Source organism: Acinetobacter sp. 25-47-122, assembly GCF_056779695.1.
Map to the genome: position 1 here is coordinate 1 of NZ_JBWYIJ010000014.1, position 57,671 is coordinate 57,671.

Here is a 57,671-nt window from a genome sequence, read left to right on the forward strand (position 1 = left end):
TTCCCCCAGCGATCGCCCTTATGCGCTTTAATTAACGCAAAGTCAGCTTTAATTGGATTTTCTAAAACGTAGTCTTTACCTTCATAATTCATGGTTGGTTTGCCTTCAGCAAGCAAAGTACCAAAACCTGTTGGTGTGTAGATTGGACCTAAGCCCATACCCGCCGCTTGAATACGGCAAGCCAAGTTGCCTTGCGGTACAAGTTCTAACTCGATTTTGCCTGCACGGTAGAGTTCATCGAAGACATAAGAGTCAGACTGACGAGGAAAAGAACAGATGATTTTACGTACAGCGCCTGCTTGTAACAGTTTAGCCAAGCCGTAATCACCATTACCTGCGTTGTTGTTGACGATCACTAAGTCTTTAATACCGAGTTCAATTAAGCCATCGATGAGTTCAGCAGGCTGACCTGCAGTACCAAACCCACCAATCATAATGGTTGAACCGTCTTTAATTTGGGATAAAGCTTCAACTAAAGACTGTGACGATTTATCGATCATCCAACAACTCCCTCTGTACAACATATATTAATATTTGGGGAATCCACGATTAGCGCAATTTCAATCTGGACGGAGATTGAAATATGCAACTAAATCGCTTGGATTCCGTCATTCCATTCTTGATAAATTAAAAAGCTTGAGCTACCTTGAAAAAAGGTTTTTGTACGATTTACAGATTTTTTGTTCGATGATCGAACAATATCTTGAGTATATTGCTCAAGATTCTAAATCAGCATCAATAATTCAATTTTTAAAATAGCAAGGAAAATGCTGTGTCTACAGAATCAGACTCAAGGAACAGACAACTTCAAAATCCAGATAATAAAAAGTGGATTCGTCATGAAGACTTTATTGCAGGTATCAGCAAAGGACTTGCTATCTTGGATTGTTTTGCAAATGACCGTCACCGTTTAAATGTGACCATGGCTGCAGAAAAAACAGGGTTGACTCGAGCCGCTGCAAGGCGACATTTAATGACTTTAGAATATTTAGGTTATTTAGAGTTTGATGGTCATTACTATTATTTAACACCTAAAGTTTTAAAATTTTCAGGTGCATATTTAAGTGGTGCACAGCTGCCTAAAATTGCTCAGCCATTGTTGAATTTACTTACTCAGCAAACCTCTCTCATTTATTCCGTGATGGTATTAGATGGCTACGAAGCTATTACGATTGCACGTAGTGCAGCGCATCAACAGACTGATCGCGTTAATCCTTATGGATTACATTTAGGTAACCGACTACCCGCTCATGCGACATCAGCAGGGAAAATTTTATTAAGTTATTTATCCAAGGAAGCACAACAAGAATGGTTGGAAAAATATCCACTCAAAGCACTCACCAAATATACGTATACCGATAATGAGAAATTTATAAAATTATTAGCAGAAGTTAGAGCTGATGAATATTGTTACTCAGCTGAAGAACATGAGTTAGGCGTACATGCTTTGGCTGTACCTATTCACAATCATCGTGCTGATGTTGTCGCAGCATTGAACATTGTGTCACCGACAGGTAAAACCAGTAAGGAATATTTAATTCAGTATATTCTGCCCTTATTACAGCAAACCTCGATTGAATTTAGACAATTTGTTTAATAAAAAAACACACCAAATTGTGGAGCAATTTGGTGTGCGCTAAAAATTAGCCAATGGATTAGACTTAACTTCGAGGATTAACTCGCTTTTTGAAGTGGTAGTCCAACATAGTTTTCAGCAAGCGTAGTTTGACCTGCTTCTGAACCAAGAATATAACTTAATTCAGCTTGTTTGATTTTATGCTCGAATTCGGTTTCTGTCTCAAAACGATGTAATAAATGAGTCATCCACCAAGAGAAACGCTCTGCTTTCCATACACGTTTTAAGCAATTTTCAGAATACTGCTCAATCCCCTGCTCAGAACCCGTTTGATAATATTCAATGAGAGCTTGAGAAAGATACGCAATATCAGATGCAGCGAGGTTTAAACCTTTAGCTCCTGTTGGCGGTACAATATGAGCAGCATCACCCGCCAAGAACATTTTACCAAAACGCATTGGTTCAGTGACAAAACTACGTAATGGCGCAATACTCTTCTCAATTGATGGACCAGTCACAAGCTTTTCACGGCTTTCAGGATCTAGACGATTTTTTAACTCTTCCCAAAATTGCTCATCTGACCAATTTTCAACTTTATCCGTTAACGGTACTTGTAGATAATAGCGACTTCTCGTGTTAGAACGCATACTGCATAATGCAAATCCACGATCAGATTGGACATAAATTAGTTCATCCGCAACAGGAGGTACATCTGCCAATACCCCTAACCAGCCAAATGGATAGACTTTCTCAAAAGTTTTAATTTTGTCTTCTGGCACACTGGCACGGCACACGCCATGGTACCCATCACAACCAGCGATAAAATCACATTCAACTTTTACTTGCTGACCATTATGCTCAAAAGTAACACTTGGTTGACCGTAGAAATCATGTACTTGAACGTTAGTTGATTCATAGAATGAAGTGAGTTGAGCCGCTGTGCGAGCCTGCATTAAATCTTTGGTGACTTCAGTTTGACCATATACCGTAACTTGTTTACCACCCGTCAACTGCGTTAAATCAACACGATGCTTTTCACCGTTGGTTAGAATTTCAATACCCTGATGAGGTAACCCTTTTTCACGGAGTTGCTGATCTACACCAGCTTCAGTCAATAAATCTACTGAAACTTGCTCTAAAATCCCAGCACGGATACGACTGGCAACATATTCAGCACTACGCTGTTCAATTAAAATATGATCAATACCCGCTTTATATAGCAGTTGACCGAGTAATAAACCTGCTGGACCTGAACCGATAATCGCGACTTTGGTTTTTAAAATTTCCATATTACAAACACCCTCAATTTTTTTCCTTTTGTAAAACCTAATGAAATTCCAACTGAGGTACTAGACTTTAGCCCTAAATACGACCGAATTTAATGACAAATGACCGATCATCGGACAAGATATCAGAATTAAAGGGTGTAAATCAGAGCAATATCATGCGCAATGAATTGATTTCAAATGCTAAAAATAAAGAAGTAATTCAATATGATGATTACATTGCAGGCCTTGCTAAAGGTTTGAATCTATTAGAATGCTTTGGTGTTGAACGACAAAAATTAAATGTCACCCAAATTGCTGAACGTACAGGATTGAGTCGTAGCGCAGCACGACGATATTTAAGAACTTTAAAATTTTTAGGTTATTTAGACACAGATGAACATTTTTATTGGCTCACCTACAAAGTTTTACGCTTTTCAAGTGCTTATCTAAGCTCTGCATATTTGCCAAAAGTCGCTCAACCTATGCTGAATTTACTCAGTATCAAAACTGCACTGAGCTATTCAGTCACGGTACTCGATGAACATGAAGTCGTACCTGTTGCGAAAAGTGTTCCTCAACAGAACGAATCATCTAAAATGAGTCCGTTGGGTATTCATCTAGGTAATCGCCTTCCAGCCTACGCCACCTCAACAGGTAAAATACTACTCTCAAGATTGAGCCATGATGAACTTAATCAATGGCTTGCACAATATCCACTCAAGAGATTAACGCCTTTTACCATCATAGATCATCAAAAGTTTATAAACACTATTGCAACTGTTCAAAAACAAGACTATTGCATTTCTACAGAAGAACATGAATTGGGAATTATTGCTTTAGCTGTCCCTATTCTCAACATGCAAGGTGATACTGTAGCCGCACTCAACTGTATCGGATCCAGCCACAGAATTACAGAAACATATTTAATCCAAAATATTTTGCCCCAGCTTAAACAAGTAGCTCATGATTTGCGCGCTATTTTATAAAATTCGGAAGATTCGAATGAACTTTTAAGATTTTTTTCCTTTCTTTAACTGAGGCGTTCATTTTTTTAATCCCTAGTACTTTAGTATATTTTTCAAGTACTTCTTCGCAAATATGGATCCATTTAATCTAAAATATATCTAAGTTAATATTTTTTTGCTTGAATTTGGATCCAATAATGCTAAATTCATGCACATTGCAGACGTGTTGATTATTTCATCAATACCAGAATATGGACGGGTTCTGACTGCGATGAACACCTTAAACATTACTAGGATGACTTCTGAAGTCTGCCTACGTTTATGACATGTAATCACATGCCACACGTAGTGCTTTTCAATGAGGTCTTATTCCATGGAGAAAGTAAATGGTTCAGAACCCGCGTGAGGAAATGAATAACAAGACCATGAATGGGTTTCAGTGGTTTGTTATCGGTATCTGTATTTTATTAAATGTTATTGATGGCTTTGACGTTCTTGTCATGGCCTTTACTGCTGCATCTGTTTCTGCCGAGTGGGGACTGACTGGCGCTGAACTTGGTGCACTATTGAGTGCTGGCTTATTTGGTATGGGTGCTGGCTCACTATTTCTTGCACCTTGGGCTGACAAAATCGGTCGCCGCCCACTCATCTTACTTTGCCTACTTATCTCTGGAGTAAGTATGGTTGCAGCATCATTTGCTCAGACTGCAATGCAACTTGGCATGATGCGTTTTGTGACTGGTTTAGGCATCGGCGGTATTCTCGCAAGTAGTAATGTTATTGCAAGTGAGTACGCTTCTCTGCGTTGGAGAAGTCTCGCAGTCAGCTTACAATGTACAGGTTACGCGATTGGTGCAACCGTTGGTGGGATTATTGCAATTGCGCTTATCAGCAATTTCGGATGGCGTGCAGTCTTCTTAACAGGTGGTTTAGCGACTTTATTCATGTTGGTCGTGTCTTATTTCACCTTACCAGAATCACTTGATTACCTTTTGGTTAAACAGCCAAAAAATGCTCTAGAACGTATTAATGTTTTAGCAAAGAAAATCAATATTACCCCATTACAGCAACTTCCTACGGTCACTATGACCAGCGAAAAAGCAAAGAGTGGTTTGGCACGTTTGTTCAGCCCTAAATTGGCACTTCAAACGATTTGTATCTGGTTTAGCTTCTTCTTCGTTATGTTTGGTTTCTACTTCGTCATGAGTTGGACACCAAAAATCTTATCTGCAAATGGGATGACCACTGAACAAGGTGTAACAGCAGGTGTCCTGATTAGTGCTGGCGGTATGTTTGGTGCTGCGCTGTTAGGTCTGATTAGTTCACGTATCCGTATTTACTATGTTCAAGCGGCTTTCCTTGCCTTAACTGCAATCTTGATCTGGTTATTTGTGAACAGTACTGGTTCACTCATGATCGCATTCATTCTCGCTTTATTCCTTGGCATGATGTCAAACGGATGTGTCGCAGGTCTATATGCGATGTCTCCTGCAATCTATGATGCTGATGTTCGTGCGACTGGTGTAGGTTATGCGATTGGTTTTGGTCGTGTAGGCGGTATTTTGTCTCCACTAGTTGCAGGTGCTTTCCTCGACAGTGGTATCTCATCACTTGTACTTTACGGTTATTATGCGTTGGCATTCGTTGCAGCCATTATCATGGTATTAAGCATTTCAAAACTCAAAAATAAAGAAACTGCACAATTGCATTTCCAACAACCAACATCTGCATAATCATTTTTTAAATACTTTAGAGCTAGACAAGACGTCTAGCTCCACTTTTCATATAGGGACAATAATGAGATTTTCTGCAATCTTTTTAGGGGTAATTGCGTCTGGATTTCTATCAACAACGCAAGCTAATTCTTTTATAGACGATTCATCAGTCAATCTAACAGCTCGTAATTTTTATTTTGATCGCGCATATACACAAGATGCATCAGGTAAAGATCAGAAAGACTGGGCTCAAGGTTTTATCTTTAAAGCTAATTCAGGCTATACACCAGGTACCTTAGGACTAGGTTTAGACATTATGGCACTGGCAGGTTTTAATCTTTTAGGCAGTGATGCCGACGATTATGCAGCTTCGGGATTAATGCCAACCAGTCCATCAGGTAAAGCTGATCAGTATGGAGAAATTCGCTGGACGGCAAAAGCGAAAGTGGGCAAATCGACTTTACATGGGGGTACACTCGCACCAATGTTCCCTGTTTTGTTCTCTTCACCAGCTCGTTTATTCCAGCAAAATTATCGAGGTACACATCTTCAAATCAATGAAGTGGATAATTTGAAAATTCATGCCCTGTATGTGGATCGTGTGAATCAACGTGATTCAACAGATTATGAAAAAATTAGAGTTGGCAATCCTAATAATCGATTTAAGACTGCTGCCGAATCATCTGGCTTACACATGCTTGGTGCTGAATATAAATTTAACGATCAAATTAGTGCGCAACTCTTTCATGCCAACCTTCATGATGTTTATCACCAAAATTTCATTGGTGCAAAAAGCAAACATGATATAGGTATTGGGCATTTATTAGGGGATGTACGCCTGTTTGTGAGTGAAGACTCAGGTCAAGCTCGTGCAGGACATATTGAAAATCAACATTTGAGCGGTATTTTTGGGCTTAACCGTAACAATCATACTTTCAGTTTGGGCTATATGCAGTCTTTTGGTGATACAGCTCTTCCGACCTTAGCGGGTTCAGAGCCAGCAGTGTTCTTAGATAGTATGAGTGCTGATTTCACCAACATTAATGAAAAAGTCTATCACGCACGCTATGACTATGACTTTAAAGACACTTCATTGAAAGGTCTAAAGTTTATGACTCGCTATAGTAAAGGCGATGATATTGAAATTCGTAACACCGAGAATCAGACGTTTGAACAAGATGCTCTTGATTTTGAACTCAGCTATCGTGTTCCAACGGGTAAACTCGAAGGTTTAAATATTCGTACACGTTATAGTCGCTACCGTAACGATATCCCACCAGTAGGTATGGCATTTAAGTCGGATGACGAAATGCGTGTCAACATTGATTACACTTGGAAATTTAAATAAAACAAAGTTAAAGGGAGTTCAACGGAACTCCCTTTAACACAAATACCTTTCATCGATCACAGCTCATATTTTAATTTCACATCCATTTCACAAGATTGCCAGTAGATTAAAAAATAAGAATAAATTAGTGGATTGAGATCATGAAACACGTCAAAAAAATTGTGGCTGCGACATTGAGCCTTCCTCTACTCTTTTTATCAGGCTGTGCAAGCATTCCAAGTTACTCTGATGATTATGCTCAAGCAAGATCGATAGTTCAAGGCATCACCATGACGCCTGCCAAAGCTCAAGATATAGGGGTTCGTTTTACCAGTGCATTCAATACTTTAGGTACACCTGAATTCACTAACCGAGCAAGCAATCTGTATGCTGACAGTTTATATATCAATGACACACTTTCACAATTTAGTAAGCGTGAAAATCTAGTCGAACATTTCAAAGGCATGAATAACCGTGTCAGTAATGTTTCAGTCAAATTGCTCAACACATCACATTTTGACGACTCAGCCTATGTGCATTGGCGTATGGCATATGATTTTAAAATCTTCGGCACGACTCGAAGCATGGAATCACATGGAATTAGTGAAATAAAACTCAATGAGCAAGACAAAATTGTGTTCCAGCAAGACTTTTGGGACCCAGCTGATGGCTTATTTCGCTCACTACCATATGCTGGAGGGTTATACGCATGGTTATTACCTTTCAAAAAATCGCAATAATGGCCCTCTCTGCTTTGAGTCTATTCTTCTTACCACTCGCGCATGCACAAAGTGTGCGTGAGTGTGGTCAAGGAGACCTCAAAGTCGGACAAAAAAATGTCGGTAAAGCAACTTATTTCGCTCAAAATTGTCAAAGCACTTGGAAGAATCAAGATATTCGCATGGACTTTGCTTATACTCAAAATATTCCAGAATGGGCTTTTAAAAAGGCTGCAACGCACTTTCTCAAACGAAATGTCAAACAAGCCAATACGTTGAAACAGCTTGACCAGATCACACAATTGTATCAACCCGTTCGATCTGGTGATATTTACAGTCTAAGCTATACCCATACGACCCAGACTTTAACTTTGAGTCTAAATCAAAAAATTTTGGGTAAAATTCAATACATGGATGCCAATGATTATTTTAAAATTTGGCTGGGTTCGTCTCCATTTAGTGATACTTTAAAAAAGCAATTATTGGACTAATCGTGTCGACATGACTAAACATTTTATTTTAATGGTCGAAGATCATTACGAACTTGCTTCTACATTATGTGAATTTTTAGAAGAGCATAATTTTGTGGTTGATCATGCGCGTAATTTGGATGTGGCACGTCAACTGCTTAAACAACATCCTTATCATATTCTACTGTTAGATATTAATTTACCTGACGGTACAGGGTATGACCTGTGTGAATGGCTTCGCAACGAACAAGGACTCGACCTCCCAGTACTGATGCTGACTGCTCGTGATACTTTGGATGATAAATTAAAAGGTTTCCGAGCTGGTACAGATGATTATTTAGTGAAACCATTTGATTTTAATGAATTGGTTTATCGTGTTCGTGCACTGATCAAACGCTCATTAGGAGAAGTATCTAACAGCCAAATCATAATTCACGATCTCACATTAGACCCTGCTTTACAGCAAATCACACGTGCAGGTCAAATGATCGAACTGCCACCTATTCAATTCAAACTTTTAAAATTACTCATGCGAAACTCACCTAAAGTGCTCACTAAACAGGAGATCATGCTTGAGTTATGGGGGGATGAAGAACCAGAAAGCGATGCGCTCAGAAGCCATATCTATAATTTAAGAAAAATGGTCGATAAGCCCTTTGAACAAAAATTAATACACACCGTTTCAGGGGTAGGTCTAAAGATCGCAGTGGAATAAAACTAGTTACTACTGAATTCACACTTCAGATCAAATTCCCCCAAATACACTATTTTGGAGGCTGATCATTCAAGTAAACGACCACAATCAGTCCTGAACTGAGTGACAAGTCAACTTTTGGATGAGTCATCAAATAGTATTCACGATCAAATAACTCTACTCTCCAGCCAAGTTGTTTACATAATTTTTGAACCAGTTGTAGCCCGATACCATGACCTTTGATATCGAGTTGCAGCTGCTGATTCGTTAACTCTTGCACCTTAGAGTTATTCGGTAAATCAATCCCGATACCATTATCTGCGACCAACACTTTATTTTTTTCGAGAATGACATTAATGCTTGTACCTTGAGAGTAATTCAATGCATTTCTTAAAATATTGCTGAATACCATTTTCGTCATCGATGGATATAAATGACGTTTGACCTCATCAACTTCGATGTTTAAATCGATACTCATTCCTTTAGCCAAACTGACACTATTCAAGTCGCTCACAACATCTTGAAGCAGTTCTGATAAGCGTATTTTTTCACTTTGTAAATTGCTTGTGGTATTTCGAGCAATGGCCAAAAGCGTATCAACCAATAACTGCATATCTTCGATTGTGTTTTGCAATCGAGTAAAGGATTTGTTATCACCATAACGGGCCTGACAAAGTTGTACATTGCCCTTCAATATTGTGAGTGGTGTTCGAAGTTCATGACTAACATCGCCAGTAAACTCTCTTTCACGCTGGATGAATTCGCTTAAAACTTGATGATACTTTTCAAGTGCTTGCTTGAGATATTCAGCCTCCAAATTAGAGTCTGTTTTAATTTCTTTAAATGGTGATGCTCGATTATTCTGATGTTCCCAATCAATATGTTCGAGTGCATTGGCTAAGCGTGTGATAGGCGAAAAATAGCGGCGTGCACGGCGATTCCACCACCACAGCACACTGTATAGCAAAAATAAGCTGACCATGAGTGGCGCTAAACCAAACAGCCAAATGAGCTTATTAACATTGCTTTCACCAAACACTAAAAAAACGTGTTCACCATTGCGTGTCCCGTAAACCGTCATCCGGTCTTTACCATCGATATAGTGTCGATGCACACCCGATTGGAGTTTTAAATTACGAAATTCAGAGGGGGCTAATTCGTCATCGGACCAACGATATCCATATAAATTTTTAGTGTCGGGTAAAGCAGCTTCTGGATTACGCTCCATACGCTGCCAGTAATGCTCCATCTCCTGTTCGAGCGCTGTGGTCAGCAATGTTCCTTTAATGACCCAAGCACTGCAACCAATCCCAATCACAATAGATAAGGCAATAAGACCAATTTGTAGCCAATAATAGCGGTTAAACACCTCACCCAAAGGATGATCGCGTTTATCCCTAAATAGCCTCATCATGGACATGTACCCTCTTCACCTTATCGCTAAGCTTAGTTTGAACTTCAAACAGCTCGCTTCTTAAACAAATAATGGCCAATCACCCACTCACGACCTTTGTCATAACCAAACAGTTCTGCACAAGCCATGAAAAAGATTCTCCAACGTTGCCACCAGATTTCCGCATCTTGACCATAAGTTTGCTTAAATAGTGGTTTAAGTAAGTCCTTTTTTTGGTCCATATTATTTAACCATGCATTGGCTGTATGTTCATACTGTTGTCCAGACCATTGCCATTGGTTTTCTAACTGTAAATGATCCTGAAAGTGCAGGAAAGTCGAAACAGCAGGCATTAAACCGCCTGTAAAAAAATATTTAGACATCCAGTCATAATCATTTTTAACTTCAAATGGATAGTGAATAAATCGATGGCAGAAAATATGACACCACAATAAACCATCTGCTTTGAGCCATTGGCTAATATTGGCAAATAATCGCTGATAGTTTCGAACATGCTCAAACATTTCAACGGATACAACACGATCAAAAGAGTTTTGCTCCAACTCGAGTTGATTTACATCACAGGTGATGACTGTCAAATTGTTAAATTGCTTTTCTTTGGCTTGTTGTTGAATGTGAAGACGTTGAGTATTGGAGTTTGATACTACCGTAATGTTGGCATTTGGATAATGCTCTGCCATATACAAACTGAGTGATCCCCAACCACAGCCTATTTCTAAGATGTCCTGACCATCTTGTAATTGCGCACGTTCACAGTAGACCTGCAGGGCAGTTTCCTCAGCTTGATCTAAACTGGTTTTAGCATCATGGAATAAACTGGCACTGTACTTTAAACGCTTGCCCAACACGGCCTGAAAAAATGCTGTAGGCAATTCATAATGTTGTTCATTTGCCTTGTCTGTATCAATCGCGATTTCACTTTTTTTCAAGTCTCTTAATACATCCATATAACGCTGTGAAGCGAATACAGGGTCAAAACGACCTTCTTGCTCAAGACGTTTTTTGCAAAGTGCTTGGATACCAAGACGAATCACTTGATCTGGAACTTTGCCACTTTCAATGAGTTTTAACGATTGTTGAACGATTGAATCCATGTAATTACCTACTTTTTCGGTGGCCAAGGAAGAAACATTGATGTTTTTTGTTGGTACATCTTGTAGTTTGCACCACGATTTTTGAGCGCTTGCTGTTCACTAAATGGAATACCCGTGATGTAGTACAAAAAGAGCCACATCAACACCGGATAGATCCACAACCAAGGCGTTCCCGCCGCTATACCTAAGATTGGATAAGCAAACCAATGTATCCATTCAAAAAAGTAATTCGGATGGCGTGAATATTTCCATAACCCTTGATCCATCGTTTTGCCACGATTATTCGGGTTTAATTTAAATTGATACAACTGATGATCTGCGAGTGCCTCACCAATAAATGCAACCAGCATGATTAATCCTGAAATCAGCAGCAGCAGTTCTGTCGAGTTACTCCACTGCATCGCAGGTATACTGAGCAATTTGATCATTGGATATGAGAATAAGGAGATCAACCCAGCCTGAAATAAAAAGAACAGAAGAAAACCTAAATGTTGAAAGTCTCCCATCGCACGGCGCATATTGGCATAACGCGTGTCCTCAGCATCTTCTCGGATATATCTTCTGAATAAATGCCATGCTAAACGGAGAAACCAAAGACCACTCGCGATCGCTAGAAAAATGCGAACAGATGTAGGGGCTTCATTCATTACATTTGCTGCGATGAGGACATTTAAGGCTATTCCAAAGCTCCAAATGACATCGACCAAACCTGCACGATGATTAAATGTCACCCAAATCCATGCACAAAGCATCAGGAAAACATTCATCACAAATAAATTGAGCAACATCGAGATGTCCTCTCACTGATTTAGTATGGACTTGCTTCAAACAATAAATGCACATCACTAATGACGCCTTCGAGAAAACCTCCTTCGCAATAACATAAATAAAAATCCCACATGCGAATAAAGTTTTCATCAAAGCCCAGTGCTAAAACTTGCTCACGCTGTTCTAGAAAACGTTCACGCCAGCAGTGAATCGTTTGTGCATAACTTAAACCAATATCTTCAAGATGCTTTAGACGTAATTTTTGTTCTGATGCAACGTTGGTCATCACGCTGATACAAGGAATAAAACTACCTGGGAAAATGTATCTTTTGATGTAATCGACCGTACTCAATGCCTTTTCATATCGGGCATCTTCAATGGTGATGGCTTGAATAAGCGCCAAACCATTAGGTTTTAACAGCTGTCTACACTTTTCAAAATATGTCGATAGATATTGAGCACCAACGGCTTCAATCATTTCAATTGAAACCAATTTATCGAATTTACCTTCAAGTAAACGATAATCTTTTAATTTAACTTCAACACGATGAGACAGACCCGCAGCGTCAATTCTAGCTTTAGCTTCGTCATATTGAGCTTGAGAAATGGTAATAGTAGTCACTTTACAACCATAGTTTTGCGCAGCATAGATCGCAAAACCACCCCATCCACTGCCAATTTCAACCAAATGATCCATCGGTTGAAGTTTCAATTTTTGGCATATGATTTCTTTTTTATAATCGGATGCTTGTTCCAAAGTCATAGATTGATCTTTGAATACCGCGCTGGAGTACATCATGCTCGGATCAAGAAATAACTTAAAAAAGTCATTACTTAAATCATAATGCTCAGCAATATTTTTGCGACTACCTTCCAATGAGTTTTTACGCGATGCATACCAAGTTTTGAGCAAGAGTTGACTCGCCTTTGCTAAGGCACTTTGGTTCATACGATCTAAAATATCGCGATTTCTCGCAAGAATTCGCACAATCTTCACTAAATCTGGTGTCGTCCAATATCCTTGAATGAAACCTTCAGCTGCACCAAGAACCCCCTGACGAAAAAGTAGATCCATCAACTTTGCATCATGGACCTCAATCACTGCGTCTAGATCACTCACCTCACCGACTGAACCCTCCCAAATCCCTTTAAAATGAATTTGGCCGTGTTTTAATTTCAGTAAATGACGTAATACCAGCGGTAGTGAAGATTGCTCTCCCATTAACAATGATTTCATATCACAGCTTATCCTTCGTTTTATTGGGATGCCGATAAAATGGAACTCTATTTATCCAAAGCTTAAAGGCATGATAATAAATACCTGCAACCATCTTGATCGGCTCAAATAGTTTAAAAACAGCATAGCGATGAAGTTGTGAAGGAAGTGTGATGGGAGTTAACTCAAAACGCATCGATGCATCAAATTGTAATTTTTCCTCTTTAAACAATTGCATAAGCACATAATTTTGTTTTTCAGCCAAACTAAATGTCCATTGATACTTCAGATCCATTGGCATGAAGGGTGACACGTGAAAAGCTTTGTCAAACTGGAAGTGGAAGCTGGTATATTCGGAATGCTGCTCCCCCCCGGTGCGACAATCGTGAACATATACCTGTCTTTCTAACCAGGGTGTATTGGTGATTTCACTGAGAATGAACTGTAATTTTTGCTGGGCATTAAATAGAAAATAAAAAACCACCGAATTAAATCTGAAGCCAAGCGTGCGCGGCAAAGCCAACACCCGAATTTCAGCGATCTGTATCTGTTCTTCTAAGGTATGCTCTTCCAATACATGCAGAACCTTCTCTCGAATCGTGCCTTGATAGTTTGCCAAGAAGTCATCAGGATTGAGGCTCAGCAAGTTCCATTTTTTCGTTGACCAAAGTATCGAAGTTTGCGCGAAGTGTTTGAGCTGTTCTGGATCAAACCACAAATACGTCAGCTGACTCTGAAAGGCATAAGGCTTAGGCAAGTAACGGCGATGACGAATGTCAGCAACTGCAATTGCAAGCGGATACAGCTGCATAAGTACTCCTAAGCGGCTTGATTTGATGAATTTAATAAGGCTTCAACCACCCATGACGCACTTCTTGCACCATCTTCATGAAAGCCCCATCCCCAATAAGCACCACAAAAATAGGTCCGATTTAAACCGTTTATTTCAGACCATCTTGACTGAGCTGCAATAGCTTCCGCATTAAATACAGGATGACGATAGTTACGCTGAACCCAGACTTTGTTTGGATCTAAATCAAAATTAGGATTTAATGTCGCAAAAATCTGAGTTTCACATTTCAAATTTTGTAGCTGATTCATCCAGTAACTAAATCCATAATGGACACTACTTTGCTGAAATGGAGTGACTTGACCCGCCCTATTCGGTGTGACATGCACATGCCAACTCGCCCACTGACGTTTTGATTTTGGCATAATGCTAGTATCTGAGTGCACCACCATATGATTGTCTTGATACTGAAAATTTTCTAATATTTCTATTTCTTTAACTGTCGGTTCAGCGAGCAACTTCAGTGTGTCATCTGCATGACTTGCAAATACTACCCAATCAAACCGTTCAATTCCCTGTACCGTTTCAATACTCACGTCATTTGCTGAGCGCTTGACTGACTTCACTTCTACTTTTTTAAACTGAATATGCTTTGCTTGAGTTTGAATTGCACGGATATATCTAGAAGACCCGCCTTTTACGGTTAACCATTGTGGTCGATCTTTGAGTTGCAACATACGATGATGTTGAAAAAAACTGACTACAAATTTATATGGAATTTGACCTGCTTGCTCTACTGGGCATGACCATAATGCACCACACATCGGATAGAGATGCTCTTGCCTAAACGCATCCGAGTATCCATGCTCGTTGAGATATTGCTCAATAGTGTAATGCGGGTCGGTCTCATCCACATCCAGATCTTTATTTGCTGCATAAAATCTGAATAAATCGGACAGCATCGCTCTAAAGCGGGTCTTTAAAAAATTCTGTGGTTTGAACAATAATGAGAATTTCTTGGAAGGGTTATATTGCAGTCCTGTGACCTGATTATTAACTGAAAACCCCATATCGCTGCTTTGAGCTGGTACACCAAGCTCCTTCAACATCTCACAAAATAAAGGATAGTTGTGTTCATTAAAAACAATGAATCCGCTATCCACTGCAACTTGCTCACCATCGATCTTTAATTGATGAGTATCAGTATGTCCCCCAAAATAATTATTCTTTTCAAATACGGTCACCTCATGCAACTTACTCAACTTCCAAGCTGCATAAAGTCCTGAAATACCCGATCCAATAATTGCAATTTTCATCTTGATTCCTTTGACTGAACTTGAGAATGTTGGAGTTTTGCCTTTTTCGAACGCGTAATTTTACTTGCTTCATAAACTCGAGCTGGTATGGGTTTCATTCCCCAAACCAAGCCAAACCATGACATAAATTTTAAGATGTAATAGGTCACATCGATCTGCCACCAATAGAACCCTTGGCGCGTACTTCCAGCATAAAAATGATGATTATTGTGCCAGCCTTCACCAAGTGTAATCAGAGATAAAAATAAGTTGTTGCGACTATGATCATTCGTCTCAAAATCTCGGCTTCCATAATGGTGAGCCAGTGAGTTAATGCACAATGTGGCATGAATAAGCAGAACAGTAGAAATTGCGCCTCCCCATACCAATAACTGTAAACCACTGGTTCCCCAATGCGGCCACATCAAGGCAACCCATTCCCCAAGACCATAAATTCCGATAGCCGTTATTAAGACGATCATCAAACTAAAACGATCTAACCAAATCAGCTCCGGAAACTTCAGCCAATCTTTAATGACACTTTTACGCGTTGAAAAATTATATTCATTTAAAAACCAACCAACATGGCTATACCAAAATCCATGCGTTGATGAATGTGGGTCTCGAGGAGTATCTGTATAACGATGATGATATCGATGATGTGCTGCCCACCATAATGGTCCACGCTGCGCACTCATTGTGCCAATTAAAATAAAGATAAATTGCAGCCATCTCGAAGTCTGAAAAGTTTTGTGTGACAAATAACGATGAAAAAAAGCCGTGATTGCGAACATGCGAATAAAATAAAAAAACAACATAAATGCAAAAGCAAACCAAGAAAACCCGACCCAAAACACTGCCAGACAAGCAAGATGCAGTAGGATAAAAGGAATTATTCTGAGCCATTGAATCTGTTTACTCTCAGAGGTCAATGCTTCATGTGGTACGCTTACGGACCAACTATCCAGCCATTGCATGAGGCTTTTCAACATACAGTCATCCCAAACTAAGCAATCGATCTTTATGATTTAAATAAAGTGTAGTTCTTGATATATGAAGTTTATGTGAAGCACACGCTGTATCTTGAATTTCACGCTGAATCATTGAATTTAATATTAATTTAATTTCATCATATAAACTTAACTCACCCTCATTTTGACTACACAAATGCTGATCAATGAGCACTTCAACCCCTTTTATACCCTCGTTGAGTTACATGACTGCACACTGATAAACCAAACCAAAAAGGTATGTATCTCGATTCAACAAAATAATCATAGGCAAACCTATTGAATCTCGATATAAACTATAGGGAGAAATAAAAAACCAAGAATATTGATGAAAAAGTTGAGACAACGATGTCTGAAACGAATGTAGAAACTGTATCGGATTCTAAACGCGACCCTGATTTAAGAATGGTGCAAATCAATCAAAATTATGTTGCTTGTGAAGAGTGCGATACGCTCTTTCGTAAATCCGATTTATATAAGAATGAACGTGCCTATTGTTCGGCTTGCGGTTCCGAGCTCTATCGTAAAATTCCAACATTTAACACACTGTTGGCCTTAGTCTGTACTGCGTTAATTATCTTTGCGATTGCCAATAGTTTTTCAATTGTCAAAGTTGAACTCCAAGGCATTTATTCAGAAACCACATTATTGGGTGCGGCTTGGGCAATGTTCGAGGCAGATCGTGCTTTTGTAGGCTTTCTTATTCTGATGACCACTTTTGTTGTCCCTTTGGCCTACTTACTTCTGATGGGATATATTCTTTTGATGGCCATGTTCAATAAAAATGTTATTGCAACCCAACAGTATGCATCACTTAAACTCGCATTACGGTCACTATTTCAATTGAGAGCTTGGGGAATGGTTGAAGTCTTTCTGATCGGCGTTTTAGTCACCTTAGTGAAATTAGTGGGAATGGTGGTTGTGATTCCTGGAATTGCCTTATGGGCATTTGCCATTTTAAGTGTTTTGTTGGTCTATTTAGTATCAATCAAAATCAAGGATCTATGGAATGTAATTGATGGAAATCAAATCTCATGACCATTACTTCCACTCATACGAATCAACCCGATCAGATGAAGCATTCGCCACACCTTGTGCAGAAACTTGTCTCATTAGAAACGCTTGCACCGCGTGCAATTGATCTTGAGCTCACACTTTGTCATTGCTGTGGAACACTCAACCGCATGACGTCGTTGTCTGCCATGGAACAAGCACGAAAATCCCGCTGTACTCGTTGTGATAGCCCATTACATACCCGTAAAACCCGAAGTTTAGAACGAACTTTAGCTTATTTAATTGCAGCAAGTATCCTTTATATACCAGCCAATGTTTTACCGATGACGATTACAGAATCTATTCTTGGTCGTCAACAAGACACGATTATGAGTGGAGTCATTTATTTTTGGAAAAGTGGTGACTATTTCGTTTCGTCCGTTATTTTTATCGCCAGTATATTTATTCCACTACTGAAATTGGTCATCCTTGCTCTCCTGCTTAGTGCTGTTCATTTACAAGCCTCAAAAAAAATTCACCTCTCACCGAAGCATTGCTCGATCATGTATAGAGTCGTGGAGTTTATTGGCCGTTGGTCAATGATTGATGTTTTCGTTGTCGCCATGCTCGCAGCACTGATCCAAATTCAGTCATTGGCAACTATTTTAGCAGGCACAGGTGCAGTCGCTTTTGGTGCAGTTGTGGTTTTGACCATGTTAGCCTCACTGAGTTTTGATCCTAGAATCATTTGGGACAACTATTACGTTTCAATCCTGAGTCAACATGAGAAAAAAAATGACGCTACAGAACATTGAGATTTACATAAAACCCTTTCACTTCTTGCTTGATCTTCATATGATGAAGCGTACGAACAACAAACACATTACGATTTAATAAGATCAATAACTATGTCAGAAAACCAATCGAGTAATGGTCATCCTCATGATGAACAAGTTCTGAGTAAGGTCGGTGTACCTGATAAGAAACGTAGCAAATGGAAACCTTCTCTCATTTGGATTATTCCAATTGTGGCATTACTCATTGCATTATCATTAGCTCTCAAGGCGTATTTGAATACTGGTCCTATTATTGAGGTTTCTTTTAGGACTGCAGAAGGCATTGAAGCTGGCAAAACTACAGTTCGTTATCGTCAAGTCAATGTGGGTCTAGTACGCGAAATCGACCTTTCGGAAGATCGGTCTCATATCATTGCTAAAATTGAACTTCGGAAAGATGCCAGTAATTTTGCTACGGAAGATTCACGTTTTTGGGTAGTGAGACCACGTATCGGTGCAAGTGGGGTTTCAGGTATCGATACTTTACTTTCTGGTGCATATATTGAAGTGGATGGCGGTAAATCAGATGTCAAAACCACTTCATTTAAAGGGCTAGAAACTCCACCCGTCGTGACTTCCGATGTTCCCGGAAAAATCTTTTTCTTAAAGGCACAAGATTTAGGTTCGCTCGATTTCGGCTCACCTATTTATTATCGAAGAATCAACGTTGGACAAGTGACCTCTTACCAACTGGCTGATGATGGAAAAAGCGTTGAACTTCAAACTTTCATTAAGTCACCTTATGATAAATTTGTCACCACGGATGCGCGTTTCTGGCAAGCCAGTGGTGTAGATGTCAATTTGAATGCTTCGGGCTTTAGTTTAAACACACAATCTTTGGCAAGCATCATTTCGGGAGGGATCGCATTTGGTTATCCTGAAGATTCTGATGCAGCTCCTGCTCCGAATAAAATGAAATTTGAATTATTTGACTCTGAAAAGCTTGCGCTTAAAGAGCCTGATCTTAATCCAAGACGGATCGTAATGTATTTCAATGAGTCATTGCGAGGTTTATCAGTAGGAGCTCCAATTGATTTCATGGGTGTCGAAGTCGGTACTGTGAAAAAAATCAACACTGAGTTCTACAATAATCACTCGCAAATTCGAATGCGTGTTGATGCAGAAGTTTATCCTTCACGTATTGCTGGTGGTCATGAGTTGGACCCGCAAGGTACAGTATTCAAACAATTTGTTGAGCGTGGTTGGCGAGCACAAATGCGGACTGGCAATTTACTTACAGGTCAAAACTACATTAGCTTTGATCTTTTCCCTAAAGCTAAATATGCCACCGCAATCCGTCGAAATGATGGTGTAGTTGAAGTTCCAACAACTCCAACAGAATTAAAAGGCCTTCAAGCACAAGTGTCCCAAATCGCCGATAATGTATCTAAATTTCCATTGGTTGAAATTGGTCAGGACGTTCGTCAAACCTTGGCAAACTTAGACAAAACTATACGATCTTCAAAAAGTTTGGTCGATCAACTTGATGGCAAAGTTGCGCCTAATTTACAAGCCACCTTGGATGATGTTCGTAAAACAGTTCAGTCTTCTGAAACCATCTTGGCAAGTGATGCACCATTACAACAAGATCTACGTCGTGCTTTACAACAAATTACCCGTGCCGCAGCTTCATTACAGTTGATGGCAGATCAAATAGAACAAAATCCTGAGTCACTGATTCGTGGAAAAACAGCGGAGCCGAAGAAAGATGACAGAGAATAAATTATTGAAAACTCAGCAACGCTGCTACCTAAAAGTCCTTTCAAGCTTGAGTGTTGGTTTGTTTGCACTCATCGTCAGTGGGTGCTCTTCATCCCCTACGCCTAAGTTCTATTCATTGAGCACTCAAACGCTAACATCATCTTCGTCAAATCAAAAAGTGAGGATGATTGAGGTGCTTCCTGTTGGATTATCTGATCGTTTAAACCGAATTCCCTTGGTGATTCAACAAGAAAATGGGCAGGCTAAAGTATTGTTCGATGATCGTTGGACTTCTACTTTGTCGGCTGAATTGAGAGATGCTGTTTCTGCGCGTTTACAGCAAACATTAGGTGCAGTGGATCGTTATAATAGTGGTATGACTGGTGGACAAGCAGCTTATCGAATTGCCTTAGATTTTTCTAACTTTGATTTCATCGAAAAATCAAATCAGCAACGCTTTATACTCATGAATACGACTTGGACTTTAAGATATGATGATCCCAATCGCCCCTTATCTACACCCAAAAACGCTCAAACATTACCTAAACATCATCAACTCAGTTGTCGGATGAGTTTTTATGAAGAAATTCCACAAAAATCTAAAGACTTAAATACTTTAGTCACTGTTTCGCAAAAAGCCATTGATCAACTTTCAATCAGTATTGCAAGTTCAGTCAAGCACTTAGAAAATAGGAATCAGCCGATTACTGGTGCGGTATGTAGTTAAGCATATATCGATCACAAACTGATTTTTTATTTTAAAAAAATCATGTCTTTTTAGATCTAAAGGATTAAGCAAGATCTATGACGTATTGAGATGGATCCTTTAAATAGTCAATGACTTATAGATTTGATTCAACTAATTGTTCCCCAAAATGGGCCTCATGATGTTGAAGATTTCTCCCCACCTTAGGATTGAATCGTATCACCTCCTACTAAATGATGGGAGAATGTTTTGTTAAGTACTGAATCACGTATGATTTCTTTTTCATTGCCGATCTCAGAATTTCAGCACTCGTCTGATCAATATACCGAATCGCTAAGCCTTCATCTTTAAGGCTTCCAAACAAATGAGGGTAGTGCGCTGATGTACATATTTGAGTAGGTCGCCACAGTTTGAAACTGTCATTAAACACATGGCTTCCTTTTGATATTGTGCTTATTTTAAAGCTGGAGGATTATTTTTGATAGTTTCAAGACATATTTCCCCATCTTGGTTTTGAATGAGTTTTAAAAATCATCAATCTCTTTTGACTCTATACAAATTGTCTGCATAAGAAATTCTTTCTTAGACACTAATATTCATACGCACTCCGGCAATTAAATCTCACCATATTTAAAAAAATAATTTTTGACTTAAACGATAGAAAAAACGTGTTGTGAGGATGACAAATATCAAGCGTGATAATTGAAATGCCACAATAATCGGAACAGACAAGCCCAAAACTTTTGCCATCAAAGACATTTCAGCAATGCCACCTGGAGAAAGCCCGAGCAGTAAAACTTTTTCATCTACAGAAATAAGTTGAATCAGTTCAAGTACAAATAAAATTGAAAGGATCAGTGCCAGCACATTAAATAAAATGGTCAAAACGAGAAATCGCTGACTGTCTTTTAAAAAGCTAAATGGGAATTTACTGCCCAAAGACCAACCAATACACAGCTGCCCCAAAGCAATCAGCCAATGCGGTAAGCTATGCTCAAGTACACCGAGATAAGACAGCAAACCAATAATTAAAATCGGACCTAAAATCCAAGCATTCAGGACATTGAAATAATCAAATAACTTGGCAACCAATAAAGCTATAACAAAAATTAAAAGTGTAGAAACCACATCAAAATATTGCACAGTCACAGAAGACGTTTTCCAATCAACCCCCAAATAAAGGCTCATAAAAATGGGGACTAACACCACCAAAATCACAATTCTTAAGCTATGTGTCGCTGCAACTTTATCGACCTGCGCTTGATACTTTTCTGCAATATTGACCATTTCACTGGCACTACCAATCGCTGATGCAAACCATGCCGTTGACCAATCCAAGTGGTTAAAACGATACTGCAACGTGGCTAAAAGCAGATTCAGCACCATGGACCATAAAATTCCAATGAAAATAAATACCCAATAAATTGATAAGGCATTCATAAGTGCAGGGGTAAAATAAAGTCCCAAAGCCATTCCAATAATCACTTGCCCAGTTTGACGCCAACGAACATGACATGGATTCGAAATACCAAAACTACCAATGATGAGCGTGATGAGAAGTGGACCTAATAGCCAGGGCAATGGGAGACCAACGAGTATTCCAAGCCATGCACCTAACAATGCAATTGCCAATCCTTTGGCATTCGATTTTATGTTTTCCATATTCTTCACCAATGAAGGTCAACATAGCGTTGACCTTCATGTTTGGATTAGATTGTTTTTTGCTTTTTGATGAATAAGTACTTACGTACAAAAGGAAGGATTAAAAGCAATGCCGACATGATCCACAGACCGATGCTAATACCACTACTCCACAGGATGCTGAGTTCACCTTGAGAAATCGATAATGCACGACGCAAATTCGATTCCATCAATTCACCCAATACAAAACCTAAAATGAGTGGTGCAAGTGGGAAATCAAACTTACGTAAGATATAGCCAATGATCCCCAAACCCATACACAGCAATAAGTCAAATATCGTGCTATGAATTGCGTAAACACCAACGAAACTTACAGTTGCAATAATAGGAATTAAAATATAACTCGGAATACTGAGTAATCGTGCAAAGAAGCCTACCAATGGTAAGTTCAATACCAGTAGAATGATATTACCCACCATCAGTGATGCAATCAGCGCCCAAACCAACGTTGGCTGTTCAGCAAACAGTTGAGGGCCAGGTGTGATGTTATACATGGTTAATGCACCCATCATCACAGCAGTCGTACCCGAACCTGGCACACCCAGCGTCAACATTGGCACAAAAGAGCCACACGCTGCTGCATTATTGGCACTTTCAGGTGCAGCCAGACCACGTAGATCCCCTTTACCAAATTTACTGCCATCACTCGCCATTTTACGTTCAGTAGTATACGCCATTGCACTGGCAACACTCGCACCCGCACCTGGTAAAATTCCTGAGAAGAAGCCCAACAATGAACCACGAATCATGGTCGCTAATGTACTCATGAATTCTTTAAAGTTAAATAAAGAACGCTTACCCTGTTCTAAAACAACTTTTCCTAGCGTAGTACGCTCAAGTAAAAGTAAGATTTCACTGATACTAAACAGACCAATAACAACTGTAGTAAACGCAATACCATCACTCAGACCAACACTATCAAAGGTAAAACGATAAACACCTGTAATCGCATCCATCCCAACAGTTGAAAGTGCTAAACCCATTAAAGCCATAATGAGGGTTTTAAACGGTTGTGTACTGACTAGACCTGTCAAACACACAATCGCAAATACCATGAGTGCAAAGTATTCTGCAGGACCGAAAGACACCGCCCAACGTGCTAAAATTGGAGCAAATAATACGATCCCGATAAATGCAATCGTACTACCAATAAAAGAACTAATAGAGGACAAAGAAAGTGCAATACCCGCTTTACCTTGCTGTGCTAGCGGGTAACCATCTAAAGTGGTCATAATCGCACCAGCATCTCCAGGTACATTCAGCAAAATTGCGGAGATACGACCGCCGTACTCACAGCCTAAATATACTGCTGCTAATAAAATCAGTGCGCTATCTACAGGTAAACCTAAGGCATAAGCAAACGGTAACAGGATCGCGACGCCATTAATTGGACCTAAACCCGGTAAAAGACCGACCACCGTTCCAATAAACGCACCAATAAAGGCAATTAATAGATTCTGAGGCTGAAGTGCAACCTCAAAACCCATCATGAGAAAATTTAATACATCCATGGGGTGTTATCCTTAACCAAAGAATCCAAGTGGTAATGGAACATCAAGTACGCGATCAAAGAGATAATAGGTACTTAAACTCAGCACAATCCCTGTGATCACAGTCGCAATGGTTTTCCCGCCAAATAATTTACCCAGTGCAATCGTCATGAGCAGTGTTGCAATGACAAAACCAAAGAATTCGAAAATCATCGCGTAAATGGTGAGTGCGACAGCACACAGTACTAATTTACCGAGCAAATGTTTGGTCCAGCCCAGCTCTACAGGCTCAAACATAATGGCTGGACGAACAGTTAGATAAACAGCACTAAAAGTGATCAACCCCATCAAAAGAATTGGAAAGGCTTTCGGCCCAACAGGATCATAAGAAATCGGTGCTTCAAAATTGCACGCGTAGATCAATAATCCCAATCCAATAACTGAAATGATGGCTGTAAGAATGCGTTCAGATTTCATCATCTTCCCTCTAAACAAAAACTGAGTTAGAACATGCGCCCCAACTCAGTTTGTTTGTTATTTTGATAATTTGTATTCTTCGGATAATTGACGCATTTCATCCGTTTGTTTATAGACGTATGCTTGGATTTCCTCGCCTGTCATTTCAAATGGGAGTAAATCTTGGTTTTCACGTACTGCATCAAATTTCTGATCTACCATCATCTTGTCAAAGGCATTTTTCCACCAACTATATGCTTCATCACTCACTTTAGGTCCCATATAGAAACCACGTATCACAGGCCATTCCAGGTCATAGCCTTGTTCAAGTGCTGTCGGCAAACTTGCAAATTTGCCTTCCAAACGATTTTTAGAAAATACAGCCAGTACACGGATTGAACCTGACTGTAAATGTGAGCCAATTTCACTGACGTTCCCTACACCGACTTGAATGTGCTGACCTAAAAGTGAAGTGAGAACTTCACCCCCACCCTCTAGAGCAACAAAACTCATATCAGCAGGATTGATACCTGCCTTTTTCGCCAAAATTGCGGTTTGCATCCAGTCCTGACCACCGACACTCCCAGCACCACCAAAACTGATTTTCTTTGGATTGTCCCGCAACGCTTTCATGAGATCATCAAGGTTTTTAAGAGGTGAATCCTTGTGAACAGCGACAAGACCATAATCAACCGCAACGCCTGAAAGCCACTTCACATCTTTCTCTGTGAAATTACCGAATTTGCCTTGAGCTAAGTTCAATAGCGATCCCGTTGAAAATGCTACAACAGCGTTGTTATTTGCAGGATCGTTGTTGACGATTTTGTTATAAGCCACTGCACCTACACCGCCTGGCATATAAGTTACACGCATTGGGTCAGTCATCACGCCAGTTTCTTTAAAACCAGATTGTATTAATTTACAGGTCATATCGAATCCGCCACCTGGCTTAGCAGGTGCAATACATTCTGCACGCTTAGGTTGACCAGGTTCTTTGGAGGCATTTCCTGTACCACAGCCCATTAACACAGCGCCCGTACATGCCAATGCTAACCATTTCATTTTTTTCATAGCAAACTATCCTTATTGCTGAATTATTAATTGATGTATGTCCATGTTTTACCTATTTCCAATCTAAGCCTCTGGCCTAGATTGGTCTGGGTCTTTACTTCGTTTTAGCTCGTTGTTTTGCAATTCGCTCTTCGACAGCGAACTTTAATAAAGCTGCACTGCGGTAGAAACCGTGAGCGAACTTACCAAAGGGAATTGTTAAGAAGAAAGTCATGACAGTCGCTAGATGAATAATCAGCAATAACGCCATGGCTGAAGTATCACGGAATGCCAACAACAATAAGCCTGTGACACTGATCAGCAGAAGCAAGAAAATAAATCCACGGTCCATTGGCTTTTGCTTCACATCACCATGTAAAGGATGACGTTTAATATTGAGATATAACAATCCTACTGGGCCAATGATTAAGCCAATCCCACCCAACGTACCTAAAATTACGGGTAAACTGCTGTAGGCATATGGTGCTTGAAGACCAAGAAAATAGTGATAGAACGTTGCAACGCTTGTTGCTGCAAAACAGAGTAAAAAGCCATACATCGTGAAGTGATGATAAACACGACGGATTTGTGTATATCGATCATCTTCTTCATTACACCCTTTGCCATGCCCACCATCTAAATATTTGAGCGTCAGAACATTTTTAGATGCTTGTAGAATATCTGGCTGCGCCACGCCTTCAGGAATAATTTTAGAGGTTTGCTTCCAGAATTTAGCAATGCCTAAACCCAATAGCACAAACGCTAAAATAAACACTGAACCAAACAGCACTGCTAAGAAATTGTGAGGAAAAATGGCGTAGAAATCACCTTGGTAGCGACCAAATAGATCGGTGCCATTCATCCAAACACCTGCCAACATCAGTAAGAAAAATAGTACTGACATTGCAGAAACCAGTGGAATGCCTGTTTTTTGATAGATTGATCCAAATGCAGCAGGGACTGCAAATTCTTGATAAGTCTCTAATCGAACTTGTGCCATGGCTTGCGGAATATTGACGCCAAATTCATGCGGTGGCGCATATTGGCAAGCATGTAAACATGCACCACAGTTATGACAAAGATTAGCCATATAGTGGATATCCGCCTGCGTAAACTCAAGACGTTTGGTCATGGCAGGGAAAACCGCACAAAATGTTTCACAGTAACGACAAGCATTACAAATCTGTAAGGCTTGTTTGACTTGATATTCGTTCTGACTCAACTGCACGATAGGAATTAAATTTTTTGCATTGGCATTCATAATTAAACTCCCAACATCAGTGCAGCATTCGCCGCATTTTTTCCTGCAATACGACCAAATGTCGTTCCAATTGACATCCCCACACCTGCGGTATAACCCTGACCTAACACATTGCCAGCCATCATTTCACCTGCAACGAATAAATTTGGGCTTGGCCGATTATTGAAACGAACGGCCGCATCATCCTCTACTTTTAAGCCGAGATAAGTAAAAGTGATCCCCGGACGAAGTGCATAAGCATAGAAAGGGGGTTGATTCAGCGGAACAGCCCAATGGGTTTTCGCAGGGCTTAAATTTTCAGTATGACAATTATCAAGCACAGTATGATTAAACTCACCAACAACACAGGCTTGGTTAAACTCATCCACCGTTTTCGAGAGGGTCGCCACATCTAAATTTAGCTTTGCTGCTAACTCTTCAATGCTATCTGCTTTCGTGCCTTCAAATACGGGGGGCATGAAACGTCCAACGGATTTTGAATCAATTATTGAATAGGCAATTTGATTCGGCTGCTTCGCAACTAAACGCCCCCAAATCGCATAACGTTTTGGCCAGAAGTCTTCACCTTCATCGTAGAAACGCTCTGCATTTTTGTTGACGACAATCCCTAAAGATACACAGTCAATACGGGTACAAATTCCACCATCATATAAAGGAGCACGTGCATCGACAGCGACACAATGCGATTGAGATGGATCGCCAATGATATCGGCTCCTTGATCCATCATAAATTTGAGTAAGTTGCCTTGGTTGAAACGTGTACCACGAATAATAAAATTATCCGCTGGCCACTCACCATTTTCGTTTTGTCCCCAAGCTTCTTTAAGCCATGCGATGTTCGATTCAAAACCACCTGCAGCAAGAACACAAGCCGCTCCTTCAAAACGTGTACCATCTTCAGCAATAGCAGCTTTGAAAGTATTGTCTTCTATGTCCAAGTCAACAATTTTGGTGCTATAGCGAACCTCAACACCTAAATCTTGTGCGCTTCTAAAATAGGCATTAACTAAAGCTTTTCCACCGCCCATAAAAAATGCATTAGTACGTGCGACATGCAGTGCCCCTGACAGCGGTGGTTGGAAATTCACCCCATGCTTACGCATCCAATCTCGACAAGTTGCTGTACTTCGAATCACCAAGCGTGCCAAATGTTCATTGGTCTTGCCCGCGGTAACTTTTAACAAATCCTGCCAGTACTCTTCCTCAGGATAAGCGTCCACCAAAACATCTTGTGGTGCGTCATGCATACAACGTAAATTACGAGTGTGCTGAGAGTTCCCCCCACGCCACTCTTTGGGTGCAGCTTCCAATAATAAGACAGATGCGCCTTGTTCTCTTGCTGTCAGTGCAGCACACAATGCGGCATTCCCACCGCCAATCACAATTACATCATGCATTCGATGTCTTCCCTCTCGAATTTGATGTAATTTAAGACTAAAAGTGCGAATTAACGTGATAGGCAGAATTTAAATAGGTGTTTAATAAAATTAAATAGGTTAAAAGTCTAATAACTCAGCACTTGGCCATAGTCCTTTCTGAATCAAGCTTTTAACTGTGCTTTTAATCGCCACTTTAGTTGCTAAGCTCGCGGGTGAAAGCTCTTCTTCAGCCAAACTAATTAAATAATTAATTCGATCAAGTTCTGGTTCAACCACTTTTAATAAACAAATATCCGACTTTAGATAATCAAAATGTGCACTGACAGGTTGAATGGTTGCCATGTTTAAATTGCTAACACAATTCATCAGAAGATGTAGACCATCTACTTCATAGTCAACATCTAATAATTCAACTTTTTGATCAAGAAATTTACGCAAACCATGTCTCTGACTTGGCAATACAAGTGGTAAGCTATTCACTTTTTCTAAATCAATTTTTCCTTCTAAAATACATTGTTCATAACCCTGCTCTTTTAACAAAGCACAATTGGCCATCATGAACATTTGCTCTTTCAATAAAGGTTGAACAGCCCAGTTACTATCGACATCTTTAGTAAAAATGATCGCAATATCTAGTTGCCTTGCATTGACTAAATTGGTGAGATTACCAGATAGGCTCTCGACTAAATGAATTTTTATATCGGGATAACGCTCCGACATTAGTTGCATGAAGGGAATGCCGAGTACTGATGCAATACTGGGTGAAAATCCCACACTCACATGACCTGTCAAGCGTGATGAATGCGCCGCTTCTATTGCATATTGCGCATGACGAAGTGAAAGTTGTGCCTGTTTGAAAAACGCTAAACCTGCAGGCGTTGGAGTCACACCTGTAGAGTTACGTTGCAATAACCGTGTACACAGCTCATCTTCTAACTTTGCAATTTGCTGGCTAAGTGCTGATGTGCCCACATCTAACTTCTGCGCAGCTTTACCTAAACTTCCTGACTCAACAATCGTAATAAAGTATCTAAGTTGCTTCAGTTCCATATGCCTCCCCCTACCCATACGAATATTAAATAAGCATCGTACTTTTTCGTTTTATCAGTTTTAATTAGCAATAAAAAAGCCACTTAAAAAAGTGGCTGATTTATAACAAGAATTTTGGTGGAGATGGCGTCGATTGAACTCAAATCCTAAACCAATGATTTCAAAGCTTAATTTATATAATAGATAAATTTTGTACCCAATATTTACCCAAATTAGATTTAGTGAATTGAATACTAAAACTAATTTTGTTCAAACCCACTTCTAGGATTTGAATTTAGGTACTGAGTTTAACATGTATGGATTCAATATAAAACGGTATGTTATATCATTACTTTTATATGTTTCTTTTTTTCATGTATCATTTGATAGTACAATTTCAGGGACAAGGCTATGTTTGAAAATATTGATGCTTTAAAGAAAAAATTAGATCAGCATCGTCCTCTTTCTCCTGCTATTGTAAAAAACCTTCAAGAAGATCTTATTCTACGTTGGACATATCACTCAAATGCAATTGAAGGCAATACGCTTACATTGCTAGAAACAAAAGTAGTTTTGGAAGGCATAACTGTTGGTGGAAAAGCTTTACGAGAACATTTCGAAGCAATCAACCATAGAAATGCTATCTACTATGTTGAAGATATTATTCGAAAAGAAGAACCGTTTTCTGAATGGCAGATTCGCAATATTCACCAACTTATCCTAAAAAATATTGATGATGACAATGCAGGACGTTATCGCCAACAAAACGTATTGATTTCAGGTGCTACCACTACTCCACCCGACTATACATTATTGAATGACAAGATGGCTCAGCTCGTGGATTGGTATAATTCCGAAGCGCACAAGCTTCACCCTATTGAACGTGCTGCTAAAGTACATGCCGATTTTGTTGGCATTCATCCATTTATTGATGGCAATGGACGTACATCTCGTCTCTTAATGAACCTTGAGTTACTCAAAGCTGGATATCCGCCTTGCGTTATTACAGTCGAAAATCGCCTAGCCTACTATGAAGCTCTGGATCAGTGGATGGCTTATGGAAAAACTGAGCCTTTCATTCAGTTGGTTGCTGAAGCTGTGCTAGAGGGGTTTAAACCATATCAATTAATTTTAGGAATCTAAAAATTCCCTATTATTTTTTCAGAATGATGATAGGGAAAATATTAGGTTATTAGCAACTCTGATATTTTAAACAATCACACTAGTCTATTAATTGCATTAACTCTTTACTCACATCCGTTTTCGGTTGAAGCATATCTGTTGCAAGTACGCGTTTACTCCCTAAAAGTCTATCCAATTTCACTTCAAAAGTTTCTAATTCCTCCCCATCAGGTGCAGAGATCGTTGGGTAATACACATAAACTTCTTTCTGCTGACCGATACGATAAGCGCGGTCAGTTGCTTGATCTTCTTTAGCAGGATTCCAGCTACGTGTATAATGAATAACATGATTTGCCGCTTGGATATTTACCCCGAACCCTACTGCTGTAGTAGAAAGAAGAATTACATTAAATCCTGGCTTTTCTTGAAACTTATCAATTAAATTTTGTCTAGTTAACCCACTTTTACTGCTTGTATTGGTATCGCCATTTACAGTGGTGACATTTAAGCCAAAACGTTCCATTAAAACGCGCTTCAGAAATACTTGGATTTCTCTAAACTCCGTAAAAATAATGGCCTTTTCATTCCTTTGCTGAATCATCTGCAGGGTATTGAACAACCAATCTACTTTTGGTGAATCTTTGAGTGTTGCCATTGGATCTTCTGCTAAAGGATGTGCACAAATCATTCTCAATTTGTGTAAGCTACTGAGCATGGCGCCACGATTTCCCTCAGCAGACAACTTACGAAAATGTTGGGCCACATCGGCATATAATTTTCTTTGTAAGTTAGAAATATGAATTGTTTTACAACTATCTACTTCAATTTTAGGTGGTAAATCAGCCACATCATTTTTCATTCGTCTTAGGACTTGAGGATCAATCAATGCTCTCAGCTCATTTAAGACTTTCTCATCACTGACTTCAGCATCTTCTATCGGTCTACGATATTTTTTCCCAAACTCATTTAACGGACCAAGTAAATTTTCCTGAATAAAATCGAATAGACACCATAAATCGGTCAAAGAGTTTTCCACGGGTGTACCGGTACAAGCAATTTTAAAATCCGCTTTTTGCGCTTTAGCCGCTTTAGTCACCATTGAGGTTGGCACTTTAATTTTTTGTGCTTCGTCACACACCATGATCCCCCAGTCTTCCCGTGCCAAAGAGAATTCTAAATCACGTAAGGTTTCATAAGTGGTTAACACAATCTCTGCATCACCACGCCAGTCTTCTTCTAACAGATGCGTAATGCCATGATTTTCACGCAGCTGTGCGGATATCAAGTGTTTAGGAATTTTTCTTGTTTTAAGATGATCGCCATATAAGCTTAAAATTTTAGGAAATTGGCGACTAAAAAAGCGATTGGCTTCCGCTTCCCAGTTTTCAAGTAATGAAACCGGCGCAACCACGAGCACAGGCTTTTTATTTTTGGCATTTTCCAAATATTCGCCAATAAAACATAATAGCTGTAAGGTTTTACCTAAACCCATATCATCCGCCAATAGACATCCACTGACCTGTTCAGGCGCATATTGATGGAGATGCTGTAGCCACGCAACACCATAACGTTGATGCTGTTTTAAACTAAATTCGCTTTGCCTAAAACTTGTTGGCAATCTTGGTGCAGGAAAATTGTTTCGATCAAATGCAAGTTGTGCTGCACGTTGTTTACTATACTCAGCCTCATCAATGTTATTAGCAATTAAGAGCGTATCTCTCTTTTTTTTCTGAGCAGAATTTTCTTCTTGCCTCACTTCTTTGTTATTCAGTGCATGATGTTTTTGACGTAATTCTTCTAAAAGTTGTTTGCTTTGCTCAATTGACAACTTTTGATCCGCATGTGGCAACGCCACTTCTGTTAAACCATCCTGTTCTGCAGCTTGAATACATTTTTCAAGTGCAGTAACCATGTCCTCTAGTTGAGCATCAGTATCAGTCTGATCATATAGATCAATTAAATGCTGTGGTAACCAACCTGATTCTCCACTGTTTCTCTGAATAAATTCTGAATGAAGCTTTGGTGCTTCACCAATGCCAATGACTCGATCACTATAGTTCGATAAATCCAAAACTTGCTGTGCTTGTGCTGCATCCTGATATTTTTGGATGGTCTCTAAGTCTTGCTTGAGTGTTTTTATCTCTTGGTCTAAAACACTTGTACGTTCAATTTCATAACCCGCCCATACAAAAAATGGCGTATTTCGTTCATATGCCTGAATGAAATATGCGCTTTGTTCTAGATTACTCAGCGCTAAGACAATTGGGTTTGTATCTCTTTCAGAATTTTCGAGCAAGTTGAGCGTTGCCGAGGTATAGAGATTTAATTCATTGTAATTTTTGTGAATACTTAAGGTGTAGCTGTAAATTTCAGCTTGTTGTTTGGCTGCTTCAAAACTTTCAGGTGTCACCACATCTAGAGCATCTTCGCCCAACTGTGCAAATGGATTATGTAAAAATGCCTGAGCTTGCTCACCTGCCACACGCCGATTTGGCATTTTTTTAATTTCTTGCAGCACATGTTTCACCTCAGGCTCAATCACAACATGGGCAATTTCCCCATCTGGCAAACTAATACTGTACTGATCCTGAACCTGCTGATATTGATCAAACGTTGTTAACCAGTCATTTGGCGCTTCATCGAATACCGGCTGTACTTCGACCACCGCTTCTTGGCTAATCAGATTTTTTCTTAAATTTAATTGTAGCTTTTCCGGTGCCAATACAATGGTTTTTCTTAAAAAATTATCTAAATTGGCATTGGCTTTTTTGGCTAGATTTCTAATCTTAGCCAAATATCTTTGATTTAATGCTTTATCTTTATTTTGTATTCTTGAAAATTCTTTTAGCTGCTCTACGACTTTAAAATTTTGTTCATTCAACAAATATTCTTGACCATCTATTCTTAAAATGGCGCCAATACGCTCAGGCTGATTTTTGAGTCTAATATTTTGTTCATTCAGCCAACCATCTAAAATGATTTTAAAAGTTGAATCGCTTAAACCACCTTCACTTTTAATGATTGGGCGTACATTGGCTTTACTAGGTAAATGTAATAGATGAATCACACTTGCATGATCTTCATCATTTAAAATCTGGAATAGTTCTTCCCAAGGTAAGACATAGCCCTCATCCGTCAAATATGCCAGAGCTTCTTCTTCAAGACTTTGCCAATAGAAATCCGCATCCGTCATAGCATTTCGTAAAGACGGATACGTAATACCTAAGTCATTGTAGGTTAAGGACTGTGTTGGTGCTTGTGGCACGTGCGCTTCAATAACCTCATCAGCTGACTTCTTTCTTTTCCAAAATGCTAATTTCATAGTCTATAGCTCTTTACCTTCTATTTCTCGAAAAAATTCCAAGACGTGCTAAAGCATTATCAAAACGAGGTTGCCAGTTACCATTTCGTGTCTGACGATCTATACAGGTTTCCTGATTCCTCAATGATTTAATATCTATTCTTCCAACATAATCTTTATAAGGCAATCTATTATAGAAGTAACATGCATGACCTTTTTCTGAAAAATCGACAATATAGATATTGCCTATTTTTAAAAGAAACGCATTATTTGTTGATGTTGTTGACCCACTTAGCTCTTTCAGTCTCCCCCTATTCATTTTTCTAAAATTAAGATGTTGGTGTCGTGTAGAGTTTAATGCGCTAGTTCCTAGGAATATTTGAGAGAAGCTAATTTGGTCAATATATCTCATCCAATATTCAAATCTTTGAACATCTGCTTTTTCACTAAATAGATTAAAGAACGCTTCCAAGTCGGCTTTGACAAACCATTGAACCACCATACGTTTTGTATCAGGATTTACATTATTCCAACCTGCTGAAGAATCATATTGTGGATTCCCCCATTGATCTAATGCCATTTGCTTGAGTGTTTCATGTACCTTGTCACGTTCAGATGTTTTTGCATAACGCTCTAACAACGCCGCTAGAATATCTCGACGATATAAGCTATTCTGCTCTGACAGCGTAATAAAACGTGCAATAGATTTGAAATAGTCTTTTTCATTCATCTGTCGAATGGACTGAATAGAAGACTTGATTAAATCATCCCAAAACCAACTATTCGGTGCAATTCTTAGACTTTCGAGTTCCTTTTGAATCCCACTCGCATCATTGTCTTGTAAGAACTGTTTCACAAATGCTTTGGTTGGTGTATCAGATAAAATGTCTGCATGATCAATTAAAGTTGTCATCCATTGTTTTGGACGTTGCGTACTTTTATAAACATTCGACTTATGACGATTCAATATATCTCGCAATGTCAACCAAACCGCTGGCTTCGCTGCAATATCTTCTTTCGCTAAAGCAAAATAACTATACAATAATGGAAAATAAACCAAGTTAATGATGCTCTGTTCTGCTTGATTAAAATGCTGAACAATACGTTTGCCAATATCATTAAAAATAAGTTTTTCTTGGGTATCCGGCAAAACCTTACTTAATGCCCAAGCTAAATTTTTCCAATCTCTTCGAGTAAATTGTTCAAATCCTGAATGCTCAAGTTTCGAAATCGTTTTGAATATTTTGGCGTCTACTGGAATTGCATTTTCAAGATCATCAAATTTTCGCTCTAATACCTGTAAGGTTTTCGTTAAACGTACAGGCTGAACAAACTTACTATATGTAGTTTCTTTAGGGAAAAGCTGGCTTAAACTATGTTCTAACCGACGTTGCAAACGTTCTATTGTCATCGCATTACCTCGCCAACTGACAAGTTTCAACAGGAGATGAGACGAAATGTGGCTGTGGTTCAGCATTTTCCTTTTCTTTTAAGCCATAAAACTGCATTCTTAATTCCACACGCCGCGAGGCTTCTTTACTGTCCTTTGCTGAGTTAAATGAAACACCACCTGCTAAGAAAAGCTGTTTCACTTGCTGTTTTTCCTGTTCAGTTAAAGACAAACCTGAACTAAACTTTGGATCAAGTAAGCTACACATCACCCATTCTGAACGTCTTAAACTTAAATTAAGATTGTATAAATAAGAGCCATCCGTATCAGTAAAACCCTCAATGACAATTTGTTTAAACCATTTTTCACCTAAAGGATTATTCGCTTCCTCAAGAATAATCGGCACGATGGTATTGAGGCGGTGACGCCCCACCTCATTTAAACGATAGTCATTATGTGCAAAACGTCCAGCTTCCCCAAAATTGATACGGTTGTTTTTACAGTCCACTTCAATGCCAGCATCTTTTAAACGTGCACTGTTCTGAATATTTTGACAAATATTTAAAATATCCGCATTACGCTGATCTTCTGCTTGCGTCGCTTCATTAATTTTCTTGGTCACAATCATTAAAGACACAGCCATAACCACAAGAAACAAGGTCATTAAGGCCGTCATCAGATCGGCAAAAGAAATCCAAAATGGCTTTTCACCTTCATCTTTAGATCGTGAGGTATTAGAGTACCGATTACCAAACATGACTTAAGTACTCCAATATTAATGTTTCTTCTGAGTCACAAGCTCTTCAAGATCTTCAACAAACTTACTTAATCCTTCAATCCCGACTGACAAGCGTTGAACTGCTTGATCAAGTGTATTGTCATAAACTTTAAGCGAGTGATTCAGGCTAGTTTCAACAGAAGTACCAAAGCTTTGAAAACTTTTCTCCATCACGTCGCCAATTTGATCAAGATAATCCTGCATTTCTTTCTTCACTTGATTTAATGCAGAAGTCATGTGATTCATATCTTCAAGCATTTTGCTACTCATACCAACTTCTGTCTGTGCTTGTTGAATAAGCCCTTCAAGTGTCGCGATTGCCTTATTCACACTGTCTTGTGAGTTTTTATAATCACCGAGCAAGGAAATCAGATTGCTACTTGCGCTTGTCAAATGGGTGGATGTTGTTGTGACCTCTGAAATCAACTGTGATGTTTTATCTGTAACCGTGGTTAACGATGAACCTGCCGTATTAAAGTGATCTGCAGCAAGACGCATTTTTTCAGCACCAGTATTCATTCCTGAAATACTTTCTGTGGTCACTTGTGTCAGTTTATCCATATTGTTTTTATATGCATTTACAGCATGTTGGCTATGCACAATCAATTCTTTGATTTCTGCACCCAAGTGATCAATCAATGCTGAGGATTGCTCATGCAATTTTTGCTGGTTGCTAGCAACTAATTCATCTTGTTCCATACGTTGTTTTGCAATATCTGCCATTACATTCGACATGGTGCCACCCATATGGCCAATTAACTCAGATACCTTGCCATTTAACTGCTCAATTGCATATTGTCCCTGCTCACCAATTTTTTCAGCACCTTGCGATAAATGTTCCACCATTTGATTCATTTGCTCAGACATCGCATTTTGCTTCGCCTGAATATCTTCAATCATTTTAGTGATCTGCATTTGCAAATTTTCCGATGCACTTTCACTATTGAGTTTCATATCTGTAATAAGCTGGCTAAACCCCAATTGCATTTCTTTCATCGCAGATACAGATTGAGTCATCATCTCGCCCATGCCCTGCATTTGTGCACCAAAAGTAGATTCAAGTTTGGACATAAACCCTGTTAAAACATCGGTAATTAACTCTTGTACCCGACTACCCTGATCTCCACTAACCTGTTGTACACTTGATGCAATCTTGTCTAACGGTGCTTGCAAAGTATCTGTAATGGATTGACCAATTTGCGTCGCCATATCCTGACTTGTTTTGGCATAACTCTCGGTGAGTTGGCTCGCAAATGCGAGTTGATTCTTTTTATTTTCCTCGACTAAGTTTGTCATCATTACTTTTAAATCATTGACCAAACTGTCTTTTAATTGACGTGCATTGGTTTCATTCGCTTGACTAGATTTTAAAAGTTGTGCGAGATACTCTTCACCTGTTTCATCAGGTTCAAATTTCAAATCAATGACGCTAGTCAGTGTCTCGAGCTTTGCATAGCATTCTCTTAGCCAATACTTTTCTTTCCAAGTAATAAACATTGCAATACAGATCGCAAGCCCAGATGCCATAAATGCCTCACCAACACCCCCTAAAAGTAAGGCAAGACTGTTTTGGACTTTGGATGGATCACCAGCTGGATCAAAAGCTAGCAAACCAAATAGCAATCCAACAAAGGTAGCAATAATACCAACACCGGTAATAATGCCCGGAATGTGTTTATAGAAATCAACTTTCAGTGGTGTATCAATAATCGCGATTTGAGAAAAAAAAGCATCGCTTGAAACAGTTGATCGGGAGGCAATAATTTTTGACTCACCATCGACTTCTTCACGAATATCATGCAGAGAGTTCTTATAATTCTCCCAAGCATGTTTCAGTTCGCCATCTTCTGAAAAAATTTCGTCAAGCACATGTTTAGCTGTATGTGACTGCTGATCTTCTTTCAATTTTTGAATAATTTCATCAAAATTCTGCGCTAATCTCTTGGCAGGAAACCAATATTGTTTGACAAAAAAATACATTACAAAGGAGACAAAAATCACCATTGCAACCGGTATGACATAATAACTTTGTAAAAATTCTGCTATTGTCAAAAAACTCACTGCATACCCCATAGTATTTTTATAAATTACAATTAGAAAATTATATCAAACAACTCAATATGAATATCTCTTCTTTACTATGTCTAGGATAAAGAAGAGATATTTTAGAAAAACTAATTGGTGTTTAAAGACAACTTTTCCAAGATTTTTAGCTTAGCTTGATCAAGTAAATCTGGATTAGTTTTTAGGCTTAATGACTCTCGTGCTTTATTCCCCAAGAAATATGCAATTCTTTCAGCATTTGCACCAGATGGGTGTGGCAATCCAAACAATACCTGCTGGTCTTGTAATGATCCCTGCTGAATTAGATACTCAAAAACTTGGCTAACTTTAGGGCCAAGAGGAATATAAATTGCTTTCGGCAATTTGCTAATTTCTTCCATTAAATAGACATCAATCATGTCACGTAATAACGGGTGTTTCAGCATATTAGGTGTTGACCCACTATAATCTTTACCATTAATAAATACAGGGTGCCTTAATACAGAAGTCGTATGCACTAAATAAGCATCTTTATCAAAAAGACTTGAAGTACTTGATATACCTAGCTTTTTATGTAAGCCAATATGGTCTAATAATTTGATCAAATTTTTACGTAGTGTTCCACTAAATGCCCCTTCATTCTTAGCTATTTTAAGAACATCCTCTTGCTCTAGCCCTTTCATTAAAGATCTTTGCACAGATGATAAAGCATTAAATAATTGAGTTTTACCTGGAGTTATACCTACTAGGACTACTTTCGCTTTTTCTGATACATAATCAAACGGAATGTAGTAACTACTAATATTTCCATGTTCCAAGATTTTTAATGAATCTAAGGCTGATAAATCTTTCGAATTTTCCAGATTCACTTTTTTAATAGCTGTAAGCATTTCTGAGTAAGATTTAGTAGCCATATTTTCCTATTTAAAAAACTTATTAAGAAACAATTAAGTTAAAACATTTCTTGTAATCAATAAAAGTTATTCTTCAATTTTTATTATTTTTGAGGTGGTGGCAGTTTAACTCACCCAAAATCACTAATGAAATCTAAGCATTAAAAAAATTAAGGATCTAGATTTTTACCCCAATTTACCCCATTGTCTTATCAGCCTTTCCAGTACGTCACAAATTGTCGTAATAACTAGTCTTTTAATATTTCTAGCCAAATCTTTTAAATTTATTTTTATCTCTTTTTTGCTAATATTCAGTTCAACTTCCATTCAAGCTTTTATACTGCAGTTACTATGGCTATTAAAAAATCAGAACTCTATTCTTCACTTTGGGAAAGCTGTGACAACCTTCGTGGAGGCATGGATTCAAGCCAATACAAAGATTATATTTTGGTTTTACTTTTCATCAAATATGTTAGTGATAAAAAAGAACAATTAGATTTTATCGATATCCCAGAATCTGCGACTTTTAGTGCCATGATTGAGCTCAAAGGTAATGCCGAAATTGGCGACTTGATTAACAAGCAAATCGTTGCCCCGCTTGCCGAAGCCTGTGCGCTAAATGTTAAAGCAATGCCTGACTTTAATGACTCAACCAAACTTGGTGATGGTCAAGAAAAAGTAGATCGTTTAACTGACCTTATTGCGATTTTCCAACGACCAGAACTTGATTTCTCAAATCACCTTGCCAATGGCGATGACTTACTTGGCGATGCGTTTGAGTATCTCATGGGGCACTTTGCTTCTGAAAGCGGTAAGAGTAAAGGACAATTCTATACACCAACAGAAGTCAGCCGTATTGTTGCCTCAATTGTGGGTATTGATGAATTTGAAGCACGTGGTGACACCACTGTTTATGACCCAACCTGTGGTTCAGGCTCCCTCCTCCTTCGTGTCGCTGCTAAAGCGAACCGTGATGATATTTCGTTATACGGTCAAGAAAAAGATGCTTCGACGAGCATTTTGGCACAAATGAACATGTTCTTGCATGGTTCGCCAACGGCAGAAATCCGCCAAGGGAATACCCTTTCAACGCCTAAATTTCTTGTCGATGGTGAACTCCAACGTTTTGATTTCATTGTAGCTAACCCACCATTTTCAGATAAAAAATGGTCAATGGGCTTAGATATTTCTACCGCTGATGCTGATGTGTATGGTCGTTTTGAAGATTTTGGTATTCCTCCATCAAAACAAGGGGACTACGCTTACCTGCTCCATATCATTAAATCATTAAAATCGACAGGTAAAGCAGCATGTATTCTGCCTCACGGTGTTTTATTCCGTGGTAATGCCGAAGCGGATATTCGCCAAAAATTAGTGGATTATGGTTTTATTAAAGCCATTATTGGTTTACCTGCTAACTTGTTCTACGGTACAGGTATCCCTGCTTGTATTATCGTGATTGATCGTGAAAATGCTGCAGCACGTAAAGGCATTTTAATGATTGATGCAAGCCAAGGCTTTATTAAAGATGGCGCAAAAAACCGTTTACGTGAGCGTGATTTACATAAAATCATTGATGCCTTTAAAAATCCTGAAGCGCATGACGAGCGTTATGCACGTATGGTCGGTTTAGATGAAATCATTAAAAACGGCTATAACCTGAATTTGCCACGTTATATCGACAATAGTGAAGCTGAAGATATCCAAGATATTGAAGCGCATTTACAAGGTGGTATTCCAAATGCAGATATTGAAGATTTAGCCAACTATTGGAAAGTTTGTCCTCAGCTTAAGAGCAAACTCTTTAGTCCCCTACGTGATGGTTATGCCGCGCTTAACTGTGCAACACATGAAGTAAAAAGCTTTATTAACCAAGATGCTGAATTCGTTGCATTCAAAGAAAAAATGCAAGCACATTTCCAAGTTTGGGCAGATCAAGCTGAAGTCAAACTTAAATCACTCAAAGCCAATGAATTCGAACCTAAAGAATTAATTACTGAACTGTCAGAATCTTTACTTGCTCACTATCAAGGGCAAGATCTTGTCGATCATTACAGTATCTACCAAATTTTGATGGATTACTGGGAAGGCATTATGCAGGATGATGCTTATATCATTGCTGCAGATGATTGGAAGGTCAATGCCGAGCGTATTATTGAAACCATAAAAGGTCAGCAAAAAGATAAAGGTTGGAAAGCCGATTTAGTACCAAAAGAAGTGGTGATTAATCGTTACTTTGCTGATCGTCGTGATGAGTTAGCACGTGAGCAGGCCAAGTTAGATGAGCTCACTCAAGAACTGACTGAGCATGAAGAAAATCATTCAGGTGATGAGGATATTCTTGAGCAAGGGATTAAAGAAAAAGACGTGAAAGAGCTTTGGCAATCTGAAGTATTAGATGCTGCACCAAAAGCTTATGCGGCTGATTTTTCAATTTACAGTGCAGCGCAGCAACAACTGGAAAATGCGCAAGGGATTTTGGACTGTTTAGAAAAAGAAAATACGATTATTGCCTTAATGCTGAAAGCCAAAAATACCACAGCCAAAAAGATGGCTGCTTTTGCTGAACAACAGTCAAGTGAAGAAAAGTCGATTATTGAGCGTTATGCTACAGCCTTTACTCAGTTAAAAAATGCAAAAAGCCTCATGAAAAATAAATATGAGATTTTTGAAAATGGTATTTCTGAGTTAATCAAAAATAATCAAGGTGAAGATTCGCTAGATAATTTTGATAATTTGGCGGTGCTGTATCGTTGGATGGATTTAACCAATAAGATTAAAGCTCAAAAGACTTTGGTCAAAGATTTAGAAACTAAATTGGATACGGATACCTTTAATTATTATGCTAATTTAACCGAGTCAGAAATTAAGGAATTGGTGACGGATGATAAATGGCTAGCCGATTTAGCCAAGCAGATTAATGCCGATGTTGAGCGTGTGGCACAGCGTTTAACCGTGCGTGTACGTGAGTTGGCAGAGCGTTATGAGTTTACTTTAGGACAACTGACGCAAAGTGTTGAAGATTTGGAAAAGCAAGTGGAGGCTCATTTGGTTGCAATGGGGTTTGAGCTATGAGTGCATTACAACAATGGACACCAACAACGTTAGGCGAGCTATTAATCTTTACAGGGGGCTCTCAACCCCCTCTTAGCGTTTTCTCTAAAACTGAGCACGAAGGATACATTCGACTTATCCAAATTCGTGATTATAAGACAGATAAATATACGACTTATATTCCAAAAGATTTAGCTCGCCGATTCTGCGATGCTGATGACATTATGATTGGTCGATATGGTCCACCTATCTTTCAAATTTTGAGAGGACTAGAAGGCGCTTATAATGTTGCATTAATCAAAGTTACGCCTAAAGGAAATATTCTCAAAGATTTTGCGTGGCACTATCTAAGAAATGATCGTCTTTTCAAACATATCGATAAGCTATCTCGTCGGACATCTGGGCAAACAGGCGTGGACTTGAATGAGTTAGAAAATTATCCAATTCAGTTACCACCACTAGCCGAACAACAAAAAATCGCTCAAGCCTTAACCGATGTAGACAACTATATTTCTACATTAGAAAAACTCATCGAAAAGAAAAAGATGATCAAAGAAGGCTTAATGGTCAATCTTTTAACAGGCAAACAGCGTTTAAAAGAGTTTGCTTTTAATGAAGATGGTACGGCAAAAGGCTATAAAGACTCTGAGTTAGGTAAAATTCCTGAGGATTGGGAAATTTTTAATATAGGCGATCTTTTATCAATTACTACTGGAGATAAGAACACTCAAGATAAAGTAAGTGATGGAGCGTATCCTTTCTTCGTTAGATCTCAAACTATTGAAACAAGTAATACATACTCTTTCGATGGTGAAGGTGTTCTTACTGCTGGAGATGGAGTAGGCACAGGTAAGATTTTTCATTACATAAATGGGAAATGTGATATCCATCAACGTGTTTATTTGATGTCGAATTTCCATAAAAAATTACATGGATACTTTTTCTATCTGTATTTCAGTAGAAATTTTTATAATCGTATTATGTCGATGACAGCTAAATCATCCGTAGACTCTGTACGTAAAGAAATGATCGCTGATATGAAAATTTATTTACCTATTTTGGAAGAACAGATTGAAATATCTAAACTAATTCAAAATAGCACTGCTGAATTGAATAACTTAGAACAGAAATTATCAAAGTTCAAAAAAATCAAGCAAGGTATGATGCAAAAACTACTCACTGGCGAAATTCGTTTGGCCTAGAGCATTTATAAAATTTTAGGGGGAGTAATACACAACATGACTTTAGACGCAATCAATATGGACTATACCGTAAACAATGAAGCACATACTCAACAACAAGTCATTGATGTATTACAATCCCTAGGCTTTAGCTATTTAGGTAACTGGCAGTACCGTGAAAACAATAGCAATATTGAACCTAAATATTTAACCGAATTCTTAAAATCTCAAGGTCATTCAGATCAAGAGATCAGCAAGGTTTATGATGAGTTAAATAAAGTCTTATCGAATAAGTACGATGGCTTATATGAAGTCAATAAAACCTTCTATGGCAAATTGCGTATGGGTGTCGGCGTGAAAATGAGCGCCGAAGAAAATGAAAAAACTATTTTTCTCATCGACTGGAAAAACCGAGCAAATAATCGCTTTTATGTGGCTGAAGAAGTCACACTAAAAGGCGTTGAAGCAGACCGTCGCCCTGACCTCGTGTTATACATTAATGGTATTGCTATTGGTGTCATCGAACTCAAACGTGGCAGTGTATCGCTTGGTGAAGGTATTGCTCAACTGGTGTCCAATCAACAAGCTGAGTTTAATCCTTGGTTCTTTAATACCACACAACTCTTAATTGCAGGTAATACGTCACAAGGCTTGCAATATGGGACGACCCTTACCCCATCTAAATTTTACTTAAATTGGAAAGAAGACGCAGATGTTGAAGAAGACAATATCCTGTTTAAATATTTGCGTCGTTTGTGTAACAAAGAACGCTTATTAGAAATCATCTACGACTGCATTATCTTCGATGCTGGCGTCAAAAAACTGCCTCGTTCACACCAGTATTTTGGTTTAAAAGCAGCGCAACAATACGTCAATAAAAAACAAGGCGGGATTATTTGGCATACCCAAGGTGCAGGTAAAAGTATCTTGATGGTGATGCTTGCCAAATGGATTTTACAAAATAAACCCCATGCCCGTGTTGTGGTTATTACTGACCGTGACGAACTCGATAAACAAATTGAAAAGGTATTTACTCAATCAGGTCGAAAAGTCACCCGAGCAAGCAGTGGCGCAAACTTAATGAGTGCGCTACAAAATCCTGAGGAACGCTTGCTCTGTACCCTGATCCATAAGTTTGGACAACGTGATGTCGAAGATATCGATACCTTCATTGCTGATCTTGCTAAACAAAAATCTAAGGTCTTTGGTGAAGTGATCGTCTTTATTGATGAATGTCACCGTACTCAAAGTGGTGATTTACATCGCTATATGAAAGCCATCATTCCACAAGCCGTGATGATTGGTTTTACAGGAACACCTCTTCTTAAAAAAGATGCTAAAAACAGTTTAGAAGTCTTTGGTGGCTATATTCATACCTACTTATTTAAAGAAGCAGTAGAAGATGGTGTGATTCTAGATTTGGCATACGAATCTCGTGATGTCGATCAATACATCTCAGATCAAGATGCGATTGACGATTGGTTTAAAGAAACCGTGCGCAACCGTAACTTAAACGAATGGCAACAAGTCGAACTCAAAAAAGAATGGGGTACGCGTCAAAAGCTGAATAGCTCTGAGCAACGTATGCGTAAAATCATGCTTGATATAAATAATGACTTTATGCAAAGAATTCCACGCCTTAAACAACGTGGTACAGCTATCTTAGTGGCATCTAGTATTTATGAAGCATGTAAATACTACAATCTCATTCAAGATAGTAACTCGCCGATTCTACGAAAACGTTGTGCACTGATTACCTCTTATGAGCCAAGTCCTGCGAAAGTCAGCAAATCTATTGTAGATAGCCATACCGAAACGGAAGACCAATACATTTATGCAACCTATGACAAGATTTTGCAAAATGTAAAATCTGAACCGCAAAAAACCAAGGCAGAAACCTATACCGATAACGCTAAGAAAAAATTTGTCGATCATCCAACAGAAATGAAATTACTCATTGTTGTCGATAAACTTTTAACAGGTTTTGATGCGCCCTCTTGTTCGGTCTTGTACTTAGATAAATCGATGCAAAATCATGGACTTTTCCAAGCCATTTGTCGTACTAACCGTTTGGACACTACTGACAAAGAATATGGTTTAATCATTGACTATAAAAACCTATTTCAGAAAATGGCAAAAGCTATTGCCGTTTATAACTCAGAATTAGACACTTCAGCATCTGAAGAAGCACAAATTGAGATTAAAAATCGTAAGATTATGGCGAAAGAGCATTTAGACAATGCGATGGAGCAACTCAATTTGCTGATGCAAATGGTGCAACCCAATAGCTGTGAAGAAGATCGCTTAAAATTCTTTTGTGGCAACTCAGAAAACCCTGATGACCTTAAACTAACCTATCAAAGACGTATCACACTATATAAGTCTGTTGCAACCTTCTTCCGTGCCTTCGCCAATGCCAAAGATGAATTGGCAGAAATTGGCTATTCAGCAGACGAGATTAAAGAGATAAAAGCAAAAGAGGTTTTTTATTTAGATTTAAGAGAAAAGGTTCGTTTACGTGCGGGTGAATATCTCGACCTCAAAACATTTGAAGCAGATATGCGTTATCTGATTGATAATTATATCGATGCTAAAAATTCAGTAAAAGTCAGTTCATTTGAAGATAAAACTCTGATTCAATTGATTGTGGAAACTGGCATTGCAGAAACCATTACCAATAAATTAAACAATATGAAGGATCGAAATTCAGTTGCAGAAACGATTGAAAATAACATCCGTAGTACCTTAATTAAAGACCATTTAGCAGACCCTGCTTTCCATGCCAAAATGTCAGGGCTGTTAGAAGAAGTTATCAAAATCCGTAAGGACAGTGCAGATCGCTATGCTGAATATTTAAAGCAAATCGAACAACTAGCGAAAGATGTACATTCAGGTACAGTGGTAAAAACCAGCGCAAAAATCGATACAAAAGGTAAAAAGGCGCTCTTTAATTTATTTCAACATGAAGAGCAAGCTCTCGAAATGCACGAGTTTGTACTCAACAATAAACCTGCAGGTTGGCAAACACATTCGCTTAAAACCTCAAAATTACGCAATATGATTAAGAAACAAATCCAAGATGAAGATTTATTAGATAAACTAATGGATATCTTCACAGGACATGACGAGTTTAGATGATTATCCATATTGGTGATATCACGATTGATTTAACACTTAAAGATGTTGAAAACATTCATTTAAGTGTTTATCCACCTGAAGGTGCTGTCAAAATGACAGCACCCTCTTATGTGTCTGAAGAATCTTTAAAACTATATGCAATTTCTAAGCTTTCTTGGATCAAAAAAGAACAAAAAAAGTTTAAGGAACAATCCCGAGAAAGCAAACGGCTTTATGTCGAACGTGAGAGTATTTACATTTGGGGACAACGTTACTTACTCAGCATTGCTAAGGCTAAACGCCCATCTATTCAATATGATTCATTCAATATGGTTTTCTTCTGCTCAGAAGATTACACCTTAGAACAACGTCAAAACTACGTAAATCGTTGGTATCGTAAAGAGTTACGCAAATTTGCTGAACCTCTTATTCTACAATGGGCTGAAAAACTACACGTTCAGCCTAATAAACTGCTTGTAAGTACAATGAAAACCAAATGGGGAAGCTGCAACCCCAAAGACAAAAATATTCGTTTAAATACCGAACTTGCTAAAAAGCCAAAAGCGAGTGTTGAATATATTATTGTTCATGAGCTGTTGCATTTACTTGAAGCAAATCATGGTGACCGATTTATCAGCCTTTTAGATGAGCATATGCCTGACTGGCAACAACGAAAGCAAATGCTGAGCGAGATGCCTTTACATTTTGGTTAGATTATCAGTCACTAACCACTCCATATGACATAATTTTTTCTTTTGCTTGGCGATACGCCTACATCCGCCAACTTATGTGAACGTTCTTTATCTGTTAAAAATCCAAGTACAGAAATCCGATCTACAATTATCAAATCCTGTTCTTCATTCTGCTCCTGCCACTGATGCAAAAACTCATCTGATACAAGTAGATTACTTTTCTTAGAATTACAGATTGAATCAGCATGTAACGTAGCTTATGTAAATTCATCCGCCTATTGGTTGTAATAATCTATTGTTTTCATTTTTACTACTTAGGCTAAAAATTAAACTTAGTCTACTAAAAAACAAAAAAATAAGGGAGCAATAGCTCCCTTTCTATTCACGGCTCGCCAACTTATTTTCAATCCATTGATGGATCTCATAAGCTGACCAACCGATACGGTTTTGGGTAATTTTGACTTTCTTTGGAAAAGTCGGATCGTAGTAGGGTGAATTTTCATCCATCATTTCATAGATGGTTGAACGTCCAACGCCAACTAGCTCTACGACCTGCTTGATACTAATCAGCTGGTTCATCTGGAATGTTTGTCCTACAAATGTACTCATAGTGCTTACTCCGATCTCATGATTTCGAGCAACTCGCTCATGAGATACGGCAATCCCGTAAGGTTTTACCTTGTCCGATTCAGTTCAATGCTGTCACGGAACTTTTTAATCCCTGTTGGATATTAAAAGCTTCACTCGGAGCTAATGACTGCTGTTGCTCTTCCCCCTGATAAAACTCCTCCACTACATCTAATCCTTCCTCTAGATCCATTTCAAACTTCGCATTAGCAAAGCCCTGTCGTGCCATTTGATCGAGTGCCTCTTGATTAAATCCCACCTGCTTACTTTGTTGATCAATCTCACGTGCTGTGTGAATCGCTGACTGCAAATCCACGCCTTCTCTTAATGTTAAATCCACGTAATACACAGGCTGACGATAACTTTGTGTTGTACTCTTACCTCGTAACGTCAGTTGCAGTGGCAAGCATGAAAGCAAGCCGTTCGATGCTGCATGGTAGTAGCTCAAGCGAGCTGCCAAAGTCCGAATGCTGTTAAAGCCTGTGGTTCTAAAGATGAAGGTGCCAAATTCATCCGACTCATCTAAGTTCACATGCAAACGACCATAGGGCTTACAATGCCCACCCTGAGCTAAAGGACATAAATCAGGTGAAGGACACGGATGCTGTTCAACGCCCTGGTTGTTTAAACGCTGACAAGTTTGACCATCACCGACACAAACAGGTCGTCCTGTCTGACGATCAAACAAGGAGTACTCTGCTCGTAGGTTCAGATCAGGATCATTAAAGATCATGCGGACAGGGATAGAACGGAGTTTCTGATTCGGAGCATTCGCTCGAAGCTGTTCATCTAATGGGTGCTTGACCCATCCTTCTTTATTTTGGATTTGCGAAGTAATGGTGAACTGGTCATCTTTCTCAGGTAGACGTTTACCATTCTTTTCCACGACTCGACCAATACTGATACGCCCAAGTGTAGGCGGTGTGATCGCTAGACCTTTAATCATTTTAATACTCCAATTAAATCTTTAAGGCGTAGGGTTCTTATATGTAAGTTTCAACGACTGCTATAAAGTAGAAATAATTACTAAAAAGCGAGTGTTGACTGCAAAAATCGCGACCGATTTGCTCTCTACAAATGTTGTAGAGAGCGGGGAGCGATTTTTGTGCATTTTTGATGAGGTGAATGATGTGGGCTTAGTCGGTATAGATATTGAAGCGACGACTGCCCTGTCTTTTTAATGGATATTGTTCAATAAGATCAGGCTGATGCTTGAGTAGAGCTTTGGTATCCAAACTGACACTGTCATTGGCTTTCTTCCAAACCACTGAACCACGACTGAATGTGGCACGCTCTGCATCCTTCATCATCATTTGGATTTGATGCTTTAGCTCATCAAAACGTTCTTGTTTATGCTGAATCTCTTCTTTCAGTTTGATCAGCTTATCGAACATGAGGTTGGCTGTTTCATTCTGTGATAGATCTTCAACTGTCAGTGGTACATGCATTGGATACAACTGCTGAATGGCTTTGGCTGCCGATTCACTCGCATCCACAGATGGTGGTGTATCCTTTTCCACACATTCCCAAAAGTAACGTTCCGCATTAATAATGTGCTGAATCACAGATTCAGAACGAGTCACTTTAAATATTTTAGTTTCATGCCCACAAAGCAATACACACACATGGGCTGCCTGTTTTCCTGTCACTGCTAATTGGTGCTGTACCTGACAAAGTACATAGAGTGGTACACCATCACGCCACAGCTTCGCGCCATGTTCCCCTGCTGTTTTGCATTCAAGAATTTGGACTTCATCACTCCCTACAACAGCGTAGTCCAAGTTTGCCAACATAAAATGCTTATCAGGATCAGGGTGCTGTAATACAGCATTGACTCGACGTACCTTATTGTTGGTATGCATGCTGTAATACTCAGCGACCAAAGGTTCAAGCTGTTTGCCCCAATACAGTGGTGCAACACCTGAGCTTTCATCTTCGATGGACTGAGTTTGACGACCTGTTTTGATCAGCCAGAGCTCTAGCATCGACATGTAGGGATTTAAACCACATGCTGTTGCCGCGTCACTACTCCCAATACCTTGTTTACGAACTTCAAGCCAATCTTGATACGCCATATCCTTGGTGCTGACTAAGCGTTTAGCAGAGTTAGCTCGCTTGGTTGTGGTTAATGGATTTAATGCTGTTTGCACACCTGCCTGTACAGGCTGATTTGAAATCGGTGCGATTTGATTCATAGTTCTATCCTTATAAATTTCAGTTTTTTGTAAAAAAGAAGCGTGTAAATAAGCCATACCCGACACGAGGTCGGGTATGGCGATATGTATGCTGATTCAGATTGTTGATTGTGAGTTGAAAGTAGGGAGAGTTACGTGTGTGCTGTACTCAGCAATTGTTGAGACTTGCGGGGTTACGATTACATGAGCTTAGGCTATCAAAGATAAAGCCTGTTCGAGTCCACGTTGTTTAAGACCTGCGCCTGCACCAAACCATGCTGAATCGAGACGATGATCCGTACTCATGGCACGACGTTCATGATCAACAAATTCCGTGATCGAACAGAGTAAGCCATAAGCCGTACCTTTAGCAGATGAAAGTTCTGCTCCTCGTCCCTGACCATTAAACATGTCGAGTGCTTTAGTCATGGCTCTTCCATTGGGTTCAGTTTTATTTTGCTGTGGTGGGTTGCTTGCTACCTGACGATAGAACTGAATAATGTTCTCTTCAGGATCAGCAATTGACATAGTGCTATTGTTGAACACAGCATCAAAATAAGCCTTGGCTTCTTGCTGACTAACCTTACGTTGTGTGAGTTGTTTCATTTCATACATGTGCTCATCCCATGCACGCACTGAAATACCCAATTGTTGTTTCACCTTCTCAGCATCGAACTTGGTACTATGTGGAACTTTGACTACACCTGCACTCGCAGTTGCACCTTTCAGCGCAATGGCAAGCGTGTTGTTACATACGACTCGAATACTGGTGAATTGTGCTGTAGTTGCTAGCGTACCATCACATGCAGAGGCAAGGAGCACATAGCCATTACTAACATCCTTTCCTTTCAACGCTGTGCTTTGACCTGTACGTGCTAAAGCCCAGAACTTCTTACCACCTTTCAGCACGCCTGCTGTTTCTAACTCAAAGCCAGATTGTTCAGTCAGATCACGGTAGAACTCTAGAATTTCTTTAGGTTGTACTTCCTGATAACGCTGACTGACCACAGATAACGGTGCATGAGTATCTGAGCGATACAGCACACGTTGTTCTTCAAAGGGCATGATGATGCTTTGACCACGTTCATTCTGAGCCATGTAACTGACATTGGATGATTCGATGCGCCAATCCATGCCTGCTTGTTGTGCCCAAACCTCGAGTGGCTGATTTGGACTGAGTTGATTACCTAAGCCATGCCAAGGGGTTTCGCCCACATAGGCCATTTGTTCTAATTGATGTGCCATGATTTTAACCTCTATATTTGTGCAATCTTCAGCTGCATACAAAAAGGCCTGCTGGGGAAGCAGACCAAACTTGGACATGTAGATATTCAATCACTGTGAAATCTACAAAAGATTCATTTAGATGTTATATATCTCTATTTTTTTATAATTGATGGATACATTTGTTTAAAATTCAGCTTAAAGTTTAGCTCGGTCAAATTGACCTAAACCCTTTCAACGATTATGATTCTAGCGCTGGCCTACATTGCCAGTCGGTTTTAGCAGACCGTAGATCCAAGCAAGAAATGGCTCAGGTTATTTCTTGGGAATCCTCTCGTCTCCCTTTTTTCTTAATGGTAGGACGGAAGGGGGACACCTACGGGTGTGCTGGTTCCTTGGATCCCAGTCTGCTAACCCCTTTTCGTTCTGCCACCATTAATTAGCAGTAATGCGGTAGAACTTCTTAATTCCAAGGAGTCAACCATGACCAATTTTTCTTATTTATATCCCTCGCCTTCATTGCAGCGAATGAATACCCAACGCTTTTGTATGGGTGTGTATTCACACAAATCAAAATAATTACATTCACCCACATTTTTTGGTGATTACTTTTTAACTTAGCCTTTCTTTGAGGAAGGTATGAGTGTTTTGTCATGAAAAAATTTTGCTTTTTGATGCTCATCATTTTTGGGATAAGTGCTTGTCATTCAGATTCGTCTTCACCTGTATCTGTACGTCTTGACCTCATGCCGAATCAATTCTATATCCCTAACAATCCCTATACCCCTGCTTATTTCAATTCCGTGATTATTCAAGCAACTAAAGATCAAGTCACTATAGAAAACATTGTCATTAATCGTGGGCAATGTCCTTTATCTTCGTGGAGAAAAAACATGTCCACACTGAAGTTTGGGCAAAGCTATCAAAGTGTTATCGATTGCCACATTGAGCAAGTCAGAGAAGTCACCGTTAAGACCAATCAAGGTGAATTTACTTTTAATTTTTAACACGCTTTTACATCAATATTTATAAATAATGAGGACATAATAATGAAAGGTAAGATTTTAGATTTTTCAGTACAAGATCAAACAGGTCTAATTTTGGGTGATAATCAACAACGCTTTACATTCGACATTCACGAATGGAAGGATTCTCTCGCTCCAGTACGTGGACTATCGGTAGATTTCGACGTCAACTCAGAACAACAAGCAATAGCCATTTATCTGGATATCCATCAGCAACAACCGAGCCATGCATCTCAAACCCTTGGTTCCGACTCAAATAATACGCTTCAACAAGATGAATCTAGTCAGTCAAACCCATCGTTGTTGGCTAAATTTGAAAAGTCTGAAAATCATTATCGTCAAGCCATTATCGCTTGCTTTAAAAAGTTTGCTGATTTTAAAGGCCGTGCACGTCGTCGTGAGTTTTGGTATTTCGAACTCTTTTGTGTATTGCTCAGTCTTGTGCTTAGTCTGTTTAGCGATAGCTTAGCCACTTTGGCAATGCTCATCACTTTCATTCCAAATCTTGCTGTTAGTGTAAGACGTTTGCATGACATCGGTCGTTCTGGTTGGTGGATGCTCTTGGTCTTTATTCCCATCATTGGCATCTTGTGGCTTTTATTTTGGGCAACTCAAGAAGGCACTACAGGTTCAAATCAATATGGTGAATCACCTAAAAACTAAAACACGATTCTTTATATTACTAATTCAAGGATTTAAGCATGAAAAAAAGAATTTTATTCCCTAGTTTGATCGTCTGTTTGGCATTATTCGGTTGCCAACAAAAAGATACAACGAATGATCAAGTAGACACACAGGCACAACAAAATAGTGAGCCTACACCACCATCGGGAATCAAACATTCTAAATTAGGAATAATGGCAATCGAAAGCTATGCTCAAGCTGAGCTACAAACATTGCTTGATTCTGAATTTCCCAATACCTATACCGCTTTACCTCTTCTTAATGTGCAATATCTTCGTCGAAATGATCAAGGTCTTTATCTCTACTCAAGCAGTTTAAGATTTAAAGAAAATAGTTCAGGGCAAATTCTGGGTTGTGATCAGTCTGAAATATCGTGGAATATTGACACCAATGACATTGGTATCGGACTTCAAGGTAGCTGCTTTAATGCTGTAGATGATCAGACTGAATATTCAGGAGATCATTCATCACAAACTATTCCCAAAGAATCACCTATTAAAATTAGCCTTGAGCCTAATCCTGCTCATAACTTTATGTCGATTCTCAAAATTCAATCTGTGGTGGATGAAGTAACGGTACAAGACGTTCATTTAAATCGTGGAAACTGTCCACTTTACGCAAAAATGAATAGTCCTCGCAAAGTCACTTTTGGCAACTGGATTTCAGTGGATGCCAATTGCAATAAAAATAAAATTATTGAAGTGACGATTTCAACAGATCAAGGTGACTGGATCTTTAAGCCTTAAGAAAACCAAAGTCACGTTAACAACATGGGAGCAATACCACTCCCATGTTTTTTTTAATTTAGTAAAACTTTTGTCCACAATGTTGGCATTGAAAATAAGAATGTGTCACTGCTGTAGATTGACTCCCAAATACATTATCTAACAGCCCACCTACAACAATGCCTGCAATACCTCCAACTAATGGTGAGATCGGTAAGCTTTTGGAGAGGGTCGCTCCGATTGTGGCAAATGATGCAGAGGATGAGAAAATATTCTGAGAAGGATGATTTGACGGTTGTGGCATGATACGGACAACATGCTCCGAATGGCAGTATGGACAGTTAATTTGCATAAAATATACCTCTATAAAAGAAAAAGGCTTATCAGGGATCAGCCTAAAAAGAGAAGATGTTTCTCATCTAGATGATATATATTCATAATGTTTTTTAATTAACGTTGAGACATGCCAAAGGTTCGCATCTTTTTACTGGTCTTTACTCTCAAATATTGATCTTTATCAGGTCGTGCTAAATAAGAAAGCGTTGAACGCATCTTCTTGGCTTGATAAGGAACATTACTAAAAATAACACCAACACCCAAAACATCTTGTTCTTCATATTGCTTTAAGTATCTACGATCATGGCAATTGAAATAATTACCATCACCTGTTGTAATCTCTTCCCATAACTCACCTATAGCTTTGGCAATAGGCCATGCATTGGTTCGTTTACGCTCATCAAAAACTAATGCGATATGATAGTGGTAACCTTTCTTCTCTCCCTGCTCTATTGCCCATACAAGAAGTAATAGGTCATCTCCATAAATAGATCGATTGATTCTTCTGCGCAGTACTTCTAAATCATGATCAACCTGCTCGATATCTGGACTCATCGTATAAGCTAAATCCACACGAACCACCAATAAAGCAGAATAATCTTCTTGCAGCTCAATCAATCGAGCATCTAACTTATCTGCATTTAATCTTTCGTTATAACGATGTTGACGCATTTCATTTAAGTGGCCAGCTCTTGCCTGTTTGAAATATTTTTGCCATTCATTAAATGACCTTTGTTTTAACCGATTGTAAAGGGAATGTTCTGTTTCACACCTCAAATCATAATCGTACAATAAACAACAAAAGAGATCGATTAGGCGTGAATAGCTAAAATCAGGATTATAAAATTGATGAAAATCTAAAAGAATATCTGTAAAGTTTTCATAGAATGATCTTGGTTGTCTTCTTGACTCTATGACTGATAGAACAAACCTCTCAATTTCTATCAATAGTGATGCTTCTTTAATTCTTGCTTGATTAATCATTTTATTCATACTCACTTACCTTTAGTTTAAGACTATAGGAAGTGACTAATATGTATTTTTAAAAATATTAATAGTGAATAAATCATTAACTTAGTGTTTATTACTAAACAAATAATAAAATCATTACACCAAAATTTAGTTTTTTTGTATATCAATAAATAAGTTTATCTGTTCGACCTAGTCATTAATTACTTATAATTTGAAATAATTTGCTTTAATTCGAACAGGTCAAGTTATCCGACGTTTGAAAACTTCTACTGCCAATTTACGTTACTTCATCAAAGTATAGGTAAGTCGAATTGCAACCCTTATGTAAAATCATACCAAAATCAACGTACATCAGATCAAAAAACATATAAATTGTTGATTTTTTTTTAAATCTTATTTTTTTAATACTTGTAAACACCTACAAAAAACCGTATATTACACACTTAAAATACTACGACAATTCTACAAAAATCATGTTACGTACTTTTAATGAAAATGAAAAACAAGAGCTTCAAAAATTTCTGCGAGAATTTAGAGACGAAAACATAATTTGGATTGTGTTTGAATGGTTCCGTTTAGAATTAAAAGAGAGTAAAGAAAGTTTTTTGCGTTTTTTGAATAACAAGCAGGACTTGAAATTACTTTCAGAATATATTGACACCGAACTAAGTAATTTGACTATCGAACATAGAACTGATTTCATTAAATATTGCCGAAGAATTCATTTAAATATTATTCCTCAACACCAGTTAAAATTTTTATCAAATGACCATCGGTTGTGCTGGTTCATTATTAATATTCACTTTAGAAATAATTCGATTTTAGACATTATTAATTCAGATTATGAATTCCCCATCAACCCTTATTTTTTATTATTATTTCACATTTATTCAGATAATATTTATACAGATACCAATAGAGATAATATTAATTTCGAAAAAATAATAGAATATAAAAACAAGATGTATAGAGATTCAAATCCAAATAATTTACTAAATAAATACATAGATAATGAATATTTTCCTACATGGGCTCTAGAATATACTAAAAATAAATTAAGGCATTATATTCAATTTAGATATCATAATCCTTCAAATAGTGAACAAGCTCTGGAATTACTTTTGATTATTTGGGATCTCCAATACTATGATAATTATGATAAGTATATACTTGGTATACAAAAATTAAAAAAAGCTTGGCAACAAAAACAATTTAGAGATAAGGGTGGTCTTAAAAAACAATACCATCTTCCTTTAACCAAAAAGACTAAATCACAATTAGTAGGACTAGCTGAAAAAATGAATATTTCTGAAACAAAAGTTTTAGAAAAATTAATTGAAGATGCGTACCAAAATGAGATGCTTGATGAAAAAGGAAAGGCTCTTTATTGAGCCATCCATTCTTTAACCTTATCACCGTACCACTCCATTATCTTCACACGCTCATCCCAGTACTGTGCACGGTTATAAGCAGAACGAATACGATTCTGTGGTACATGAGCAAGCTGACGTTCAATGGCATCAGAATTAAATAAATTTGACTCATTTAATACTGTACTGAAAAGTGATCTAAAGCCATGTGTTGTCATACGACCTGTATAACCTGAGCGCTTAATCACAGCCAGTATCGATTCACTACGCATAGGTTCTTTGTTATTTAAACGATGTGGAAATAATAAATCTTGATTATGTGTCAAACGTAGTCCCTGAAGTTCATCGATCATCATATCTGTTAGGGGTACACGATGGGGTAAACCGTTCTTCATACGTTCCGCAGGAATATCCCATTTACGCTCTTCTAAATCAAACTCGTCCCAACGTGCTTTTAGTAACTCACTTACTCGAACGCCCGTCAACATGATCAAAATAATTGCATGATGCGTTTTCTCGTCGGCAGGATAGGCTTTAATACATCTAAGAAATTCAGGCATTTCATTTTCTGATAAAGAGGCTAAATTCTTTACTTTTTTATTCTTAAGGGCATAAACCAAATCACTTGCTGGATTGTCATATCTATAGCCATGTGCAATGGCATATTTCATCACCATGCCACAACGGGATAACGTGCGTTTAGCAATTTCGGTAGATCCTCTTGCCTCAATCTTTTTGATGACTTGCAGTATCTCCGGTGCTTGGATCTGATTGATGCGTTTATTGGCAAGCGTACTGTAAAGCTCATCTAAAGATGCTCGTACATTACTGATATGCTTGATTGACCAAGTCTCTCTTTGATTCTCAAACCAATCTTCAGCTACCTCTTTAAAAAATGGTTTGATATCTTCATGCAAAACTGACTTAGAATGTTTGTATTTAAGTTCAAGTGCAAGCTCCCTTGCTCTTTTTAAACTCAAGTCAGGATATGGACCAAGCGACTCTGACTTTCGTTCACCATGAACGGTATAGCGTACATTCCAGTATTTTTGTCCTGCTGGCGTCACAAGAAGTGAAAGACCATTTTCATCTGAGAGACGGTATCGCTTTTCTTTTGGTGTCGCTTTCCTACATTCGGTATCGGTGAGTTTCATGTGTATTTACCCTTTATCAATCATAAAATTATTGGGTAAATTTTCCCAATAATTACCCACTAAAGGCAAAAATTGGGTCACACAGCTTAGGATAAGGTCGGATAAGACAGCCAATAAAAAAGCCCTCAAACTTAATATTTAAGGGCTTTTTTACATTCAGTCGAACTTCTCTGAATTGAATTTTGGTGGAGATGGCGGGAGTCGAACCCGCGTCCGCAAGCACTACACTCGAGATTACTACATGCTTAGATATCGTCTATTGTTTTAACCCTCAAAGACCCGACGAACAGGGTTAAGAGAGCGATCCTTTAAGTTTAGTACAACACCCCAAGGCTTGATGTTATACGGACTTGTGTGCGTGCGCTTCAGTCGGGATCTCTAACCACAAGTATTCAGAGATGCGGACAAGCTGCCCTTAGGCAGCTAGAGCGTAAGATTCGTCGTTTGCGACTATTTAAAATGCAAATTTTATTTACGAGAGAAAATGCGCTCTCGGCATGCATCTATGAGTTTCATCACCAGCGTCGAAGCCAGGAACATCCCCAAAGTACAACGCAATCATAGCATAAAAGTTTGAAAATACGACCTCAAATTTCACAACAATTACACATACACATGCGCTTATTTCAATAATTGAGATAAAATCCCTTTTTTCAAGTTCAAAATTGCATATTTTATGAGTTATTTACTTGCACTGGATCAAGGGACGACGTCAAGTCGTGCGATCATTTTTGATGAACATGGAAACGTTCATGCAACAGCTCAAAGAGAAACTAAAATACGAACACCACAGTCAGGCTGGGTAGAGCAAAATGCACAAGAGATTTGGAGTTCACAAATCACAGTAGTGCAGCAAGCAATTGCTGATGCACGATTACTGCCTAAA

Annotated in this window: 49 protein-coding genes, 1 other RNA gene and 1 pseudogene (1 of these 51 running past the window's edge); 21 read left to right on the plus strand and 30 right to left on the minus strand. The window is 38.7% G+C overall.

Going from position 1 to position 57,671, the window contains the following annotated elements:
• A partial coding sequence (locus tag AC1M9P_RS12675) for a 3-oxoacid CoA-transferase subunit A (RefSeq protein ID WP_481587828.1) occupies positions 1–500 on the minus strand: 500 nt, incomplete at its 3' end.
• A 272-nt stretch (positions 501–772) separates the two neighbouring features.
• On the opposite strand from AC1M9P_RS12675, the gene pcaU reads away from it, so the two are divergent.
• A complete protein-coding gene (pcaU, locus tag AC1M9P_RS12680; protein WP_481587829.1) occupies positions 773–1,597 on the plus strand; it encodes an IclR family transcriptional regulator PcaU in 825 nt (274 codons plus the stop codon).
• Positions 1,598–1,674: 77 nt separating this feature from the next.
• On the opposite strand, the gene pobA is transcribed toward pcaU, so the two are convergent.
• Positions 1,675–2,865 (minus strand): 4-hydroxybenzoate 3-monooxygenase, encoded by a 1,191-nt coding sequence (pobA, locus tag AC1M9P_RS12685; RefSeq protein ID WP_481587830.1) that lies wholly within the window; start codon positions 2,863–2,865, stop codon positions 1,675–1,677.
• A gap of 155 nt (positions 2,866–3,020) precedes the next feature.
• Here pobA and AC1M9P_RS12690 point away from each other — a divergent pair, with 155 nt between their 5' ends.
• The 6 genes from AC1M9P_RS12690 to AC1M9P_RS12715 all read left to right on the plus strand — a co-directional run bounded on the left by AC1M9P_RS12690 (position 3,021) and on the right by AC1M9P_RS12715 (position 8,755).
• Positions 3,021–3,830 carry an IclR family transcriptional regulator domain-containing protein gene (locus tag AC1M9P_RS12690; protein WP_180000496.1) on the plus strand — a complete coding sequence of 270 codons (810 nt, stop codon included), beginning with the start codon at positions 3,021–3,023 and terminating at the stop codon, positions 3,828–3,830.
• 365 nt (positions 3,831–4,195) lie between these two features.
• Positions 4,196–5,542, plus strand: a complete 1,347-nt coding sequence (locus tag AC1M9P_RS12695) for an MFS transporter (protein ID WP_481587831.1) — start codon at positions 4,196–4,198, stop codon at positions 5,540–5,542.
• Between the two features lie 64 nt (positions 5,543–5,606).
• Positions 5,607–6,872: an OprD family outer membrane porin gene (locus AC1M9P_RS12700; RefSeq protein WP_481587832.1), complete on the plus strand. Its 1,266-nt coding sequence runs from the start codon at positions 5,607–5,609 to the stop codon at positions 6,870–6,872.
• Positions 6,873–7,012: 140 nt separating this feature from the next.
• The gene (locus tag AC1M9P_RS12705) at positions 7,013–7,591 is read left to right on the plus strand and encodes a nuclear transport factor 2 family protein (protein ID WP_481587833.1); all 579 of its coding nucleotides are present in this window, start codon (positions 7,013–7,015) and stop codon (positions 7,589–7,591) included.
• The gene (locus AC1M9P_RS12710) at positions 7,561–8,061 is read left to right on the plus strand and encodes a chalcone isomerase family protein (protein ID WP_481587834.1); all 501 of its coding nucleotides are present in this window, start codon (positions 7,561–7,563) and stop codon (positions 8,059–8,061) included. The genes AC1M9P_RS12705 and AC1M9P_RS12710 overlap by 31 nt, the downstream gene beginning before the upstream one ends.
• 10 nt (positions 8,062–8,071) lie before the next feature.
• Positions 8,072–8,755, plus strand: coding sequence for a response regulator transcription factor (locus AC1M9P_RS12715; protein WP_481587835.1), 684 nt, complete (start codon positions 8,072–8,074; stop codon positions 8,753–8,755).
• A gap of 49 nt (positions 8,756–8,804) precedes the next feature.
• Here the strand turns inward: AC1M9P_RS12715 and AC1M9P_RS12720 are convergent, their stop codons facing one another.
• From AC1M9P_RS12720 to AC1M9P_RS12750, 7 genes are read right to left on the minus strand one after another with little or no spacing between them, the layout of a single operon-like run.
• Positions 8,805–10,148, minus strand: coding sequence for a sensor histidine kinase (locus AC1M9P_RS12720; RefSeq protein ID WP_180000506.1), 1,344 nt, complete (start codon positions 10,146–10,148; stop codon positions 8,805–8,807).
• A gap of 44 nt (positions 10,149–10,192) precedes the next feature.
• A complete protein-coding gene (locus tag AC1M9P_RS12725) occupies positions 10,193–11,242 on the minus strand; it encodes an SAM-dependent methyltransferase (RefSeq protein ID WP_481587836.1) in 1,050 nt (349 codons plus the stop codon).
• Positions 11,243–11,250: 8 nt separating this feature from the next.
• Positions 11,251–12,030, minus strand: a complete 780-nt coding sequence (locus tag AC1M9P_RS12730; protein WP_035269401.1) for a DUF1295 domain-containing protein — start codon at positions 12,028–12,030, stop codon at positions 11,251–11,253.
• Between the two features lie 20 nt (positions 12,031–12,050).
• On the minus strand, positions 12,051–13,247 hold the full coding sequence (locus AC1M9P_RS12735) for a class I SAM-dependent methyltransferase (protein ID WP_481587837.1): 1,197 nt from the start codon (positions 13,245–13,247) through the stop codon (positions 12,051–12,053).
• Position 13,248: 1 nt separating this feature from the next.
• Positions 13,249–14,037, minus strand: a complete 789-nt coding sequence (locus tag AC1M9P_RS12740) for a DUF1365 domain-containing protein (protein WP_481587838.1) — start codon at positions 14,035–14,037, stop codon at positions 13,249–13,251.
• Between the two features lie 8 nt (positions 14,038–14,045).
• Positions 14,046–15,332 carry an NAD(P)/FAD-dependent oxidoreductase gene (locus AC1M9P_RS12745; protein WP_481587839.1) on the minus strand — a complete coding sequence of 429 codons (1,287 nt, stop codon included), beginning with the start codon at positions 15,330–15,332 and terminating at the stop codon, positions 14,046–14,048.
• Positions 15,329–16,303 (minus strand): acyl-CoA desaturase, encoded by a 975-nt coding sequence (locus AC1M9P_RS12750; RefSeq protein WP_481587840.1) that lies wholly within the window; start codon positions 16,301–16,303, stop codon positions 15,329–15,331. The genes AC1M9P_RS12745 and AC1M9P_RS12750 overlap by 4 nt, the downstream gene beginning before the upstream one ends.
• A 423-nt stretch (positions 16,304–16,726) precedes the next feature.
• On the opposite strand from AC1M9P_RS12750, the gene AC1M9P_RS12755 reads away from it, so the two are divergent.
• The 4 genes from AC1M9P_RS12755 (at position 16,727) to AC1M9P_RS12770 (ending at position 20,578) form a co-directional block, all read left to right on the plus strand.
• Entirely contained in the window at positions 16,727–17,359 is a 633-nt protein-coding gene (locus tag AC1M9P_RS12755; RefSeq protein ID WP_228143131.1) for a paraquat-inducible protein A, read from the plus strand.
• Positions 17,360–17,394: 35 nt separating this feature from the next.
• Positions 17,395–18,129, plus strand: a complete 735-nt coding sequence (locus AC1M9P_RS12760; RefSeq protein ID WP_092768280.1) for a paraquat-inducible protein A — start codon at positions 17,395–17,397, stop codon at positions 18,127–18,129.
• 93 nt (positions 18,130–18,222) lie between these two features.
• Positions 18,223–19,872 carry a PqiB family protein gene (locus tag AC1M9P_RS12765; RefSeq protein WP_481587841.1) on the plus strand — a complete coding sequence of 550 codons (1,650 nt, stop codon included), beginning with the start codon at positions 18,223–18,225 and terminating at the stop codon, positions 19,870–19,872.
• On the plus strand, positions 19,859–20,578 hold the full coding sequence (locus AC1M9P_RS12770) for a PqiC family protein (protein ID WP_481587842.1): 720 nt from the start codon (positions 19,859–19,861) through the stop codon (positions 20,576–20,578). Before AC1M9P_RS12765 ends, AC1M9P_RS12770 begins: the two co-directional genes overlap by 14 nt.
• Positions 20,579–21,187: 609 nt before the next feature.
• Here the strand turns inward: AC1M9P_RS12770 and AC1M9P_RS12775 are convergent.
• The 7 genes from AC1M9P_RS12775 to AC1M9P_RS12805 form a co-directional block, all read right to left on the minus strand.
• A complete protein-coding gene (locus AC1M9P_RS12775; protein WP_481587843.1) occupies positions 21,188–22,219 on the minus strand; it encodes an AbrB family transcriptional regulator in 1,032 nt (343 codons plus the stop codon).
• A gap of 47 nt (positions 22,220–22,266) precedes the next feature.
• Positions 22,267–23,769 carry a tripartite tricarboxylate transporter permease gene (locus AC1M9P_RS12780; RefSeq protein ID WP_481587844.1) on the minus strand — a complete coding sequence of 501 codons (1,503 nt, stop codon included), beginning with the start codon at positions 23,767–23,769 and terminating at the stop codon, positions 22,267–22,269.
• Between the two features lie 12 nt (positions 23,770–23,781).
• The gene (locus AC1M9P_RS12785) at positions 23,782–24,228 is read right to left on the minus strand and encodes a tripartite tricarboxylate transporter TctB family protein (RefSeq protein ID WP_481587845.1); all 447 of its coding nucleotides are present in this window, start codon (positions 24,226–24,228) and stop codon (positions 23,782–23,784) included.
• Positions 24,229–24,282: 54 nt separating this feature from the next.
• Entirely contained in the window at positions 24,283–25,275 is a 993-nt protein-coding gene (locus AC1M9P_RS12790) for a Bug family tripartite tricarboxylate transporter substrate binding protein (RefSeq protein WP_481587846.1), read from the minus strand.
• Positions 25,276–25,369: 94 nt separating this feature from the next.
• A complete protein-coding gene (gene tcuB / locus AC1M9P_RS12795) occupies positions 25,370–26,515 on the minus strand; it encodes a tricarballylate utilization 4Fe-4S protein TcuB (RefSeq protein WP_481587847.1) in 1,146 nt (381 codons plus the stop codon).
• 2 nt (positions 26,516–26,517) lie between these two features.
• The gene (gene tcuA / locus AC1M9P_RS12800; protein WP_481587848.1) at positions 26,518–27,912 is read right to left on the minus strand and encodes an FAD-dependent tricarballylate dehydrogenase TcuA; all 1,395 of its coding nucleotides are present in this window, start codon (positions 27,910–27,912) and stop codon (positions 26,518–26,520) included.
• Positions 27,913–28,011: 99 nt separating this feature from the next.
• A complete protein-coding gene (locus tag AC1M9P_RS12805; protein WP_481587849.1) occupies positions 28,012–28,944 on the minus strand; it encodes a LysR family transcriptional regulator in 933 nt (310 codons plus the stop codon).
• 390 nt (positions 28,945–29,334) lie between these two features.
• Between AC1M9P_RS12805 and AC1M9P_RS12810 the strand changes: the two genes are divergently transcribed.
• Entirely contained in the window at positions 29,335–30,066 is a 732-nt protein-coding gene (locus AC1M9P_RS12810; RefSeq protein WP_481587850.1) for a Fic family protein, read from the plus strand.
• Between the two features lie 79 nt (positions 30,067–30,145).
• On the opposite strand, the gene AC1M9P_RS12815 is transcribed toward AC1M9P_RS12810, so the two are convergent.
• From AC1M9P_RS12815 to AC1M9P_RS12835, 5 genes are all read right to left on the minus strand, one after another.
• Positions 30,146–33,367, minus strand: a complete 3,222-nt coding sequence (locus tag AC1M9P_RS12815; protein WP_481587851.1) for a DEAD/DEAH box helicase — start codon at positions 33,365–33,367, stop codon at positions 30,146–30,148.
• Positions 33,368–33,380: 13 nt separating this feature from the next.
• On the minus strand, positions 33,381–34,757 hold the full coding sequence (locus AC1M9P_RS12820; protein ID WP_347454423.1) for an EH signature domain-containing protein: 1,377 nt from the start codon (positions 34,755–34,757) through the stop codon (positions 33,381–33,383).
• A 4-nt stretch (positions 34,758–34,761) separates the two neighbouring features.
• Positions 34,762–35,493 (minus strand): type I Zorya anti-phage system protein ZorB1, encoded by a 732-nt coding sequence (zorB1, locus tag AC1M9P_RS12825; protein WP_104489538.1) that lies wholly within the window; start codon positions 35,491–35,493, stop codon positions 34,762–34,764.
• An 18-nt stretch (positions 35,494–35,511) separates the two neighbouring features.
• Positions 35,512–37,575 (minus strand): anti-phage ZorAB system protein ZorA, encoded by a 2,064-nt coding sequence (gene zorA, locus AC1M9P_RS12830; RefSeq protein WP_481587852.1) that lies wholly within the window; start codon positions 37,573–37,575, stop codon positions 35,512–35,514.
• 113 nt (positions 37,576–37,688) lie between these two features.
• The gene (locus AC1M9P_RS12835; RefSeq protein WP_272341555.1) at positions 37,689–38,471 is read right to left on the minus strand and encodes a uracil-DNA glycosylase family protein; all 783 of its coding nucleotides are present in this window, start codon (positions 38,469–38,471) and stop codon (positions 37,689–37,691) included.
• Positions 38,472–38,801: 330 nt separating this feature from the next.
• On the opposite strand from AC1M9P_RS12835, the gene AC1M9P_RS12840 reads away from it, so the two are divergent.
• The 4 genes from AC1M9P_RS12840 to AC1M9P_RS12855 are packed head-to-tail and all read left to right on the plus strand — an operon-like array spanning position 38,802 to position 46,515.
• Positions 38,802–41,525, plus strand: a complete 2,724-nt coding sequence (locus AC1M9P_RS12840; protein WP_481587853.1) for an N-6 DNA methylase — start codon at positions 38,802–38,804, stop codon at positions 41,523–41,525.
• A complete protein-coding gene (locus AC1M9P_RS12845; protein WP_481587854.1) occupies positions 41,522–42,706 on the plus strand; it encodes a restriction endonuclease subunit S in 1,185 nt (394 codons plus the stop codon). Before AC1M9P_RS12840 ends, AC1M9P_RS12845 begins: the two co-directional genes overlap by 4 nt.
• Before the next feature lie 36 nt (positions 42,707–42,742).
• Positions 42,743–45,823, plus strand: coding sequence for a type I restriction endonuclease subunit R (locus AC1M9P_RS12850; RefSeq protein ID WP_481587855.1), 3,081 nt, complete (start codon positions 42,743–42,745; stop codon positions 45,821–45,823).
• Entirely contained in the window at positions 45,820–46,515 is a 696-nt protein-coding gene (locus tag AC1M9P_RS12855) for a M48 family metallopeptidase (RefSeq protein ID WP_481587856.1), read from the plus strand. Before AC1M9P_RS12850 ends, AC1M9P_RS12855 begins: the two co-directional genes overlap by 4 nt.
• An 11-nt stretch (positions 46,516–46,526) precedes the next feature.
• Here AC1M9P_RS12855 and AC1M9P_RS12860 read toward each other — a convergent pair.
• The 5 genes and pseudogenes from AC1M9P_RS12860 to AC1M9P_RS12880 form a co-directional block, all read right to left on the minus strand.
• Positions 46,527–46,739: pseudogene (locus AC1M9P_RS12860) on the minus strand (HNH endonuclease); the annotation flags it as partial.
• 133 nt (positions 46,740–46,872) lie between these two features.
• Positions 46,873–47,103 carry a helix-turn-helix transcriptional regulator gene (locus AC1M9P_RS12865; RefSeq protein WP_092766047.1) on the minus strand — a complete coding sequence of 77 codons (231 nt, stop codon included), beginning with the start codon at positions 47,101–47,103 and terminating at the stop codon, positions 46,873–46,875.
• Between the two features lie 79 nt (positions 47,104–47,182).
• Positions 47,183–48,067 carry a recombination directionality factor gene (locus AC1M9P_RS12870; protein ID WP_481587857.1) on the minus strand — a complete coding sequence of 295 codons (885 nt, stop codon included), beginning with the start codon at positions 48,065–48,067 and terminating at the stop codon, positions 47,183–47,185.
• A gap of 190 nt (positions 48,068–48,257) precedes the next feature.
• Positions 48,258–49,316 carry a YqaJ viral recombinase family nuclease gene (locus tag AC1M9P_RS12875; protein WP_481587858.1) on the minus strand — a complete coding sequence of 353 codons (1,059 nt, stop codon included), beginning with the start codon at positions 49,314–49,316 and terminating at the stop codon, positions 48,258–48,260.
• Positions 49,317–49,505: 189 nt separating this feature from the next.
• Entirely contained in the window at positions 49,506–50,540 is a 1,035-nt protein-coding gene (locus tag AC1M9P_RS12880) for a DUF932 domain-containing protein (RefSeq protein ID WP_481587859.1), read from the minus strand.
• Between the two features lie 632 nt (positions 50,541–51,172).
• Between AC1M9P_RS12880 and AC1M9P_RS12885 the strand changes: the two genes are divergently transcribed.
• The 3 genes from AC1M9P_RS12885 to AC1M9P_RS12895 are packed head-to-tail and all read left to right on the plus strand — an operon-like array spanning position 51,173 to position 52,974.
• Positions 51,173–51,526 (plus strand): hypothetical protein, encoded by a 354-nt coding sequence (locus tag AC1M9P_RS12885; RefSeq protein WP_481587860.1) that lies wholly within the window; start codon positions 51,173–51,175, stop codon positions 51,524–51,526.
• A 42-nt stretch (positions 51,527–51,568) separates the two neighbouring features.
• On the plus strand, positions 51,569–52,207 hold the full coding sequence (locus AC1M9P_RS12890; RefSeq protein WP_481587861.1) for a DUF805 domain-containing protein: 639 nt from the start codon (positions 51,569–51,571) through the stop codon (positions 52,205–52,207).
• A gap of 38 nt (positions 52,208–52,245) precedes the next feature.
• Entirely contained in the window at positions 52,246–52,974 is a 729-nt protein-coding gene (locus tag AC1M9P_RS12895) for a hypothetical protein (protein WP_481587862.1), read from the plus strand.
• A gap of 58 nt (positions 52,975–53,032) precedes the next feature.
• Here AC1M9P_RS12895 and AC1M9P_RS12900 read toward each other — a convergent pair whose 3' ends face one another.
• Together AC1M9P_RS12900 and AC1M9P_RS12905 are read right to left on the minus strand one after the other, a co-directional pair.
• Positions 53,033–53,305, minus strand: a complete 273-nt coding sequence (locus AC1M9P_RS12900) for a hypothetical protein (RefSeq protein ID WP_481587863.1) — start codon at positions 53,303–53,305, stop codon at positions 53,033–53,035.
• A gap of 98 nt (positions 53,306–53,403) precedes the next feature.
• On the minus strand, positions 53,404–54,282 hold the full coding sequence (locus AC1M9P_RS12905; protein WP_481587864.1) for a YagK/YfjJ domain-containing protein: 879 nt from the start codon (positions 54,280–54,282) through the stop codon (positions 53,404–53,406).
• A gap of 452 nt (positions 54,283–54,734) precedes the next feature.
• Between AC1M9P_RS12905 and AC1M9P_RS12910 the strand changes: the two genes are divergently transcribed.
• The gene (locus tag AC1M9P_RS12910; protein ID WP_481587865.1) at positions 54,735–55,652 is read left to right on the plus strand and encodes a hypothetical protein; all 918 of its coding nucleotides are present in this window, start codon (positions 54,735–54,737) and stop codon (positions 55,650–55,652) included.
• Here AC1M9P_RS12910 and AC1M9P_RS12915 read toward each other — a convergent pair.
• Both AC1M9P_RS12915 and ssrA read right to left on the minus strand, forming a co-directional pair.
• Entirely contained in the window at positions 55,646–56,785 is a 1,140-nt protein-coding gene (locus AC1M9P_RS12915) for a tyrosine-type recombinase/integrase (RefSeq protein WP_481587866.1), read from the minus strand. The genes AC1M9P_RS12910 and AC1M9P_RS12915 overlap by 7 nt on opposite strands.
• A gap of 183 nt (positions 56,786–56,968) precedes the next feature.
• Positions 56,969–57,329, minus strand: a transfer-messenger RNA (tmRNA) gene (gene ssrA, locus AC1M9P_RS12920).
• A gap of 132 nt (positions 57,330–57,461) precedes the next feature.
• On the opposite strand from ssrA, the gene glpK reads away from it, so the two are divergent.
• On the plus strand, positions 57,462–57,671 hold the 5' end (the start) of the coding sequence (gene glpK / locus AC1M9P_RS12925) for a glycerol kinase GlpK (RefSeq protein WP_481587867.1). Its footprint extends 1,275 nt past the window's final position; the window shows 210 of its 1,485 coding nt (coding positions 1–210); it begins with the start codon at positions 57,462–57,464; its stop codon lies beyond the right edge, outside the window.

Coding starts and splice junctions, on each gene's coding strand:
- pobA (WP_481587830.1), bottom strand. CDS start 2,865: ATGGAAATTTTAAAAACCAAAGTCGCGATTATCGGTTCAGGTCCAGCA.
- AC1M9P_RS12690 (WP_180000496.1), top strand. CDS start 3,021: ATGCGCAATGAATTGATTTCAAATGCTAAAAATAAAGAAGTAATTCAA.
- AC1M9P_RS12695 (WP_481587831.1), top strand. CDS start 4,196: ATGGTTCAGAACCCGCGTGAGGAAATGAATAACAAGACCATGAATGGG.
- AC1M9P_RS12700 (WP_481587832.1), top strand. CDS start 5,607: ATGAGATTTTCTGCAATCTTTTTAGGGGTAATTGCGTCTGGATTTCTA.
- AC1M9P_RS12705 (WP_481587833.1), top strand. CDS start 7,013: ATGAAACACGTCAAAAAAATTGTGGCTGCGACATTGAGCCTTCCTCTA.
- AC1M9P_RS12710 (WP_481587834.1), top strand. CDS start 7,561: ATGGTTATTACCTTTCAAAAAATCGCAATAATGGCCCTCTCTGCTTTG.
- AC1M9P_RS12715 (WP_481587835.1), top strand. CDS start 8,072: ATGACTAAACATTTTATTTTAATGGTCGAAGATCATTACGAACTTGCT.
- AC1M9P_RS12720 (WP_180000506.1), bottom strand. CDS start 10,148: ATGATGAGGCTATTTAGGGATAAACGCGATCATCCTTTGGGTGAGGTG.
- AC1M9P_RS12725 (WP_481587836.1), bottom strand. CDS start 11,242: ATGGATTCAATCGTTCAACAATCGTTAAAACTCATTGAAAGTGGCAAA.
- AC1M9P_RS12730 (WP_035269401.1), bottom strand. CDS start 12,030: ATGTTGCTCAATTTATTTGTGATGAATGTTTTCCTGATGCTTTGTGCA.
- AC1M9P_RS12735 (WP_481587837.1), bottom strand. CDS start 13,247: ATGAAATCATTGTTAATGGGAGAGCAATCTTCACTACCGCTGGTATTA.
- AC1M9P_RS12740 (WP_481587838.1), bottom strand. CDS start 14,037: ATGCAGCTGTATCCGCTTGCAATTGCAGTTGCTGACATTCGTCATCGC.
- AC1M9P_RS12745 (WP_481587839.1), bottom strand. CDS start 15,332: ATGAAAATTGCAATTATTGGATCGGGTATTTCAGGACTTTATGCAGCT.
- AC1M9P_RS12750 (WP_481587840.1), bottom strand. CDS start 16,303: ATGTTGAAAAGCCTCATGCAATGGCTGGATAGTTGGTCCGTAAGCGTA.
- AC1M9P_RS12755 (WP_228143131.1), top strand. CDS start 16,727: ATGGTGCAAATCAATCAAAATTATGTTGCTTGTGAAGAGTGCGATACG.
- AC1M9P_RS12760 (WP_092768280.1), top strand. CDS start 17,395: ATGAAGCATTCGCCACACCTTGTGCAGAAACTTGTCTCATTAGAAACG.
- AC1M9P_RS12765 (WP_481587841.1), top strand. CDS start 18,223: ATGTCAGAAAACCAATCGAGTAATGGTCATCCTCATGATGAACAAGTT.
- AC1M9P_RS12770 (WP_481587842.1), top strand. CDS start 19,859: ATGACAGAGAATAAATTATTGAAAACTCAGCAACGCTGCTACCTAAAA.
- AC1M9P_RS12775 (WP_481587843.1), bottom strand. CDS start 22,219: ATGGAAAACATAAAATCGAATGCCAAAGGATTGGCAATTGCATTGTTA.
- AC1M9P_RS12780 (WP_481587844.1), bottom strand. CDS start 23,769: ATGGATGTATTAAATTTTCTCATGATGGGTTTTGAGGTTGCACTTCAG.
- AC1M9P_RS12785 (WP_481587845.1), bottom strand. CDS start 24,228: ATGATGAAATCTGAACGCATTCTTACAGCCATCATTTCAGTTATTGGA.
- AC1M9P_RS12790 (WP_481587846.1), bottom strand. CDS start 25,275: ATGAAAAAAATGAAATGGTTAGCATTGGCATGTACGGGCGCTGTGTTA.
- tcuB (WP_481587847.1), bottom strand. CDS start 26,515: ATGAATGCCAATGCAAAAAATTTAATTCCTATCGTGCAGTTGAGTCAG.
- tcuA (WP_481587848.1), bottom strand. CDS start 27,912: ATGCATGATGTAATTGTGATTGGCGGTGGGAATGCCGCATTGTGTGCT.
- AC1M9P_RS12805 (WP_481587849.1), bottom strand. CDS start 28,944: ATGGAACTGAAGCAACTTAGATACTTTATTACGATTGTTGAGTCAGGA.
- AC1M9P_RS12810 (WP_481587850.1), top strand. CDS start 29,335: ATGTTTGAAAATATTGATGCTTTAAAGAAAAAATTAGATCAGCATCGT.
- AC1M9P_RS12815 (WP_481587851.1), bottom strand. CDS start 33,367: ATGAAATTAGCATTTTGGAAAAGAAAGAAGTCAGCTGATGAGGTTATT.
- AC1M9P_RS12820 (WP_347454423.1), bottom strand. CDS start 34,757: ATGACAATAGAACGTTTGCAACGTCGGTTAGAACATAGTTTAAGCCAG.
- zorB1 (WP_104489538.1), bottom strand. CDS start 35,493: ATGTTTGGTAATCGGTACTCTAATACCTCACGATCTAAAGATGAAGGT.
- AC1M9P_RS12835 (WP_272341555.1), bottom strand. CDS start 38,471: ATGGCTACTAAATCTTACTCAGAAATGCTTACAGCTATTAAAAAAGTG.
- AC1M9P_RS12840 (WP_481587853.1), top strand. CDS start 38,802: ATGGCTATTAAAAAATCAGAACTCTATTCTTCACTTTGGGAAAGCTGT.
- AC1M9P_RS12845 (WP_481587854.1), top strand. CDS start 41,522: ATGAGTGCATTACAACAATGGACACCAACAACGTTAGGCGAGCTATTA.
- AC1M9P_RS12850 (WP_481587855.1), top strand. CDS start 42,743: ATGACTTTAGACGCAATCAATATGGACTATACCGTAAACAATGAAGCA.
- AC1M9P_RS12855 (WP_481587856.1), top strand. CDS start 45,820: ATGATTATCCATATTGGTGATATCACGATTGATTTAACACTTAAAGAT.
- AC1M9P_RS12865 (WP_092766047.1), bottom strand. CDS start 47,103: ATGAGTACATTTGTAGGACAAACATTCCAGATGAACCAGCTGATTAGT.
- AC1M9P_RS12870 (WP_481587857.1), bottom strand. CDS start 48,067: ATGATTAAAGGTCTAGCGATCACACCGCCTACACTTGGGCGTATCAGT.
- AC1M9P_RS12875 (WP_481587858.1), bottom strand. CDS start 49,316: ATGAATCAAATCGCACCGATTTCAAATCAGCCTGTACAGGCAGGTGTG.
- AC1M9P_RS12880 (WP_481587859.1), bottom strand. CDS start 50,540: ATGGCACATCAATTAGAACAAATGGCCTATGTGGGCGAAACCCCTTGG.
- AC1M9P_RS12885 (WP_481587860.1), top strand. CDS start 51,173: ATGAAAAAATTTTGCTTTTTGATGCTCATCATTTTTGGGATAAGTGCT.
- AC1M9P_RS12890 (WP_481587861.1), top strand. CDS start 51,569: ATGAAAGGTAAGATTTTAGATTTTTCAGTACAAGATCAAACAGGTCTA.
- AC1M9P_RS12895 (WP_481587862.1), top strand. CDS start 52,246: ATGAAAAAAAGAATTTTATTCCCTAGTTTGATCGTCTGTTTGGCATTA.
- AC1M9P_RS12900 (WP_481587863.1), bottom strand. CDS start 53,305: ATGCAAATTAACTGTCCATACTGCCATTCGGAGCATGTTGTCCGTATC.
- AC1M9P_RS12905 (WP_481587864.1), bottom strand. CDS start 54,282: ATGAATAAAATGATTAATCAAGCAAGAATTAAAGAAGCATCACTATTG.
- AC1M9P_RS12910 (WP_481587865.1), top strand. CDS start 54,735: ATGTTACGTACTTTTAATGAAAATGAAAAACAAGAGCTTCAAAAATTT.
- AC1M9P_RS12915 (WP_481587866.1), bottom strand. CDS start 56,785: ATGAAACTCACCGATACCGAATGTAGGAAAGCGACACCAAAAGAAAAG.